At 59.2% G+C, this 41,042-nt stretch carries 36 protein-coding genes, 1 tRNA gene and 7 pseudogenes; 25 read left to right on the top strand and 19 right to left on the bottom strand.

The window, feature by feature from the left end:
- The 4 genes from JCM25143_RS06805 to JCM25143_RS06790 form a co-directional block, all read left to right on the top strand.
- Positions 1–711: TonB-dependent receptor (locus tag JCM25143_RS06805; protein WP_025860469.1), on the top strand; the 711-nt coding region annotated here is incomplete at its 5' end.
- The gene (locus JCM25143_RS06800; RefSeq protein ID WP_025860468.1) at positions 711–995 is read left to right on the top strand and encodes a hypothetical protein; all 285 of its coding nucleotides are present in this window, start codon (positions 711–713) and stop codon (positions 993–995) included. The genes JCM25143_RS06805 and JCM25143_RS06800, both read left to right, overlap by 1 nt.
- Before the next feature lies 1 nt (position 996).
- Positions 997–2,550 carry a PepSY-associated TM helix domain-containing protein gene (locus tag JCM25143_RS06795; RefSeq protein ID WP_025860467.1) on the top strand — a complete coding sequence of 518 codons (1,554 nt, stop codon included), beginning with the start codon at positions 997–999 and terminating at the stop codon, positions 2,548–2,550.
- Positions 2,550–2,912: a DUF3325 domain-containing protein gene (locus tag JCM25143_RS06790; protein ID WP_025860466.1), complete on the top strand. Its 363-nt coding sequence runs from the start codon at positions 2,550–2,552 to the stop codon at positions 2,910–2,912. Before JCM25143_RS06795 ends, JCM25143_RS06790 begins: the two co-directional genes overlap by 1 nt.
- A 68-nt stretch (positions 2,913–2,980) precedes the next feature.
- Here JCM25143_RS06790 and glpK read toward each other — a convergent pair whose 3' ends face one another.
- The 4 genes and pseudogenes from glpK to JCM25143_RS06770 form a co-directional block, all read right to left on the bottom strand.
- Positions 2,981–4,480 carry a glycerol kinase GlpK gene (glpK, locus tag JCM25143_RS06785; RefSeq protein ID WP_025860465.1) on the bottom strand — a complete coding sequence of 500 codons (1,500 nt, stop codon included), beginning with the start codon at positions 4,478–4,480 and terminating at the stop codon, positions 2,981–2,983.
- 27 nt (positions 4,481–4,507) lie between these two features.
- Positions 4,508–5,325: pseudogene (locus JCM25143_RS17610) on the bottom strand (MIP/aquaporin family protein).
- 59 nt (positions 5,326–5,384) lie between these two features.
- Positions 5,385–6,920: a glycerol-3-phosphate dehydrogenase gene (gene glpD / locus JCM25143_RS06775; RefSeq protein ID WP_081773499.1), complete on the bottom strand. Its 1,536-nt coding sequence runs from the start codon at positions 6,918–6,920 to the stop codon at positions 5,385–5,387.
- A 105-nt stretch (positions 6,921–7,025) separates the two neighbouring features.
- The gene (locus JCM25143_RS06770) at positions 7,026–7,817 is read right to left on the bottom strand and encodes a DeoR/GlpR family DNA-binding transcription regulator (RefSeq protein WP_025860463.1); all 792 of its coding nucleotides are present in this window, start codon (positions 7,815–7,817) and stop codon (positions 7,026–7,028) included.
- Positions 7,818–8,073: 256 nt separating this feature from the next.
- On the opposite strand from JCM25143_RS06770, the gene JCM25143_RS22715 reads away from it, so the two are divergent.
- The 5 genes and pseudogenes from JCM25143_RS22715 (at position 8,074) to JCM25143_RS17600 (ending at position 11,695) form a co-directional block, all read left to right on the top strand.
- Entirely contained in the window at positions 8,074–8,697 is a 624-nt protein-coding gene (locus JCM25143_RS22715) for an aromatic ring-hydroxylating oxygenase subunit alpha (protein ID WP_199897843.1), read from the top strand.
- A 71-nt stretch (positions 8,698–8,768) separates the two neighbouring features.
- Positions 8,769–9,113 carry a hypothetical protein gene (locus JCM25143_RS22710; protein ID WP_199897842.1) on the top strand — a complete coding sequence of 115 codons (345 nt, stop codon included), beginning with the start codon at positions 8,769–8,771 and terminating at the stop codon, positions 9,111–9,113.
- The gene (locus JCM25143_RS06755) at positions 9,103–10,053 is read left to right on the top strand and encodes a PDR/VanB family oxidoreductase (protein ID WP_025860461.1); all 951 of its coding nucleotides are present in this window, start codon (positions 9,103–9,105) and stop codon (positions 10,051–10,053) included. The genes JCM25143_RS22710 and JCM25143_RS06755 overlap by 11 nt, the downstream gene beginning before the upstream one ends.
- A gap of 72 nt (positions 10,054–10,125) precedes the next feature.
- Entirely contained in the window at positions 10,126–10,317 is a 192-nt protein-coding gene (locus JCM25143_RS06750) for a DUF4089 domain-containing protein (protein ID WP_025860460.1), read from the top strand.
- Positions 10,314–11,695: pseudogene (locus JCM25143_RS17600) on the top strand (AtzE family amidohydrolase). Before JCM25143_RS06750 ends, JCM25143_RS17600 begins: the two are co-directional and overlap by 4 nt.
- Before the next feature lie 16 nt (positions 11,696–11,711).
- On the opposite strand, the gene JCM25143_RS06740 reads toward JCM25143_RS17600, so the two are convergent.
- On the bottom strand, positions 11,712–12,221 hold the full coding sequence (locus JCM25143_RS06740; protein ID WP_025860459.1) for a MarR family winged helix-turn-helix transcriptional regulator: 510 nt from the start codon (positions 12,219–12,221) through the stop codon (positions 11,712–11,714).
- 144 nt (positions 12,222–12,365) lie between these two features.
- On the opposite strand from JCM25143_RS06740, the gene JCM25143_RS06735 reads away from it, so the two are divergent.
- The 3 genes from JCM25143_RS06735 to JCM25143_RS23715 are packed head-to-tail and all read left to right on the top strand — an operon-like array spanning position 12,366 to position 14,465.
- A complete protein-coding gene (locus JCM25143_RS06735; protein WP_025860458.1) occupies positions 12,366–13,625 on the top strand; it encodes an amidohydrolase/deacetylase family metallohydrolase in 1,260 nt (419 codons plus the stop codon).
- A gap of 16 nt (positions 13,626–13,641) precedes the next feature.
- Entirely contained in the window at positions 13,642–13,977 is a 336-nt protein-coding gene (locus tag JCM25143_RS23720) for a hypothetical protein (protein WP_234395051.1), read from the top strand.
- On the top strand, positions 13,959–14,465 hold the full coding sequence (locus JCM25143_RS23715; protein WP_234395045.1) for an alpha/beta hydrolase: 507 nt from the start codon (positions 13,959–13,961) through the stop codon (positions 14,463–14,465). Before JCM25143_RS23720 ends, JCM25143_RS23715 begins: the two co-directional genes overlap by 19 nt.
- Before the next feature lie 51 nt (positions 14,466–14,516).
- On the opposite strand, the gene hpxZ is transcribed toward JCM25143_RS23715, so the two are convergent.
- The 4 genes from hpxZ to JCM25143_RS06710 all read right to left on the bottom strand — a co-directional run bounded on the left by hpxZ (position 14,517) and on the right by JCM25143_RS06710 (position 19,601).
- A complete protein-coding gene (gene hpxZ, locus JCM25143_RS17590; protein WP_035370624.1) occupies positions 14,517–14,912 on the bottom strand; it encodes an oxalurate catabolism protein HpxZ in 396 nt (131 codons plus the stop codon).
- Positions 14,913–14,947: 35 nt separating this feature from the next.
- Positions 14,948–16,564 (bottom strand): GMC family oxidoreductase, encoded by a 1,617-nt coding sequence (locus tag JCM25143_RS06720; RefSeq protein WP_035370623.1) that lies wholly within the window; start codon positions 16,562–16,564, stop codon positions 14,948–14,950.
- Positions 16,565–16,643: 79 nt separating this feature from the next.
- Positions 16,644–18,056 (bottom strand): purine-cytosine permease family protein, encoded by a 1,413-nt coding sequence (locus JCM25143_RS06715; RefSeq protein ID WP_025860456.1) that lies wholly within the window; start codon positions 18,054–18,056, stop codon positions 16,644–16,646.
- Positions 18,057–18,128: 72 nt separating this feature from the next.
- Positions 18,129–19,601, bottom strand: a complete 1,473-nt coding sequence (locus JCM25143_RS06710; RefSeq protein WP_051543024.1) for an aldehyde dehydrogenase family protein — start codon at positions 19,599–19,601, stop codon at positions 18,129–18,131.
- A gap of 394 nt (positions 19,602–19,995) precedes the next feature.
- Between JCM25143_RS06710 and JCM25143_RS17585 the strand changes: the two are divergent.
- Positions 19,996–21,495, top strand: a pseudogene (locus JCM25143_RS17585) (gamma-glutamyltransferase family protein).
- Between the two features lie 150 nt (positions 21,496–21,645).
- Here the strand turns inward: JCM25143_RS17585 and JCM25143_RS06700 are convergent.
- A tRNA-Ser gene (locus JCM25143_RS06700) sits at positions 21,646–21,735 on the bottom strand.
- A 170-nt stretch (positions 21,736–21,905) separates the two neighbouring features.
- On the opposite strand from JCM25143_RS06700, the gene efp reads away from it, so the two are divergent.
- From efp to JCM25143_RS17580, 3 genes and pseudogenes are all read left to right on the top strand, one after another.
- Positions 21,906–22,472: an elongation factor P gene (gene efp, locus JCM25143_RS06695; protein ID WP_025860454.1), complete on the top strand. Its 567-nt coding sequence runs from the start codon at positions 21,906–21,908 to the stop codon at positions 22,470–22,472.
- Positions 22,473–22,520: 48 nt separating this feature from the next.
- Complete coding sequence (locus JCM25143_RS06690; protein WP_025860453.1) at positions 22,521–23,351, top strand: inositol monophosphatase family protein; 831 nt, start codon at positions 22,521–22,523, stop codon at positions 23,349–23,351.
- 124 nt (positions 23,352–23,475) lie between these two features.
- Positions 23,476–26,555 (top strand): annotated as a pseudogene (locus JCM25143_RS17580) (ATP-dependent DNA helicase).
- A gap of 5 nt (positions 26,556–26,560) precedes the next feature.
- On the opposite strand, the gene JCM25143_RS06680 reads toward JCM25143_RS17580, so the two are convergent.
- Both JCM25143_RS06680 and JCM25143_RS06675 read right to left on the bottom strand, forming a co-directional pair.
- Positions 26,561–26,764, bottom strand: a complete 204-nt coding sequence (locus tag JCM25143_RS06680) for a cold-shock protein (protein ID WP_025860452.1) — start codon at positions 26,762–26,764, stop codon at positions 26,561–26,563.
- Between the two features lie 119 nt (positions 26,765–26,883).
- Positions 26,884–27,552, bottom strand: coding sequence for a dienelactone hydrolase family protein (locus tag JCM25143_RS06675; protein WP_025860451.1), 669 nt, complete (start codon positions 27,550–27,552; stop codon positions 26,884–26,886).
- A gap of 256 nt (positions 27,553–27,808) precedes the next feature.
- Here JCM25143_RS06675 and JCM25143_RS06670 point away from each other — a divergent pair, with 256 nt between their 5' ends.
- The 5 genes and pseudogenes from JCM25143_RS06670 (at position 27,809) to JCM25143_RS23705 (ending at position 31,813) form a co-directional block, all read left to right on the top strand.
- Positions 27,809–28,102, top strand: coding sequence for a co-chaperone GroES (locus JCM25143_RS06670; RefSeq protein WP_025860450.1), 294 nt, complete (start codon positions 27,809–27,811; stop codon positions 28,100–28,102).
- Between the two features lie 50 nt (positions 28,103–28,152).
- Positions 28,153–29,795: pseudogene (gene groL, locus JCM25143_RS17575) on the top strand (chaperonin GroEL).
- Between the two features lie 222 nt (positions 29,796–30,017).
- Positions 30,018–30,191 (top strand): hypothetical protein, encoded by a 174-nt coding sequence (locus JCM25143_RS22285; protein ID WP_159101600.1) that lies wholly within the window; start codon positions 30,018–30,020, stop codon positions 30,189–30,191.
- Positions 30,125–30,808 (top strand): annotated as a pseudogene (locus JCM25143_RS23710) (hypothetical protein); the annotation flags it as partial. The gene JCM25143_RS22285 and the pseudogene JCM25143_RS23710, both read left to right, overlap by 67 nt.
- Before the next feature lie 84 nt (positions 30,809–30,892).
- Positions 30,893–31,813, top strand: a complete 921-nt coding sequence (locus tag JCM25143_RS23705) for a GGDEF domain-containing protein (RefSeq protein WP_369347362.1) — start codon at positions 30,893–30,895, stop codon at positions 31,811–31,813.
- A 27-nt stretch (positions 31,814–31,840) separates the two neighbouring features.
- Here the strand turns inward: JCM25143_RS23705 and cysE are convergent.
- Both cysE and JCM25143_RS06645 read right to left on the bottom strand, forming a co-directional pair.
- Positions 31,841–32,619, bottom strand: a pseudogene (gene cysE, locus JCM25143_RS17570) (serine O-acetyltransferase).
- Between the two features lie 111 nt (positions 32,620–32,730).
- Positions 32,731–33,981: a UbiH/UbiF/VisC/COQ6 family ubiquinone biosynthesis hydroxylase gene (locus JCM25143_RS06645; RefSeq protein WP_025860448.1), complete on the bottom strand. Its 1,251-nt coding sequence runs from the start codon at positions 33,979–33,981 to the stop codon at positions 32,731–32,733.
- Positions 33,982–34,193: 212 nt separating this feature from the next.
- Here JCM25143_RS06645 and JCM25143_RS06640 point away from each other — a divergent pair, with 212 nt between their 5' ends.
- Positions 34,194–34,532 (top strand): P-II family nitrogen regulator, encoded by a 339-nt coding sequence (locus JCM25143_RS06640; RefSeq protein WP_025860447.1) that lies wholly within the window; start codon positions 34,194–34,196, stop codon positions 34,530–34,532.
- 508 nt (positions 34,533–35,040) lie between these two features.
- Here JCM25143_RS06640 and JCM25143_RS06635 read toward each other — a convergent pair.
- Complete coding sequence (locus JCM25143_RS06635; RefSeq protein WP_025860446.1) at positions 35,041–36,396, bottom strand: ammonium transporter; 1,356 nt, start codon at positions 36,394–36,396, stop codon at positions 35,041–35,043.
- 352 nt (positions 36,397–36,748) lie between these two features.
- Here JCM25143_RS06635 and JCM25143_RS22280 point away from each other — a divergent pair, with 352 nt between their 5' ends.
- Positions 36,749–36,901, top strand: a complete 153-nt coding sequence (locus tag JCM25143_RS22280) for a hypothetical protein (RefSeq protein WP_159101599.1) — start codon at positions 36,749–36,751, stop codon at positions 36,899–36,901.
- A gap of 132 nt (positions 36,902–37,033) precedes the next feature.
- Positions 37,034–37,528, top strand: coding sequence for a hypothetical protein (locus JCM25143_RS06620; RefSeq protein ID WP_025860445.1), 495 nt, complete (start codon positions 37,034–37,036; stop codon positions 37,526–37,528).
- 58 nt (positions 37,529–37,586) lie between these two features.
- Here the strand turns inward: JCM25143_RS06620 and JCM25143_RS23700 are convergent, their stop codons facing one another.
- The 4 genes from JCM25143_RS23700 to JCM25143_RS06605 are packed head-to-tail and all read right to left on the bottom strand — an operon-like array spanning position 37,587 to position 40,545.
- Positions 37,587–37,949 carry a retropepsin-like aspartic protease gene (locus JCM25143_RS23700; protein ID WP_234395044.1) on the bottom strand — a complete coding sequence of 121 codons (363 nt, stop codon included), beginning with the start codon at positions 37,947–37,949 and terminating at the stop codon, positions 37,587–37,589.
- Entirely contained in the window at positions 37,949–38,575 is a 627-nt protein-coding gene (locus JCM25143_RS23695) for a retropepsin-like aspartic protease (protein WP_234395043.1), read from the bottom strand. The genes JCM25143_RS23700 and JCM25143_RS23695 overlap by 1 nt, the downstream gene beginning before the upstream one ends.
- Positions 38,575–39,537 carry a prolyl aminopeptidase gene (pip, locus tag JCM25143_RS06610; RefSeq protein ID WP_148300035.1) on the bottom strand — a complete coding sequence of 321 codons (963 nt, stop codon included), beginning with the start codon at positions 39,535–39,537 and terminating at the stop codon, positions 38,575–38,577. The genes JCM25143_RS23695 and pip overlap by 1 nt, the downstream gene beginning before the upstream one ends.
- 30 nt (positions 39,538–39,567) lie before the next feature.
- A complete protein-coding gene (locus tag JCM25143_RS06605) occupies positions 39,568–40,545 on the bottom strand; it encodes a tyrosine recombinase XerC (RefSeq protein WP_025860443.1) in 978 nt (325 codons plus the stop codon).
- A gap of 119 nt (positions 40,546–40,664) precedes the next feature.
- Here JCM25143_RS06605 and JCM25143_RS17560 point away from each other — a divergent pair.
- On the top strand, positions 40,665–41,042 hold a 378-nt coding region (locus tag JCM25143_RS17560; RefSeq protein ID WP_456303594.1), incomplete at its 3' end, for a primosomal protein N' family DNA-binding protein.

The raw sequence follows: 41,042 nt of genomic DNA, 5'->3' as shown, positions 1-41,042 counted from the left end.
GCCGTATTCAAGCCTCTTAAGAATGTTTCCATTTATGGCAACTGGATTCAGGGCCTTCAGCAGGGCGGCACTGTTGCCTCCAACTATGCCAATGCGGGACAGGTTTTCGCACCCTACAAATCCACGCAGTATGAAGTGGGCATAAAAGCAGACCTGAAAAAATTCATTGTCAGCTTTGATGTCTTCCAGATCACCCAGCCCAGCCTCACCTATGATGTCAAAACCAACATCCAGTCTGAAAATGGTGAGCAGCGCAACCGGGGACTGGAACTCAATATTGCGGGCGAAATCGTTCACGGATTACGGGCCACGGGCGGTGTGATGCTGATTGACGCCCGCATGAAGAAAACCCAAGGAGGTGCTTATGATGGCCAGCGTGCCCCCAATACCGCACCGGTTAACTTCAACATGGGGCTGGATTACGATATCCCGTTTGTGAAAAACCTCGCTGTGACGGCAGATGTCATGTACACGGCCTTTGAATATATCGAAAACAGCACCTCTAACCGCAGGCGTATTCCCGGCTGGGTCAGGCTGGACATGGGTGCGCGCTATTCCATGAAAAACCCTGCCTCGCAGGAGGGAAAGCTGACCTTCATGCTCAATGTCGATAATGTCACCAACGAACGCTACTGGAACTCGGGTGGTTACAACTACCTTTCTCTCAGTGCGCCACGTACGTTCCGCTTCGGGGTAACGGCGGACTTCTGATGGCGCAATCAGGGCTGAAAACAACCGGACGCATCATACTGACTCTGGGGGGCGGATACTGGGCTACATCCGCATCTTTCGTCCTATTCGCCTTTCTGATGATCGCCTGCGGTCTACCGCGGGTAGAGGCCACAACACTCAGTATGATGCTGGCTTTTCTCCTGTATCCCTGCCTCATCCTGTGGGTTTTTGGCGCACGCAGGATCGGGAATCCTTTTGTGGTGTTCTGCGCGCTGATCGTGGCCGGACACATCGCGCCCTTCTTTTTCTCGCAGGGGCACTGACATGGAACCCGATTTCCGCCGCGCCATGGGCTGGCTGCACACATGGTCCGGTGTGGTGCTGGGCTGCATTCTGTTTGCCATTTTCTGGATGGGAACACTCTCGGTTTTCGATATCGAGATAGACCAGTGGATGAAACCCGCCACACGCCTGCCCCCAGCGGCGCAGGCACTCCCTCTGGAGAGTTTCCGCCCATCGCTGAACGAGGCCATTGCGGCGCGAGCACCTTTCTGGAATGTGGAACTACCCAATGATCGCCAGTCGGTTGCAAGCGTGCATTACCGCAGCAAAAGCGGGGCTGTCAGCCACGATATCGACCCGGTATCGGGGCATGTGCTGCCTGATACAGGCACCCTTGGAGCCAGCGGGTTTATTTTCCCCTTTCATTACACGCTGCACATCAAGCTGATGAATTTGGGAGAGTGGCTGGTGGGGCTGGCCTCCATGGCCATGCTGGTTCTGTGCGTGAGCGGAGTTATCATTCACCGCAAGATTTTTGCGGAGTTTTTTACCTTCCGTCCGCGCAAGCAGTCCCGGCGGCTATTGCTAGACCTGCACAATCTCTCCGGTGTGCTGGGGTTGCCATTCCATATCATCCTGACCTTTTCGGGCCTGACCATTCTGGGGGCAACGTTTTTCCCCACCGGCATCAAAACACTTTATCCCTCCCCGCGCGGATATTTTTACGAGGCCAATAGCCTGTCGTTCCTCAACACCAAGCCCGGACAGCCCGGTGCGCCTGTCGTCTCGCTAGATGAAACATTCAAACAGGCCAATGCTCTATGGGGAGGTGACAGGCCCGAGACCGTACTGGTGTTCAATCCCGGCAAAACAACCGGCCGCATCGCGTTCTTTCGGAGCACCGAACAACAGGTTGTCATGAACAGGGATGTGGTGGCTTTCAGCAGCACAACCGGCGAACTGCTGTCGCACCCGCCCGCACCCCGCCCGATCATACGTGCCCAGCGCTTTCTAAGCGGCCTGCATTTCATCCATTTCCATCACTGGGTACTGCGCTGGCTGTATTTCGTGCTGGGGCTTGGTAGCTGCTGCATGATCGCTACGGGTTATCTGTTCTGGCAGGAATCCCGCCGCGCCAGACAGGCGGGCACATTCGGTTTCAGGTTGGTGGAAGGACTAAGTGCAGGTTCGATTACCGGCATTATTATTGCAACACTGGCTTTTTTCATCAGTAACCGCCTTCTGCTACCCGGCGCACATATTCTGGGGGTTGAACGGGCCGCGCTGGAAGTCTGGTGCTTTTACCTTGTCTGGCTTGCCACTTTTTTGCACGGGTGGTTCTGGCCACGCGGGATATGGGTTAGCCAAAGTGCAGCCATCAGCATTCTGGCAGCTTTGGCCGCAGTACTGAACTGGCTGACAACGGGAGATCACCCGCTTCATACACTCTCCCACCGCTATCTTTGGCCTGTTGGCGGCATGGATCTGGTATTGCTTGCGGGCAGTGCGCTGGCTTTGCTGACAGCCATCAGACTGGCGCGCAGGAAACAGAACGCCACCACCGCACCCCGCCAGCCTGCCGGGAAAACCACATAATGGCCGCCTACCTGTTCTACCTGCCTCTTGGCCTATGCCTGTTCATGGCCTTTGCCCTGCTGGCCCTGACACAGTTCACCCACCGCCGCGCGACAGGCACGGCAGAACTCTCCACCCAGCGGGCACGGCTGATCCGGCTCGTGGCCACAGCCCTGCTGCTATTCGCCCTGACTGGCGCGATTAAGCATGAAAATAGTGGGTTCGGGGGGCTGCTCTGGGCCGGGCTACTCTCGCTCTGCGCCTGCACCGTAGCCTTGCTACTGGGGTGGTGTCCGCAGATATTCAGCCCGCTGGCACGGCTAATGGCAAAACCTTTACCGCCCGAACGGCCTACTGGAAAAACCGAAACAACACTGAGATAATCTGAGGGTTTTTATAAATAAACTCACCCCGGCAGTTTAGGCGCCGGGGTGAGTTTGCAAGGCTGCACTCAGCCTGCGGGATAAGTGCTGAGCGTGCGTTTGACCGCTTCATGCCATCCGGCAATCATGGTGCGGCGCTGCCCCTGTTCCATCTTGGGTTCAAACAGGGAGCCTCTGGCCCATTCCGTGGCGACAGTCTCTTCGTTTTCCCAGATACCTGTTGCCATACCGGCCAGAAAACCCGCCCCCATGGCTGTGGTTTCCACATTAAGCGGGCGCTCGACCTTGGCCTGAAGCATATCGGCCAAAAACTGGCAGTACCAGTCATTGGCCGACATCCCGCCATCCACGCGAATGCTCTCGGCCGCAACAGCGCCATCCTGCTGCATGGCCGTAACCAGATCGAGGGTCTGAAACGCTACGGATTCCAACGCGGCACGGGCAATATGCGCTGCTGTCGCATCCAGCGTCAGCCCGCAGATCAGCCCACGGGCGTCCGGGTCCCAGTGCGGAGCACCCAGCCCCACGAAACCGGGCACCATATACACACCGTGGCTATGGGGCACGCGAGTAGCCATGTCGTCGGTCTGGGAGGCATGGGTAATCAGGTGCAACCCGTCACGCAGCCATTTGATGGCCGCACCAGCCACAAAAATGGAGCCTTCAAGCGCGTAGGTAGCTTTGCCATTCAGCCGGTAGGCAATGGTGGTCAGCATCCGGTTGCTCGAGATAACCGGCTTGTCGCCCGTATTGAGCAGAACAAAGCAGCCGGTGCCATACGTGGCCTTGGCCATACCGGGCGTAAAACACGCCTGCCCCACCACAGCGGCCTGCTGGTCGCCCGCGATACCGGCAATGGGAATGGCCCGCCCGAACAGAGCCGGATCAGTCTCGCCATACAGGGTGCTGCTGTCCTTGACTTCGGGCAGCAGGGCCGCAGGAATACGGAACAGGCGCAAAAGCTCCTCGTCCCAGATCTGGCGATGAATATCGAACAGCGATGTGCGCGCGGCGTTGGTGGCATCTGTTGCATGCACCTTTCCACCCGTCAGCCGCCACAGAATGAAGGAGTCGATCGTGCCAAAGGCTAGTTCACCCTTTTCGGCACGAGCGCGTGCGCCCTCAACATTGTCGAGTATCCATGCGAGCTTGGTGGCCGAAAAATACGGGTCCAGCAGCAGGCCGGTGCGCTCACGCACCAGATTTTCAGCCCCGTCCTCACGCAGTTTCTGGCAAATTGTGGCCGTGCGGCGGTCCTGCCAGACAATGGCGCGGTGGATCGGTTTACCCGTAGCGCGCTCCCATACCACGATGGTTTCGCGCTGGTTGGTAATACCAATACCCGCCACCCGGTCGCGCGCACCGCTTTTTTCAAGGGCTTCGCGGGCCGTATTCAGCACATCGCGCCAGATATCTTCCGGGCAATGCTCCACCCATCCGGCATTCGGATAATGCTGGGGAAATTCCTGCCGTGCCGCCGCCAGTTCCTGCGCATTCCGGTCAAAGACGATACTACGGGTTGAGGTCGTTCCCTGATCAATGGCCAGGACACAGTCTTGCATGCTCATGTGGAATAGTCCTTCCGGGTCGAACGCTCAGTCAGCCGAAAAAGCGGAACTGGCTGATTTTGCGGGCATGAATGGGCGCAGCAGGCACTGATACAGCGTGGCACCGACAAGCCCGCCGCATAGTGGCCCGACAATGGGCACCCACCAGTAGTTTTGAGGTCCCGGCAGGCGGAAGCCCCCCAGCCGGCAACATAGCAGAACAGGCGCGGCCCGAAGTCACGCGCCGGATTAAGCGCCCAGCCTTCCAGATTGCCGGACGCCGCCCCGATAATGGCCACCAGAAGGCCAATGATCAGCGCGCCGGAATTGGCCTGCGGAGCTACCGTATTATATTCACAGGTGATGGCGAAAATGCCGAGCACCAGAAACGCCGTGAGAATGATCTCGTCAGTCAGGGCATGCAGGGGCGTTATCGCCTCGCCCGGCATGGTGAAGAACACGCCGCCAGCAGCACCATCATGAACAAAATCGAGTTGGTGCACCTGTGCGAAATGCACGATCACCGGCCCATACAGCGCATAAACCAATGCGGCACCGGCAAAGCCCCCCAGAATCTGGGCTGCCCAGTACGGCACGACTTTTTTCCATGAAAAGCCACGGTAACAGGCTAGTGCGAGTGTAACTGCCGGGTTGGCATGCGTGCCAGAAACAGCGCCAGTCACATAAATGGCGATGGTAACGCCAAGCCCCCACGTAATGGCCAGCCCCCAGTAGGAAAGCTTGTACGGGCTGGGGTCATACAGCGCGTACATGGCCACGGCGGAATCGCCAATCATGACGATAATCAGCGTGGCCAGCCATTCGGAGATCAATTCACCCAGCAGGGTAAATCTGGTTTTGTTCATGTCTTTCCTCTTTTTTTATTCTTGTTTTTCAGGAAAGGGCTCAGGCGGTCTGGCCGGTTTTACCCGAGCTTCTGCCGCATATAGGCTTCCACTCCGGCTTTGGCTTCTTCATCCAGATGCAGGCCCAGCTTGCTACGCCGCCACAGAACATCCTCCGCTGTGCGGGCCCATTCATGGGTTATCAGATAATCGATCTCGCGTGTACCCAGATCACTCCCCGCCAGCAAGCCCATCTCATCCAGAGATGTCGCATTGCCAATAATCTCGTACGCCCGACTGCCATAATTACGCATCAGACGCCAGGCAAGACCTTCGGGCAGCCACGGAGCCGCGTGGTTCAGCCGGTCCAGTGCGCCACCAAACCCACCTTCGCCAATGTCGCCACCGGGCAGAACCTCATTCGCAGTCCAGCTCTGGCCAGACACGGCAGGCAGAACCGGCGCCAGCTTTTCCAGCGCGTGCTCGGCCAGCTTGCGGTATGTCGTGATCTTGCCACCAAAAATGGACAGCAGCGGTGCGCCACCCTGCGTATCCAGATCCAGCACGTAATCGCGCGTAACTGCCGAGGCATTGGCTGAGGCATCATCATACAGAGGACGCAGGCCCGCGTAGCTCCAGACCACATCGGACTCGCTGACCGTGGTGCGGAAATACCGGTTTACGCTTTCGCACAGATAGCTGATTTCTTCCGGGGCAATGGCAACCTTGCCCGGTTCCTGCTCCCACGGAATATCGGTGGTGCCGATCAGGGTGAAGTCCTGCTCGTAGGGAATGGCAAAAACGATACGCTTGTCCGGGTTCTGGAAAATATAGGCCTGCGGGCCTTCAAAGACACGCGGCACAATAATGTGGCTGCCCTTGACCAGACGGACAGACTTGGAATTGGGCACCTTGAGCGTATCTGCCAGCAGCCGCGCCACCCAAGGCCCGGCCGCGTTGACCATAGCCCGCGCCCGCACGGTGGTGTGCGCACCCGTGGCGCGGTCTTCCAGCGTGGCTTCCCACACGCCATCTACACGGCTGGCGGCAATAAGCCGGGTGCGGGTACGGATGTCCGCACCGCGCTGCGCCGCGTCAATGGCGTTGAGCACAACCAGACGGCTGTCCTGCACCCAACCATCGGAATAGATAAAGCCCTTGGTGTATTCCGGCTTGAGCGCCCGGCCGGATGAATGCACCCGGAAATCCACCCCGTGCGACTTGGGGAGCGTCATGTTGGACGCCAGATGATCGTAAAGGAACAGCCCGGCCCGGAGCATCCATGCCGGACGCACCAGCTTGGAATGCGGTAGCACAAAGCGCATGGGCCAGATAATGTGCGGTGCGATTTTCAGCAGGCGCTCACGCTCCATGAGCGCTTCACGCACCAGCCGGAATTCATAATATTCCAGATACCTCAGGCCACCATGCACCAGCTTTGTGCTGGCCGATGAGGTATAGCTGGCCAGATCATCCTGCTCCACCAGCAGAACAGAGGCACCGCGCCCGGTCGCATCGCGTGCGATACCCGCGCCGTTTACCCCACCGCCGACAACGAGCAGGTCATAAGGGACGTTGGTTGATACAGTCTGTGACATGATCCGGGCTGGTTCCATCAAAACGAAATTGTCCACAGCTTATTCGAAAACGAAAACAAAAAGCAAGATTTTCGCGCAAGCCCACACCAGACTCCGCGCAAACGTGTTCGTTTACGAAAAAAACTACCCAGTCTGGCCCGTTCCATCGCTGGAAACGACGTGCAACCGCACATTGTTCTCCTGCAGGATGGTGCGGATTCCCGCCGGGGGTGGCTGGTCAGTATAAAACGCGCTGACCTGCGCAATATGCCCCACACGCGCCATGGGCCTGCGGTGGAACTTGGTGTGATCCGCCAGCAGAAACACCGTACGCGCATTGCGCAGGATCGCCTGGGCCGCGTTGATTTCATCCGCATCGAAATCCAGCAGCGTGCCATCCTCATCAATCCCGCTTATCCCGATCACCCCGAAATCGGCGCGGTACTGCTCGATCATGGCGGCTGCCGCCGGGCCGACAATCCCGCCATCGCGCAGGCGCACGCTGCCGCCTGCAATAATCAGGCTACAATCGGGAGCTGGGGCCAGAAGACTGGCGACATGGATATTGTTGGTTATGACCCGCAGCGCCCTGTGCCCACGCAGGCTACGGGCAAAGGCCTCGGTGGTGGTGCCGATATTGATGAATAGCGAGGCTCCATCCGGTATGGCGCGGGCGGCCTCGCGGCCTATGGCTTCCTTTTCGCGCAGATGCAGGATCTGGCGGTCGGAATAATCGATATTCTCGGCCTGCGAGAGCGGGCTGGCCCCACCATGATGCCGGGTCAGCCACCCTTGGGCATCCATGCAGTTTACATCGCGCCGGACTGTCTGCACCGTAACATCAAGCACACGGGCCAGTTCCTCGCTGCTCAGATATCCACGCTGGTTAACCAGTTCAAGAATACGCGCGCGACGAATATCAACAGCGCTTGCCATGCGTCCTTTATGCCCCTGTAACAGCCGGGATCACCCCTGCGCGATACCGAAAACGCCCGCCCTTGGTGCCCCAGACCCGCTTGCGCCGTCAACACCGGGCAAAAAAACGCAAAAAAAACGCACAGGCCCGGATACCCGCTCAGCCATGTATGACGGCTTGGCGTTTTTGTTCTGGCATCAGAATGGTCTTGCACGGCAAAAATAATCAGTATACTGATATAAAAACGGCACGCCCCCCTAGCCATGGAGACATTGCATGTCTGTCAAAACCATCCTGTCCGAACTGGAAGGGTGCACGGATTCCGCCCTGCTGAACGACTGGCACGTTGTTGCCTATTCCACTGATCTGGAACAGGGCAAGCTGCTGCCCGTAACCCTTATGGAACGCGATCTGGTGCTCTGGCGCTCCGCCTCGGGCGATGTGCACGCATGGGACGATCTGTGCATCCACCGTGGCGCACGCCTGTCCAAAGGGTGTATCGAGCGCGATACCGTTGTCTGCCCCTATCATGGCTGGCGCTATAACGATCAGGGGAGTTGCGTGCTTATTCCCGCAGCCCCCAACGAGCCCCCCATGAAAAAGGCCCGAGCCATTACCCACCCCGTCAAGGAACGGTACGGTTTTATCTGGGTCAGCACCGGCACCCCGGAAAAGGACATTCCCATTTTTCCCGAATGGGACGACGCCAGCTACCAGAAGGTGCATTGCGGCCCCTATACCTTCCGCTCCGGGTATCGCGCGGTCGAAAACTTCATGGACCCCAGCCATTTTCCGTTTGTGCATGCCGGGGTAAACGGCATTTACGACAACCCCGACCCCATCGCCCCCTATGATGTGGAACTGACAGAGGAAGGCTGGTCACCAGCGAGGTACGCGTAACCCAGCCTTATGGCGACCCGCGCCAGATTCCGGTCATTGCCTATTACGCTTACAAATGCTTTCGCCCGCTTGTGGCGTATTTCAAAAAACGTCTGGTTATCCAGAACCCCGAAGACCAGCATCTGGGCAATGAGGATGACCGCTTCTGCACGTTCCTGACCACGCAGATGGTCGATCAGCAGACCAGCATCGTGCGGATCTGCTGCGCCATGAACTTCAACCCGCAACCGACGGTTGAGGATGTCCGCCGCCGTCAGGACATTGTCTATGCGCAGGATGCGGGCATTGTCGATACACAGCGCCCCGAACGTATCCCGGTTGATCTGCGGCTGGAACTGCACCACCGCAGCGACCTGCTGGGGCAGAAATACCGCAAATGGATCCAGACCATGGGAATTACCTACGGTGTCTTCTGAAGGTTCGGCCCTCTCCACCCGGCTGGCCATCATTACCGCCCGGCAGGTTGCCGGGCGGGACATCTGCCTGCTGACCCTGCAGGCCGAGGATGGCACCCCCCTGCCCCCGGCAACACCGGGGGCCCATATCGACGTACACCTGCCCGATGGCCGGAGCCGACAATACTCTCTGCTGTCATCCGCTCCCTATACCATCGCCATCAAGGCCGTGCGGGACGGGCGTGGGGCTTCGCAATGGCTGCATGATACGCTCAGCGTGGGCGATACCATCCGAATTGGCACGCCCAGAAACAATTTTGGCCTGCGCGAAGGGGCGACCGATACCGTGCTGCTGGCAGGCGGGATCGGGGTTACGGCCCTTTTGTGCATGTATGATGCGCTGGTGGCTGGTGGCCACACGGTCTGCTTGCATTACTGGGCCCGCTCGGTGGAGGAAACATTCCTGCATGCGCAGCTTTCCGGCAGGCCGGGGCTGCATATCCATGCATGCGGTGGCCGTGTCACCTCAATGGCCGCAATCATAGCCGAACATGGACCGCAAGCTGACCTCTACTGCTGCGGCCCCACACGGATGCTGGCCGAGTTTACGGCTCTGACACAAGACCGTGCCCCCAGCACAGTCCATATCGAACGTTTTGAGGCTGACAGTGCCGCCATGCCTATAGCGGCGGATGAGGGGTTCAGTGTCAGGCTGGCACGCAGCGGCACCACCATTGCTGTTGGCAAGGATCAGTCCATTCTCGAAGCCCTGACGGATGCCGGGGTCGATATCGAATATTCCTGCGAGGAAGGACTGTGCGGTGCATGCGAAGTGCGCCTGCTGGAAGGCGATCCCCTGCACCGCGACAGCGTACGCACACCAAACGAGCATGACCAGCGCCGCACCATCATGCTGTGTGTAAGCCGGGCACGCTCAGGCACACTGGTGCTGGACCTGTAAACAGACACAAAAAAAAACCGCCCCCTTACGCCGGGGCGAATGGATCGGCAGTATAGCAGGAGGCGTCTTTTCATGAGCACATCAGCACCTTTCCCGAGTGAGGAAGACGTGCAGGCACTGGCCCGGCTGGCAAGGCTTGAACTCGCTACCGACCACCTGCCAGGCATTGTGCAAAATATGCGCATCCTCCAGCATTATTCTGATCTGATTGAAGACTTCCCTCTTTCGGACCATTGCGCACCCGCTTTTGGATATGTGCCATGACAGCGGGCGTGCAGACACTGGCAGAGAGAGTGCGCGCTGGAAAAGCGCGGGTAAGCGACATTATCCGAACAACCATGGAAGACATCACCCGGCGGGACAATGGCCTGAATGCCGTAACAAACGTTCTGGCAACACGCGCCATGAATGCTGCGGCGGCACAGGACGCCTATCTAGATGCCGGGGGCACACCCGGCCCACTGGCTGGTGTGCCGTTCGGGGTGAAGGATCTTTTCGATCTGGAAGGCATGACCACCACCGCAGGGTCCATGGCGCTGGCGGATACACCGCCCGCCACACAGGATGCGCTGGTCATTACCCGGCTGATCCGGGCTGGGGCCATTCCTGTCGCAACACTGAACATGGATGAATTCGCCTACGGGTTTGTAACCGAAAACGCCCATTACGGCCGCACCGCCAACCCGCATGACCCAGCCAGACTGGCGGGCGGCTCCTCGGGCGGTTCGGCTGCCAGTGTCGCGGCGGGTCTGCTGCCTTTCTCCCTTGGTTCGGACACGAATGGTTCCATCCGGGTTCCTGCCTCTCTGTGCGGCGTGTGGGGACTGCGCCCCACTTATGGACGGCTGCCGCTCGACGGAGTTTATCCCTTTGCCGCCAGCCTCGACACGATCGGGCCGTTTACACGCAATGCCACCGACCTGCGGCTTGTCTTTTCTGCCCTGACCTCAGAAACCCCACCCAGCGCGACCGAAACAGTAGCGGACAGCCAGACCGGCACCCTGCGGGTTGCCCGCCTAGGTGGGTGGTTTGCCAAAAATCTTGCTCCCGAGCTTGAACATGGCATTGCCCGTATCATGAACCATCTGGCACCCGGCATGTGGTAGAACTGCCCGAAGTGGAACGCGCACGGGCCGCTGCTTTTCTCATGACCGCTGCCGAGGGCGGCAACCTGCATCTGCCACGCCTGCGCACCAACCCGCAGGCCTATGACCCGGCCACACGCGACCGCCTGCTGGCCGGAGCCCTGTTACAGGCAGGGCCGGTGATACAGGCACACCGGTTCCGCACATGGTTTCGTGAGGCAATACAGGCCATTTTCAACAAGCATGACATTCTCATAGCCCCGGCAACCCCCGGCCCCGCCCCGCTTCAGGCCAATCCGATCCTGACACTGGATGGTAGACCCGTGCCCGCGCGCGCCAATCTGGGCCTGTTTACCCAGCCCATCAGCCTTGCCGGTGTGCCCGTGCTCAGCGCTCCGCTCCCTCCGGCTTGCACAGGACATAATGCAACAGCACCCGACATGCCGCTTGGCATTCAGCTTATCGCAGCGCCCGGTCAGGAAGAACGCCTACTTTCACTGGGGATCATGCTGGAAAAAGCGGGCCTACTGGGCAGGCCAGCCGCGCAATGGCCATAAAAAAATCCTGACAGAGTCAGGATTTTACAGGAGCCCGGCTATGAATATTTCCCGCTTCGGTCAAGGTTTTCATGGCGGACATGAACTGCGCGCGACCTTTTACGGGCAGGGCTTCAATTGTACGGGCATGGGCGCGGCGGGCGGGCTCGCTCATCTGATCGAGAATATCCTGCCCCGCCTGCGTTAGAAAAACCTGCTTCACACGCCTGTCATGCTGCGCGTTTTCACGCCGCAACACATCGCGTTTTTCAAGCCGGGCCACCACATTGGCTAAAGTCGCCCGGTCAACACCGATAGCCTGACCCAGCTCATGCTGATCCTTGCCCGGATACAGGCTGACCATGCTCATGATACTGTACTGGACAGGCGTTATGTCAAAACCGCTGCATTCTTCCATGAAAAGCGAGACATGGATCTGATGCAGCCGACGGATAAGAAAACCGGGCCGTTCCAGAATCGCCTGTGTCCAGGCCTGATCAGGCTCTGAGGCCTCAGCGATGATATCGGGGGACGACTGATTTTTCATGTCGAGAAGCTAACAGATTTCGCCTGCCCTGCCAAACATTGCATAGGTTTATCGGTTTTTTCCGCTCCTGCCGGGTATTTACGCTTGCCTGCCCCGTCAATAAATCAGTATACTGATCAATAATCTTACAAAGGATGTCTGATAATGCCTGTTGACCTGATCCTGCGCTCCGGCACGGTAATTGATCCGCTTACAAAACGAAATGAGGTGCTGGACATCGCCATCACCAACGGGCGGATCTCGCACATGGCGCCCCGGCTCGGGCCAGACATTACGGCATCCAGAGAAATTGACGTAACAGGCCGCATTGTAGCACCGGGGCTGATCGATACTCACGGGCATATCTACCAGCATGTTACAGGCCGGTTTGGCCTCAATCCTGACCTCGTTGGCGTGCGTTCGGGGGTTACCACCATTATCGATCAGGGCGGCCCAAGCTGCATGACACTGGGCGGTTTCCGCCATTTTGTGGCCGAACCAGCCGATACGCGCGTGCTGTGCTTCCTGTCCGCCTATCTGGTGGGTGGGCTTGAAGGCCACCTCTACCCCGAACTCTATGGCCCCGGTCAGACGAATGTCGAACACAGCGTACGGGTTGCCCGCGATAACGCCGATATCGTGCGGGGCATCAAGGGCCATGCGGAAATCGGCGGCATTTCACGCTGGGGGCTTGAGGTGGTCAAGATCGGCAAGGAAATCGCCCGGCAGGCCGGTATTCCACTTTATGTCCATCTGGGTCAGCTCTGGCCAACACGGGAGGATGCGCCCGATATCAATGCGGATGATGTCGTACGCGAACTTGTCCCCCTGCTGGAAGAAGGCGATGTTCTGGCACATCCCTTCACGCGCCATCCGGGCGGATTTATTTCCATGGAAACAGGCGAGGTTCATCCTGTCGTCTGGGCTGCACTCGAGCGTGGCGTTACGGTTGATGTAGGCCATGGCTCGCATTTTTCGTTCGAGATGGCTGAACAAGTCATGCGCGCGGGTATTCGCCCTTACACGCTGGGGGCAGACATGCACGGCTATAATGTTAACGTGCCCGATATTACCGACAGTGAAGACCGTCAGGCCAACCCGTTTGCCGGGCGCGCGCCATTCAGCCTGACCAACGCCATGTCCAAGCTGCTCTATCTTGGCATGCCGCTGGAAGAGGTTGTGGCGACCGTAACCGCCAACCCGGCAAAAATGATTGGCATGTCCGACACACTCGGCTCACTTCAGGTGGGGCGTGAGGCGGATATCAGCGTGCTTAACCTTGAAAGCGGGCGCTTTGAAATGGCGGATAACAGTGGCGTTCGGGTCGTAACCGACACCATGGTTACCCCCGCCTTTACCCTGCGCGCGGGCAGGATTTTTGAGACGGACAGCCCCCTCAACCCGCCCGTCGTGCCTGTTCAGTAAAAGCGGAGCCAGCCCCATGCCCCATACCGGCGACAGCTCTGCCGAACAGGCCGCCCGTGACGCCGCCTATGACAATGTTGCCGCCGTGCCGGGCAGCCGGGAGTGGATGGCCCAGTTGCGTGCGGATTCAGCGCATTTTCGCGCGCATCCGCAAAGCGGGTGGCATGATGTGCAATGGGGGCCAGAGCCCGCCAACCGCTGGACATTATATCCCTCGCACCGGGCCCATGCCCCCTGCCTGATTTTCATTCATGGTGGGTACTGGCAGTGGAACCGGCCTGAAGACTTCGCCTGCCTAGCTGAAGGCTCATTGCCCATGGCTGGTCTGTCGCCATGCCTGCCCACACCTTAGCCCCCGCCGCCAGCCTGACGCGCATTGTCCACGAGCTTGAACAGGCACTGGACTGGCTGGCCGAACAGGGTGATTCCCATGGGATAAGCGGGCCTTATGTGCTGTCCGGCTGGTCGGCCGGGGGGACGCTGGCCACGCTACTGCTGGGGCATTCTCTCATTACATCAGGGCTGTGCCTGTCAGGTATTCATGATCTCGCTCCCCTACGTGAGACCTACCTGAACGCGGCACTGAACCTGAGTGCGCAGGAAATCGAAGAATTTTCTCCGCTGCACTTATCTCCCTGCCCCAAGCCGCTCTGCCTTGCCTTTGGCACGCAGGAACTACCGGTATTCGGGCGGGATGCCGCGGCACTCCATGGCCTGAGAAACCGCCACCAATGCCCGACAACGCTCATGCCTGTGCCGCAAATGGATCATTTCCGTATCCTTGACATGCTGCGCGCGCCAGACGGATTACTGACACGCTGGCTGGTGGAAACAACCTAACGCATCAATAAAAAACCCATTTGTGTAAAAAGGGTTTTTATACGTTTACAATCAGGGTGCGGTTTCTGGCCTGTCCGCCATCATGGATACATGGGCAGCCAGAATACGCCACCCGGCCTCCCCCCTGACCCATGTCTGCATCTGCCGCCCGATGGCCGTGCCACCAAGGCGGCAAAACTCCAGACTGACAACAGCCATTGTCTCATCCACACAAACAATGTGCCGCCACAGCACGTCGCGTGGGGGAGAACCACCCGGCCGGGCACGACGGAACGCCGCAATAGCCTGCGCACCATAGAGGTTTTCGCCCACACCGTAGCGCACCACCTCCGGCCCATTCCAAAACAGCGCATCAAGGGCGGGCAGGTCGTTACGGGCCAGAGCCTCCTCATAGGCATCAGCACATCGGGTGACCTGCGCCACAATATCCGGGTCATTCAGGCGCATTGGTCGCAATCCGCCTGTTTGTCGTGCCTGCGGCATCAGTGCTGGCGGGCATAGTCTTCGGCCAGCATGACCGCTCCCTTGCGCGCCAGCGCCTGACATGGCGCATTGGTGTTGGCGCTGACAATATTGGGCATGATGGACGCATCAATCACCCGCAGGTTTTCAACACCTTTAACGCGCAGGCGCGCATCCACCACTGCCCTGTCATCACTCCCCATGCGGCAGGTGCCCACAGGGTGCCACATGGTATTGACCACCTTGCGTATCCACTGGGCGATTTCCTCATCGCTCTGCACCGCGGCTCCGGGGGCTAGTTCTTCCTCCGTTACCTGAGCCAGCGAGTCCTGAGCCATGACCAAACGTGCCGCACGAATAGCCGCCACGGCATCGCTCAGGTCCTGCTCATCCTCCATGAAATTGGGGTTGATCAGCGGCATGGAATCAGGGTTTGCATCCGCCAGTCTGACCCAGCCACGACTGCGAGGCCGCAACAGCACCACCTCCAGCGTAACACCCGGCCGCTTGCCGGTAGGGATCAGGCCATCCTCGGAAATAACCGGCACATGGTAGCACTGCACGGTCGGGTCCGCCGTGAAATCCTGCGGGTTCCAGTGCGATACGGTCTCGATCCCGTTCCCTGCTATAGGCCCATCGCGCGTCAGCAGATACCGCAACCCGGCCTTGGCCGCACCCAGTCCGCTACAGATATCCTGATACCCCAGCTTGTCCCGCACATAAGTCCGCACGCAGCAGATCGGATGATCCTGCAGGTTTTCACCCACCTCCGGAGCATCAACCTTGACCGGAATACCGAATTTACTCAGCTCCGTCTGCGGTCCCACCCCGGAATGCATAAGAATTTTGGGGGATTGCACGGCCCCAGCCGACAGGACAACCTGCCGGGCCAGTACCCTGTGCGTACGCCCGCTGGCAAGATATTCCACACCATAGGCCTCCCCCTCGCGGATCAGCACGCGCGTAACGGTAACACCTGTAACAGCCTTGACCCGCCCTGATTTCAGGTGCCGACGCAGATAGGCATCGACAGCGTTGCAACGCCGCCCGTTGTGGATATTGGTCTGCACGGGTGAGACGCCTATCTGACTCTCCCCGTTGTAATCCACGTTATAGGGCAGTCCGTATTCCTGAAACGCCTTGACGCAGAGCTGGTTGAGCGGATTGATATGGCGTGTCAGCTCTATTTTCATATCGCCGCTGGCACCATGATAGGCGTTATGGAAGGTATCGCTACATTCCTGTGCCACGAAATGCTTCAGCATTTCCTCGTAGGACCAGTCTTCCTCGCCTTCTACCGCGTCGTTCCACTCATCATAATCGCGCTTCTGCCCACGCACATAGCACAACGCATTGACAGACGAGCCTCCCCCCATGACCTTGCCAGACCGATAAGGCCGGGGTGTGCCGTACTGGGGCACGGTATCATATTTCCATAAATGCCGGTCATGCTCGAGAAGCTTAGCATAGCCTGCGGGTATTTTTATCAACGGGTCCTTATCGGCCCCTCCGGCTTCCAGCAACGTGATACGGGCATCCGTATGTTCGGCCAGGTACCCCGCCACGACACAGCCGGATGCCCCCGCGCCGACAATAACGATATCTGTTTCCGTATCCGGCATTACTTTTGCTTTCATGCTGGGTTGTGGCGGCGCATCCCAGACAAGACACACCGCCGGATTTATAGAAGATCAAGACCAGAACAAGCGCTCTGTCTCAGGCTCCTGCGCGAAGGGCTTTCTGCTTTTTCCGACTGGCCAGAACCCAGTAAAGGACGCCCGGTACCACTATCCCCAAAATCCAGGAAATATCGATACCACCAAGCTGGTTTGCAATCACACCCGTATACAGGCTGTTGGACAGGAACGGTACCTGCACGAGAATACCGATTACGTAGCAGCTCACGGCCAGCCCGTTGACAAGACCATACACCCCGCCATCGTTACGATAGAGCGAAGGAATATCGTAACGCCCGTGCTCGATCAGATAGTAATCCACCAGATTGATGGCAGTCCATGGCGACAGAACCGCCAGTAGGAGCAGCAGAAAATTACTGATGTTATCAAGGGCATCACCGCTCAGGCTCATGGTCAGCAGTGCCGATGCACAGACCAGAACCGCAGCAACAACGGTCCGCGCCTTTTTGGACGGCTTCCATGATGGTACGAATGTATGGAGCAATGTCAGGCTGGACAATGTTGCGCAATAAATCTGCATCGATGCGCAAACAATGGTCGAGGCAAAAAACACGATATAGATAACAGCAGGCAGGATACCCGAAACCTGCCGGAGCGATTCATAGTAATTATCGCCCGATACCGTTCCCGCCACGTAAGCGCCTACAATCATGGGCAGAGCCGCACCAATGGTGCTGCCGGAAAGGCAGCCGTAAAACGCTTCCTTTTCCCCTGTGTGAACCGGCAGATAGCGCGAATAATCAGACACATAAGGCGCATAGGCAACCTGCCACAGCACACCAACCGAAATGGCCATGAGAAAATCATGCACACTGGGCGTTGCGAAAAAAGGCAGCTTCAGCGCGCCAAAGGGGCTGAAGAGGTAAACCGCCCCCATAACGACAAACACAATCCCCGCGATATAGGAGAACGCGGCAATAAAGCGTTCAAGCAGGGCATGCCCGACCGTGCAGAGCACCCATACCATGAAAGCCGAGGCATAAATGGCCGGATGACTGGAAAGCGGGCCAAAGAACGTGCCCGACTGATCGCGCCCGATGGCAAAAAGCGTCGAGGCAAAGCCGATATACATAAAAATAACGATCAGGATAACCAGCAGCGAGCCATAAACCCCAAACTGGCCACGGGTCTGCTGCATCTGCGGAATACCCAGATGCGGCCCCTGCGCGGCATGCAGCGCCATAAAGACGCCACCCAGCACGTTGCCCAGCACAATGGCCAGAATGGCCCAGCCAATGGAAAGATTGCAAAGCTGGGTATAGATCATCCCGGTCATGAAAGTCAGGACAGTCTGGTTTGCACCCAGCCAGACCGTGGCGAGGGAACGCGCATTACCACGCCGGACATTTTCCGGAATGGGAAATATTGTTTCACTTTCGATATGAAATGAACTGTTTTTTCCGCCCTGCGGATCCAGAACACTTTCGGACATGTCATTATCTCCAAAAAGACAGGAAGCAGGCAAACACCGGTCAGGCCCGGCACAGCAAAACCACGAAAACACTCAGAAGGGGAAAGAGGCTTTCCCTGTCTGGAAGGTCACCCATTTAAGTTCCGTCATTTCCTCAATGGAGTAGCGTCCGCCTTCCCGGCCGAACCCACTGCTCTTGACACCACCGAACGGCACATGCGGCTCGTCGGAAATGGTCGAATCATTAACATGCACCATGCCCGCCTCGATATTTTGTGCAAAATACCATGCATCCCGCAGGTTTTCTGTCATGACGGCAGCAGACAGGCCATAAGCCGTATCATTAGCAAGCCGCAAGGCATCCTGCGTGTCCTGCGCACGCAACACAGACACGACCGGCCCGAAGGATTCCTCATGGTAAATCCGCATAGCGGGCGTGACACCACTCAGAACTGTCGGGGCAAAATATGGCCCGTCATGCGTACCGCCACAGCGCACAACCGCGCCTTTGGACACGGCATCCTCAATCTGTCCGGCAATGAACGCGCATTGCGAAAGCCGGATGAGCGGCCCCACGACTGTATCTTCCTGATCGGGCGGCCCTACGCGAACCTGCTTCGCGCGCTCGACAAAACGCGTGCAGAATTCATCATGCAAGGCAGAATCGACAATCACGCGCGACCCGGCCATGCACACCTGCCCCTGATGCAAAAACGCCCCGAAAGTGGCGGCCCGCACGGCGGCGTCAAGGTCGGCATCGCGCAGGACAACCAGCGGCCCCTTGCCGCCCATTTCCAGCGTAATACGCTTGAGCCCACGGGCGGCCCCTTCAGCCAGCAGACGCCCCGTGCGGGTCGAACCTGTAAAGGTAATGGCTTTTATGCGCGGGTCTTCGGTCAGCGCTGGTGAAACATCCGACACCGCCGCGTTAATGACATTCAGCACACCCGGCGGCAGCCCCGCCTCTTCAAACAAATCGGCAATCAGCAGGCCGGAAAGCGGTGTTTCTTCCGATGGTTTGATAATAATGGCATTGCCTGCCGCAACAGCAGGCACGACCTTTTTCATGGTCAGCAGAAAGGGCGAGTTGAACGGGCAGATACCCAGCACCACACCCAAAGGCTGACGGAACGACATGGAAACCCGACCATCGATGGTCGTCGGCATGGTCTCACCCGAGATCCGGCGGATTTCTCCCACCATGGTCTGAATGAGATCGATCACATAATCGATTTCCCACAGGGCTTTTTTAAAAGCCGATCCAGATTCGCGAATCAGGAGCTGCTGGATTTCCGTACGCCGCGCCAGAATGACCTCACGCAGGCGGAAAAACAGTGCTTCCTTAGTTGCGACCAGCGTATTGGCCCAATCCTTGGCTGCACACTGGGCGCTGTGCAGGGCGGCCTCAATTTCGGTTGCGGAGGCCTGATGCACATACGCAATCAGGGCATTATCGGCCGGGCTGTGATCAGGGGCCAGAACCTCCTGCGCGGACGCCACCCACTGGCCATTCACATACAGCCCGTAAACCGGAATACCGTTTTGTTCACAAAGAGGTTTCAGCATCGTTTCACCGTTCGTATTACGCCGCACGCCTGAGCTTTCGGGCCTGTTTTACGCCCATGCACCCAAGCCCGCTCCTTGCGGCAGCCCGCAGTCCACAGGAGAGGTCGCGCTTTTCATATTCCGATAACGGAACGATTGCACAAAGCGCAGGAGCGCGCAATACTAATCAGTATGCTGATAAAATATCCCTCCACACAGAGCTGGCCAGCACCCCTATTAGGCATACCGGGCCAGAAGCGGATAAGCTGGCCGTCCGCCAAGAACATAACCACCAAACAATAAAGCGGGACAAAAAATGCTTCATACTCCACGATCAACCAGAGGCATGGTTACATCGCCGCATCATCTGGCCAGCCAGAGCGGGCTGGACGTTCTGCGCAAGGGCGGCACGGCTCTGGAAGCCGTCATCGCAACAGCCGCCACCCTTTCCGTCGTCTATCCGCACATGACCGGGCTGGGGGGAGATGCATTCTGGCTGATAGCTACCCGGACGGCACAACCACCGTTATCGATGCTTCTGGCCGGGCGGGACAAAACGTTAATCAGGCACTCTACCGCACCGCAGGCCATGACAGCGTGCCATGGCGCGGAGGGCTTGCCGCCAACACCATGGCGGGCACGGTTTCAGGCTGGCAGGAAGCCCGACGACAGAGTGCAAAGCTAGCCCCCTGCCTGCCGCTGGAAACGCTGTTTGAAGACGCGATTTTCCATGCGGCACAGGGCTACCCCATGAGCCAGAGCGAAGCGCTGCTTCTACGCGAAAAAATGCCCGACCTGCTGGCCAACCCGCAATTCCGCACGGCTTATGATGTGCCACAGGCCCCACAGACCGGGCATATCCGGCGCAATCCGGCCCTGGCCCGCACACTGGAATCCCTTGCGCGTAACGGGCTCGACAGCTTTTACGAAGGCCCTCTGGCCAAAATGCTGGCCACCGGTCTGGCAGAGGCGGGCAGCCCGCTTGATCATGCAGATTTCGCCAGCCACACCGTACGGGTCACCCAGCTTGCACACGGACCTGCCCGGCGTACGGGTTTTTAACGCACCACCGCCCACACAGGGCGTTGCGTCACTGGCCATTCTCAAACTGTTCAGCCTGCTCGACAGGCCGCAGGCTGAAAGCTTTGGCTATGTGCATGGTCTGGTGGAAGCCACAAAACGTGCATTCCTGTTTCGTAACCAGCATGTGCAGGATCCCGGCAGCATGAGCGAGAATTGTCAGGCTTTCCTTGATGATGAAAACCGCCTGCGCGCACTGGCCGCTGGCATTGACAGCCATCAGGCCATGCCATGGCCCCACCCGGCACAGGCTGGCGATACCACATGGATGGGAGCGGTCGATTCCTCGGGTGTGGTCGTGAGCATGATCCAGAGCCTGTATTTCGAATTCGGCTCAGGAGTTTTCCTGCCTGACGCGGGCCTGTTCTGGCAAAATCGGGGCGCCTCCTTCCAGCTTGCTCCCGAAGGTGACCCCGATGGTTGGAACACACTGGCTCCGGGCAAAAAGCCTTTCCATACCCTCAACCCGGCCATCGCCCGCTTTGCCGATGGCCGCGTCATGGCCTACGGCACCATGGGCGGAGAAGGCCAGCCCCAGACACAGGCCGCCCTGTTCACCCGCTATGCACTCTACGATACGCCGCTACAGCAGGCGGTTTCAGCCCCCCGCTGGCTACTGGGCCGCACATGGGGCGACGACAACACAGCCCTGAAAGTGGAAAACAACCTCGATCCCACCATACGGCATGAACTCAGTGCCGCCGGGCATATAGTTGTTGAAGTAGAGGCCTTTTCAGACCTCATGGGCCATGCTGGCGCGCTCGTGCACCACCCCGATGGCATGCTCGAAGGTGCCGCCGACCCCAGAAGCGATGGTGTTGTAGCCGCGTTCTAACGTGACCTGACCGCCCAAAGGCTTCCTGCACGCCGGAACAACCACCTCTGGCGCGCAGGATGCTGCTCATGCGCGCCATGAAGCGGCCTAATCGTAGCCCGGCGCATGCAGCGGCAGAGCAATCACGTTATGTTCAGAAAAATAACCTTATGGCGGATGGGGTGGGATTCGAACCCACGGTACGGTTCCCCGCACGCTGGTTTTCAAGACCAGTTCCTTAAACCGCTCGGACACCCATCCAGCTTCGCCAAGGCACTGCCTTATAAGCAGGATGCAGTGAGGCTGTCCAGCCATCCGCTTGCTGTATGATACAAAGACAGCAGGTGGCGTGCAGCCCATGGTGCTTGCCCTTCCTGCCACGGGACTGTACAAGCCCCATCCTGAATAGCCATTCCTCTTGGGAACCACGTATGAAACAGCAGGCAAACCTGATCCGTGCCGGTCAGGTCATTGAGCATGACGGTCGTCGCTGGACGGTCTTGAAGCAGCAGATCATCACCCCCGGCAAGGGCGGCGCTTTCATTCAGGTTGAAATGCGCGACCTCAAGACGGGCAACAAGACCAACGAACGGTGGCGCACGGCCGATACCGTCGAACGTCTGATGACCGAAGACCGGGAATATCTGTACTCCTACACCGATGGTGAACTGCTGGTACTGATGGACCCCGAAAACTTCGAGCAGCTGACAGTGCCGCTTGAGCTGCTGGGCGAACAGGCTCCCTTTATTCAGGACAACATGACCATCAACCTGCATCTGGTTGAAGGCGACCCGGTGGGTATCGACCTGCCGCCGCAGGTCACGCTTGAGGTTGTCGAGGCCGATCCCGTCGTCAAGGGGCAGACCGCCAGCTCTTCCTATAAGCCTGCCAAGCTTTCCAATGGGGTCAAGACCATGGTGCCGCCCTTTATCGAAGCGGGCGAGCGTATCGTGGTTCGTACGGAAGACGGTTCCTACGTCGAACGCGCCAAGAACTGATCTTTTTCCGTCTCTCCACCCTTTAAGTCAGGACAAAACACCGTGGCCATGCGTCTCTCCCCCGTCATGATGGTGATGCAAACCGCAGCCCAGAAAGCGGCCAAGCGCCTGCTGCGTGACTTTAACGAAGTCGAGCAGCTTCAGGTCAGCATCAAGGGGCCGGGCGACTTTGTCTCCCAGGCGGATCTGCGCGCAGAACAGACCCTGCGTGAGGAACTGGAACGCGCCCGGCCCGGCTATGCCTTTCTTATGGAAGAATCCGGCGCATCGGGCAGCGATAACTGGACCTGGCGCTGGGTGGTGGACCCGCTCGACGGCACCACCAACTTCCTGCACGGCATTCCGCACTGGGCCATTTCCATCGGCCTGCAGCGTCGCCTGCCTGACGGACGCGTGGAACTGGCAGCCGGGCTGGTTTACAACCCCGCCGCCGGTGAAATGTTCTGGGCCGAAAAAGGCTCGGGTGCTTATCTGAACGAGCGCCGCCTGCGTGTTTCCGCCCGGCGTGACATGAACGAGGCGGTGTTTGCTACGGGCATTCCCTTTGCCAAGGTTCCCGCCAAACAGCGCCTGCCCTTTGCCCGCGTTATGGGCAACCTGATGCCCCGCGTGGCGGGAATCCGCCGCTTTGGTGCCGCAGCCCTCGACCTCGCATGGGTCGCGGCCGGACGCTACGAAGGGTATTGGGAATTTGGCATCAAACCGTGGGACTGCGCAGCTGGTGCACTGATCGTGCGTGAAGCGGGCGGTCAGGTCACAGACCCCGATGGTATTGACCTTGATGACCTGCCTGACGATGTGATGATCGTGGCTGGCAACGGCAACATGCATGGCAAGCTGCTCGAAATTGTTGTGGACAGCCTGAAAACTCAGGACTGATTTTTCCACCCGCTTTCAAGCTCAAGCCCGCGCGCTCTACCGGCACGCGGGCTTTTGTTTTTGAAGGACGGCTTTTGCTGCATCCCCTCTGGCGCTGAGCCTGCGAATAGCTCATCTAGAAAGCATGCAGTCTTCTTTTCCCTCCGCGCATGATGCACCGGCCCTTGTCCCTTACCGGGGCGGCTTTTCGCTTCTGACCGAGGATGGCGAACTGCTGACCCTGTCTGCTCAGCCTTGCGTGAGCGGCTGGGCACCCTTCCCCCGCTCCTTGTTGTCCACGCCCCGGCTCTGGCCCGCAGGCTAGGCCTACCCGCGCCGGGACAACCCGGCCCATGGCTTGACCTTCTTGAGCTGTTTGCTTTCGTCCACCCTGCCCGCCCTGCCGTGCCCACACCACGGGGGCTGGCCATGGCTCTGGGGCTGGACGCAGAAGCACTGGAAACAATCGAGGCTGATCTGTTGCCCGGCCTACTGGCCAGCCTGCTGAACGACCTGCGCCAACGCAATACCGGTGATGAGGCGGAACAGCTTGCCGCGTTCTGCCTGCGCATGGCGCAGGCGGGCTGGCCATGGGCAGGCACCGTGGCCGAAACGCTGGAACTGCAAAACAGGCTTACCCCCCGTGGCACCCTGCCCGAAGACGCCATGCAACCCGCCGATGCCCTCAGGGTGTGGCGCACCCTCCCCAAATGGGAGGAAAACGCACCACGCCCGCCCCCGGCCTCTCACGCTATCACGCCGCTCGAAGTTCGCGCCAGACTGGCCCATATTCTGGGTGACGGCGCTGAAAGCCGCGCCGGTCAGGCGGATTTCGCCAATGTGTGCATCAACGCTTTCGCACCACGCAGCATGCCGGGCGACCCCACAGTGCTACTGGCTGAGGCCGGAACCGGAACCGGCAAGACTCTGGCTACATCGCCCCCGCCAGCATCTGGGCCGAACGCAATGACGGGCCGGTATGGATCAGCACCTATACCCGCCACCTGCAACGCCAGATCGAGCAGGAAACCCGCCGCCTCTACCCCGACAGCGCCACACATCGGCAGAAGGTCGTGCTCCGCAAGGGCCGCGAGAACTATCTGTGCCTGCTGAACATGGAAGAGGCCGTCAACACAGCAACCAGCCGCCCTGCAGGCGTAAGCATTGCGCTGGTCATGCTCGCACGCTGGGCGCTGGCTACAGCCGATGGTGACCTGATGGGCGGAGACCTGCCGGGCTGGTTTGGCGATCTTTTCGGGCAGGGCAATCTGGCCGGGGTAGCAGACAGGCGCGGCGAATGTATCCATGGTGCCTGCCCGCATTACCAGCGCTGCTTTGTCGAACACGGCATCCGTCGCGCAAAGGATGCGGATCTGGTGATCGCCAACCATGCGCTGGTCATGGCGCAGGCAGCCTATGCACAGGCGGGCATTAGCGATGATGCCGCAAACAGCCCGGAAAATGCCCCCCCCTCACGCTATGTCTTTGATGAAGGCCATCATCTGGCCGATGCCGCGGATGGTGCTTTCTGCGCTGAACTCTCCGGGCTGGAAGCTGCGGAACTCAGGCGCTGGCTGCTGGGGGCCGAGGGCCGACGCTCCCGCGCGCGCGGCTCAAACGGCGGCTGGATGATCTGGTTGTCGGCCACCCACGACTGGAAACACCGCTGGATGCGGCATTAACCGCGGCCCATGCACTCCCCGCTCCCGGCTGGTCCACCCGGCTAGCGGATGAAGACACAGCGCAGGAAGCATGGAGCCAGATCCGCCGCCGCAGGAACCCGAGGTCTCCTTCGCCTCAACACTCCTCTTGCCGCCAGACGCCCCAGCCGCACAGCCTGTCATGGACAACCCAACCGAGGCTTTTCTGCGCCTGCTACGCCAGCAAAGCCTTGCCCGTGCGCATGAAGGCGGGCGGCAGCATTTACAGGGCGGCACGCTGGAATGCGACCTGCACCCTCTTGTGCCGGGTTTGGCGCAAGCCGGGCAGCTACTCTCCCGTGCGCTGACCCGCCTTGTAGAGCCTCTACGCACGCTCTGCGACCGCCTGCGCGAGCGGCTGGAAGAAGATGCCGACAGTCTGGACAGCACCACCCGCGTACGGATCGAAGCCATGACACGCGCCTTGCACCGCCGTGCCATTGCCCGGTTGGATGCGTGGCTGGCCATGCTGTCCGAACTGGAGCTCTCACCCCAGACTGAAGGCCGCGTGCCTTCACATGTGCATTTCATCCGACTGGAACGGCGCGAGCGCCAGCGCATGGGCGAACAGGACGTGGGCCTGCACCGCCACTGGATAGACCCGACCATTCCATTTGCCGCCACCATGGCTATTCCCGCACAGGGAATGTTGATTACCTCCGCCACCCTGCGCGACCACCAGCCCACCACCATATCGTCCGATAACAGCCCGGATGACAGTCGGGAGGCCGATGATGCCGAACGCACATGGGAAGCGGCAGAGGCCCGCACAGGGGCCAATCATTTTCCCTCACCCGCCATACGGGCCAGCCTTGCCAGCCCGTTCAACTATCAGGCACAGACTCGTGTCTTTATCGTAACGGATGTAGACAACAGCAGTATTGTGGACCTTTCAGCCGCCTTCCGCACGCTGTTTATGGCCTCTGGCGGCGGGGCATTGGGGCTGTTTACCGCTATTTCCCGCCTACGGGGGGTGCATGAGCGTATTGCCCCCACATTGGAGGAAAACGGGCTGCCGCTTTACGCCCAGCATGTCGATGCCATGGACAACAATACGCTGGTGGATATTTTCCGCACCGAGGAACATGCCTGCCTGCTCGGAACCGATGCCATGCGTGATGGGGTGGATGTGCCGGGCAATGCGCTCCGGCTGGTCGTGTTCGAGCGGGTGCCATGGCCACGCCCCGATATCCTGCACCGGGAGCGGCGCATTCATCTGGCGGGTGGAGACCCAAAAGGATTTGATGATGCCATTGCCCGCCTGCGCCTGCGACAGGCTTTCGGGCGGCTGATCCGCCGTCAGTCAGACCGTGGGGTATTTGTCCTGCTGGACCGGCGCGCACCCTCGCGCCTGCTCTCCGCCTTTCCCGGCGGGGTGGAAACACACAGGGCCGGGCTTGCACAAACTGCGCGTGCCATTACGGCCTTCCTGCATGCCAAACCCGATGCGCCACCATCAAGCGGTCAAGCCGCAACGCTGGATGATGCATGGGAAAACGGCCCCCCGCAAGACAGGGAGCCGTAACGGCCTTAAATAACCTGAAGGTTGGTCGCAGCCTGCTTGCCACGCTCTTCCACCAGATCGAAGGACACTTTCTGCCCGTCGTTCAGGCCGCGCAGGCCAGCAGCCTGAACGGCCGTAATGTGCACGAAAACATCCTTGCTGCCTTCATCGGGAGCAATAAAACCATAGCCTTTGGTGGTATTGAACCACTTGACGGTACCGGTGGGCATGAGCGGGAACGATCCTTGTTTCTCTTCAACTCCCGGCCACACACCACGCACTGCCGGGGTTTATGGTTTAATCCCGTCATGTGCGGGCGGTCTTGTCAATCAGAATATCCAGCCAGCCCTCAGGGAGCCAGTGCATTTTCCAGAAAGGACAGGCTACGTTCGCGTGCCAGAGCATAGGCTGGGGCGTTGAAGGCCGCCCGCTCGGCACAGCCGAAACCATGCCCGGCTTCGTCGTAAACAAACATCTCCAACTCGGAATGTCTTTGGCGAATGGCTGCAATGTCAGCAGGCGGAATACTGGCATCCTGCCCGCCAAAATGCATCTGCACCGGGCAGGCAGGTTCCTGCTCCAGTGCCGAGGCTATGCCCGCGCCATACCAGCAGCAGGCGGCGGCCAGCCCTTCAAGACGGCAGGCACTTTCCCATGCAAGCGTGCCTCCCCAGCAATACCCGATCATACCTGCCCTGCCCGAACGCGGGTGGGCCAGCACGGCGCGCAGGTCGGCCAGTGTCTGCTCAAGGGGAATCCGTGCGCGCAGGGCTTTGCCCTGTTCCACATCCGCCGCAGTATACCCCAGCGAGATACCCCGCTCGGCCCTGTCGAACAGAGCGGGGGCCAGCACATGAAAGCCCGCCTGCACAAAATCTTCGCAAACCGCGCGGATATGGTGGTTCACCCCGAAAATTTCCTGCAAGACCACAAGCGTGGGCCGCAGGCCGGGCTGTCCCTCCTCCCAGACGTCAAAACCATGGCCGTCAGCGGCCTCAAGTGTTATCCAGTGTCCCATCAGAGCGCCCCTTGTTATACCGGGTTTGCAAGCCTGTAGCGGCACCATAACCGATGCCAGCTCCCGCCATTATGACGTCAAAAAGAAACTGCGCGCCATTCCTTGACACCGCCATGGGGCGCACCTATCTCCTGTTCTGGCACTCCCGGGGTGGGAGTGCTAACGTAACGCGGCGTTATGTTACGCGCGGCAAAACTGATGGTGCTGCTTCCTGATACAAGGGCACCGTCACAGCAAGAATGTGGAGCGATCCATAATGACGAAGTTTCGTCCCTTACACGACCGTGTAGTTGTCCGCCGCCTTGAAGGCGAGCTGAAGACGGCTGGCGGAATCATCATCCCCGACACCGCCAAGGAAAAGCCGATGGAAGGCGAAGTTGTCGCCGCCGGCCCCGGTGCGCGCAACGAACAGGGCCAGATCGTGGCTCTGGACGTCAAGGCTGGCGACCGCATCCTGTTTGGCAAATGGTCCGGCACGGAAGTGAAGATCGACGGCGAAGAGCTGCTGATCATGAAGGAAAGCGACATTCTGGGCGTGATTTCCGCCTGAGCCGCTAACCCTTATCGCAATTCAAGAACGATCTTCACAGGAGACATTCAATGGCTGCCAAAGACGTAAAGTTTGGTGCTGATGCCCGCCAGCGTATGCTGCGCGGCGTGGACATTCTGGCCGATGCGGTCAAAGTAACGCTGGGCCCCAAAGGCCGTAACGTTGTTCTGGACAAGAGCTTCGGCGCACCGCGCATCACCAAGGACGGCGTTTCCGTCGCCAAGGAAATCGAACTGGCTGACAAGTTCGAGAACATGGGCGCGCAGATGCTGCGTGAAGTTGCCTCCAAGACCAACGACATCGCGGGCGACGGCACCACCACCGCTACCGTGCTGGCTCAGGCTATCGTGCGCGAAGGCATGAAGGCCGTTGCCGCTGGCATGAACCCGATGGACCTCAAGCGCGGTATCGACAAGGCCGTGACCGTGGTTACGGAAGAGCTGAAGAAGAACGCCAAGAAGGTCACGACCCCGGCGGAAACCGCTCAGGTCGGCACGATTTCCGCCAACGGCGAACACGAAATCGGCCAGATGATCTCCGAAGCCATGCAGAAAGTTGGCTCCGAAGGCGTCATCACGGTTGAGGAAGCCAAGCACTTCCAGACCGAACTCGACGTTGTCGAGGGCATGCAGTTCGACCGCGGCTACCTGTCCCCCTACTTCGTCACCAACCCGGAAAAGATGACTGCGGACCTCGAAAATCCGTACATCCTGATCCACGAGAAGAAGCTCTCTTCTCTCCAGCCCATGCTGCCGCTGCTTGAAGCCGTTGTGCAGTCCGGCCGCCCGCTGCTGATCATCGCTGAAGATGTCGATGGCGAAGCGCTGGCCACTCTGGTTGTCAACAAGCTGCGTGGCGGCCTGAAGATCGCTGCTGTGAAGGCTCCGGGCTTTGGTGACCGTCGCAAGGCCATGCTGGAAGACATCGCGATCCTGACCGGTGGTCAGGTTATCAGCGAAGACCTCGGCATCAAGCTCGAAACCGTGACGCTGAACATGCTTGGCACCGCCAAGAAAGTGCATATCGACAAGGAAAACACCACCGTTGTCGATGGCTCTGGCAGCTCGGACGACATCAAGGGCCGCGTGAAGCAGATCCGTGCGCAGATCGAGGAAACCTCCTCCGACTACGACCGCGAAAAGCTGCAGGAACGTCTGGCCAAACTGGCTGGCGGCGTTGCCGTGATCCGCGTTGGCGGCTCCACGGAAATCGAAGTCAAGGAACGCAAGGACCGCGTGGACGATGCCCTGCACGCAACCCGTGCGGCTGTTGAAGAAGGCATTATCCCCGGCGGTGGCACGGCTCTGGCCCGCGCTACGACGGCTCTTGCCCACCTGCACTACCACAACGACGACCAGCGCGTTGGTGGCGACATCATCCGCCGCGCCCTGCAGGCTCCGCTGCGCCAGATCGCCCTGAACGCGGGTGAAGACGGTGCGGTTGTCGCCAGCAAGGTTCTGGAAAACCCCGACTACAACTTTGGGTTCGACGCTCAGGCTGGCGAATACAAGAACCTGGTTGAAGCCGGTATTATCGACCCGGCCAAGGTTGTGCGCACGGCTCTGCAGGATGCAGCTTCCGTTGCCGGCCTGCTGATCACCACCGAAGCATGGTGGCTGAACGTCCTGAAAAGAAGGCGGCTCCGGCCCCTGACATGGGCGGTATGGGTGGCATGGGCGGTATGGACTTCTAATACCCCTCTCCACACCTACTGTGGAAACGGCCGTGGCTTAATGTCACGGCCGTTTTTTTATGCCCGCAGGCTTAGCCGCCACCCGCATTGCGTTGCCTGATACTGGACATTGAAATTTTCTCTGGACAATTCCGGGCAGAAAACGCTTTTTTACCGCAATGACTTAGCCCCTCTGAGAAACCGGGCTATCCAATTCATCCCCCGCCCTTGCTGGAACCTCTCATGCAGGCTGCCCGACCGGACAAAAGCACTGTTATTTTCAAGGTTGTCTTGGGGCTTTTGCTGTATTTCATTACCTCGGCGCTGGTTATTCGCTTTACAACCGATGGACGCAGCCATGCCTCTATCTGCCGGGTAACGGCATTATTCTGGCACTCCTGCTCAATAGGGGCTTAACCCTTCGCAAGCGTGTTCTGTGCCTGACCTTTCTGACGGACATTCTGGCCAAGAGCGTTGTCTGGCAATGGACCCCATGGTTTTGTGCCACGGCTTTTCTCAATGTTGCTGAAATCGCGTTGGTCGCGGCTTTTGCACGGTTTTATACGAGTCATGGCAAACCATTTTCCACAGCCCGCACGGTTCTAAATTTTGCATTGATCGCGGGGCTTGCCGTACCGTTCGTCATTTCCATACCCGGTGCGTTTGTCACCAGCATTGCACACCATACCAGCTTCTCTCTGTCTTTCTGGGAATGGCTGTTCAGCACGTCCTTCGGGCTGCTGATCTTTACCCCCATGTTTACCTCGCTGTTCGGCGGGCAATTCATGCATGACCTGACGGAAAATGGCAGCTATCCGCTATGGAAAATCGGTATTGTTCTGCTCTGTCAGGCCATTCTGGCCGTTTTGGTTTTCAGCCAGAGCGCCTATCCGCTGCTTTTCATTCCCGCTGAAGCCCTGATTATTTCCCCTATGCTGATCGGAGAGGCCGGGACGACACTGTCCTTCATGATCATTACGATTACGGGGCTTGCCTTTACAATTGATGGCAAAGGGCCAACCAGCCTCATCCACACTGATCATTTCAAACGCGAAGTGCTGCTGCAGGTCTATCTTTTCATCCTGCTGCTAACCGAGCGGCCTGTTTCTTCCATACTGATGAGCAAGCGTGCGCTCATCAAACGCCTGACCGCACGCGAACAGATGCTGGCACTGGCCATGATCAACGCGACAGACAGTATCCTCAGCTTTGACCGAGACTGGATCTGCCGCTGGGCGGGCGGGGCATCGCTCTCCCTGCTGGGCGTTGCCAACGAAAACCTACCAACGCAACGGCTGTGCAACATTCTGGAAACTAACAACAGGGAAGTTGTTACCCTGATGGAAACATTTTTCAGTGGCGACCAGTATGCCGCCATTCTGGAAATTGCCGCCCCACACACGCAAGACACCACAATTGAACTCAACTTCCGCAAGGTTTTTGACGCGGGCACGGTTGCCGGCGCGATTGTCACCATCCATGACGTGACCCAGCGCAAGCTCAAGGAAGACGACATTGCCCGCCAGTCTGAAAGCGACCCCATGACGGGCCTTCTGAACCGGGCCGGGTTTCAGAGACGGATCAACGCGCTTATCAACGCCGAGCATGCGGATTTCTCTCTCGCCTATATTGATGCCGACCATTTCAAGGATATCAACGACCATTATGGTCATGAAGCAGGCGATACAGTGCTCAAGACCATAGCGGCACGAATCAGCCACCAGACGCGCGCAAGCGATATCGTCTCACGTTTCGGGGGAGATGAATTCGTGCTGGCTATTACAAAAAACCAGAAGGATGCCGCTGCAACGCTGGACCGGATCGTGCACGCCATTCACGACGAGCCTATTGCTCTTGATACGGGTGAAACTGTCCAGATTTCAATCAGTTGCGGTGTTGCCCCCTATAGCGTGGGCGTCTCGGTCGAATCCCTTTTACGGCAGGCGGACAGCGCATTGTACGAGGCCAAGAAAGCGGGCCGTAACCGCACGTGCGAGGTCAGCAGCGTTATCGTATCACCGCAGACCCCAGCCACCTGAGGCACGCGGCCTCAGGGAGTGACGGGTTCAGATAATATAATCAATGGGGGGGAGCGTCTGGTCCATGTTCAGCGCAGGCATGCTGCCGACATGGCGTGTCCCCACCTTACGGGCCGGATTCCCGACAACTGTTGTAAAGGGCGGCACCGGTTCCAGAACAATGGAGCCCGCACCGATTTTAGCCCCTTCGCCCAGTTCAATATTACCCAGCACCTTGGCACCCGCGCCAATCAGCACACCACGGCGCACCTTGGGTGGCGGTCGCCACTATGCTTGCCGGTGCCACCAAGGGTTACATTCTGCAGGATGGACACATCGTTTTCGATCACGCAGGTCTCGCCCACGACAATACCCGTGCCATGATCGAACAGGATGCGCCGCCCCAGACGGGCTGCCGGGTGAATATCTACACTGAACAGTTCTGACGCGCGGCTTTGCAGATGCAGCGCCAGATGGCCGCGCCCCGTCCGCCACAGCCAGTGCGCGACCCGGTAGGTCTGCACTGCATGATAGCCCTTGAAGAACAGGAACGGGGTGACAAAATCCGGGCAGGCCGGGTCACGCTCACGGATAGCCAGCAGATCGGCCGCCGCCGCGCACACAATGTCAGGGTCAGCCTCAAAGCCTTCCTGCACCAGTTCGCTCAGCGCATCCGCCGCCACAGAGCGGTCTCCCAGCTTGCGGCCCAGAAGGGCAGCCAGCGCCGAGGCAAAATCGGCATGGCTGCGCACGCCTGTTGCCAGCAGCCCACGCACCAGCGGATCGTTGCAACCACAGGCATCGTGAAGCATCTGCTGCCATAACATGCCAAGCTGCGGCGCACACAGGCTGCTGCTTTTATCAAACTGGCTGGATGCGAGAACGCTCTGCTCCCGACTTCCTGTCATGACTGCATCATCCATGATCGTTTCCTGCTCCTACAGCCCCATGGCATGTCGGACAAAGGCCCTGCGTAGTGCTGGAATCCGGTGGACACTCGCAATACCGAGGTCACGCGCCAGACGCAGGACAGGATTATTATTACTGAACAGCCTGTCCAGCGCATCGGTTGCCGCCAGCATCAGCATATTGGCGGGGCGGCAGCGGACCTGATAGCTGGCCAGCAGTTCCGTGCTGCCCACATCCTGCCCTTTTGCATGCGCCTCAACCAGCAGGGGCACAAGCTGGATGATATCCCGATACCCCAGATTCAGCCCCTGCCCGGCTATAGGGTGAATACCATGGGCGGCATCCCCCACGAGCAGCAGCCGTGTATCAGTATAACGCTGCGCATACTGGGCGGAAAGCGGATATGTCCAGCGCCGCCCGACCGGCGTGACCCGGCCCAGCCGTTCCGTGCCCATGCGGCTTTCCACCTGCCGGGCAAAGACCTCATCCGGCAGGGCCGCAAAGCGTTCGGCCGTACCATCCTTGTCGCTCCAGACGATGGCGGACATGTGGGGATGTTCATCCGTGCCGCACATTGGCAGTTGCGCGAACGGCCCGGCGGGCAGAAAATGCTCAAGCGCGCTGTTATCATGCGGAAATTCATGAGCAATCGCGCAGACAATGGCCGTCTGCCCGTATGGCAGGCGTGTAAGCCCGATACCCGCTTCCTCCCGCAGGCGCGAGCGCCGGCCATCGGCCGCCACAATCAGCTTCGCTCCAAATGAGCGACCATCCGACAGGCTGACACGCGCCCCATCCGCCCGGCGGGTAATGCTGGCCTCCACCGGGGCCAGAACCGTAATGCCCGGTGTTGCCGCCAGACAGGTATTAAGCGCCACACGCAGGGCACGGGCCTCGATCATCCAGCCAAAAGGCTGGCCCGCATCCTCACGCTTGAATTCCAAAAACAGGGATGACGCAGGCTCGCCGGGGCGGCCATCTGTCACCAGAATATCCTCGATCGGGCAAGAGGGACGGGGCAGTGCATCCCACACCCCGGCCTCTTCCAGAAACAGCTTGGGGCCAGCCGCAATAGCATAGGCCCTGCCATCCAGATCAGGATGTTCCATGCCCGCCAGTTCAGCCCGGTCCAGCACGGCAACACTCAAGCCCGCGCGGCCCAGACGGCAGGCCAGTGACGCGCCAACCGGCCCCGCCCCCACAATACAGACATCCACATCGGGCAGATCATCCGCGGGAAAAACGCCTTCCGCCATGCTGGCTGCGGCCTTCTGGTGCATATGCTCGGTTTCCTTCAATACCCAAGTCCCTGCCCTGCATGAGAGCAGACCCGCCACGCACCGGGCGGGCGGCGGATCATATATGCGCCTGACCGCCCGGAAAAACCAGACATGCGCTTGGAACATCCCACATAAAAGCCTAGCGCGGCATGACCAAATGTGTCAGTCTCGGAACAGGAAAGAAATGATTATCGGGAGGGAGTAAAAGTTAAATGAAACTGATTACAGCCATTATAAAGCCCTTCAAACTCGGCGATGTGCGCGAAGCGCTCGCCCCGCTTGGGGTGCAGGGTCTGACCGTTTCTGAAGTCAAGGGCTTTGGCCGCCAGAAAGGCCAGAACGAAATCTACCGTGGCGCCGAATACCGGATCAGCTTCCTTCCCAAGATCAAGGTGGAAATCGCCACGACAGACGATCTGGTTGATCAGGTTATTGAAGCCATCCTTGATTCCGCTCACACAGGCAAGATCGGCGACGGCAAAATTTTTGTTAGCGATCTCGACCGCGTTATCCGTATCCGCACCCGCGAAACAGGCGATTCCGCCCTGTAATTAACGGATTTTCCGCCTTTCCATGCCTGCTTTCCCTATTGGGTAACAGCATGGAAAGGCCGGGCGCCTTACACAAGCGCGCTCTTTGGGCAGATTTTCAAAAAACCGACAGACCATTTTATGGTCTGCCCTGCCCCTGACATATCTCCCACCCGTTTCTTTCTGTCTTCAAACTTGGCCTTAACCGGCCGGGCAAGGCGCGCAAGCCCGCAACATGGGGCCTGCGCGCTTTTATGCGTTCAATAACCCGCATGGCTGTGCATCTCCCCGGCTCCTTTATCGCTGCCTTGTGATCACCCTGAATAGTGTCGTTTTACTTTCTCTCATACCGACAACAATTTCAGCCCCCCTCAAACCGGCCCGACCTCACTATCAGAACCAACGTGAATATTGCGTGCTCAGAATAAGAAACCTGCACACGCCAATAAAAAAGCCCCCGCCACACACGGTGGCGGGGGCTTTCCCCTGTCAGAAATACCCTCCCCTGATAGGAAGGGCACTTGCAAACTCAGAGGTTGATCTGTTCCCCATGCAGGGACGTATCCAGACCTTCCTGTTCCTGATCGGGGGTAACGCGCAGGCCGATCACAACATCCACAACCTTGAGGATGATGAAGCTGACCAGAGCACACCACACGATGGTAACCATAACGGCCTCAGCCTGAATCATCATCTGCTTGAAGGAGCCGACAATCCCCTCGGGGCTGGAGTCCGTGGCGGACAGCGGACCATAAGCCAGCAGACCGGTCAGCAGCGCACCAACAATACCGCCAACGCCATGCACGCCAAAGGCGTCGAGACTGTCGTCATAACCCAGCATGTGCTTGAGGCTGGTAGCGCTCCAGTAGCAGACCACACCGGTGATCAGGCCAATGATCAGCGCACCGCCGGGCAGCACGAAACCAGCCGCCGGGGTAATGGCCACAAGGCCACCCACTGCACCGGAAATGATACCCAGAACGGTCGGCTTGCCTGCACGCAGCCATTCCATCACCATCCAGGACAGGCCTGCGGCGGCGGCGGCGATCTGCGTCGTCACCATGGCCATGCCCGCACGGCCAGCCGCACCCAGAGCAGAACCTGCGTTGAAGCCGAACCAGCCAACCCACAGCAGGGAAGCGCCGATAACGGCATAGGTCAGGTTGAAGGGAGCAAGGTCATCCTGCCCGTAACCCTTACGGCGGCCCAGAACCAGCGCGCAGACAAGACCAGCCACACCGGCATTGATATGCACGACCGTACCACCAGCGAAGTCAGCAGTGCCGAGAGCGGCCAGCCAGCCCATCGGGCTCCAGACCCAGTGAGCGATCGGCGCGTAAACCAGCAGCGACCACAGAACAGAGAACACGCACATGGCGCTGAACTTCATCCGCTCTGCATAGGCACCGGCGATCAGTGCCGGGGTGATGATGGCAAACGTCATCTGGAAGACCATGAAGACGCTTTCGGGGATGGTCATCGTCGAGGCGTTGGGCGTGCCTTCACCAATGGTGAAGGGAATATCCGCACCATTATGGATGTGTTCGCCAAGGCCGTTAAGGAAAAGACGCGAAAAACCACCGATCCAAGGCGTGCCATTGCTGAACGCCAGAGAGTAGCCAGCTACCATCCACACGATGGACATGAGACAGCACAGGGCGAAAGCCTGCATCATGGTGGCCAGAACGTTCTTCTTGCGCACCATACCGGCGTAGAAGAGGCCCAGACCGGGAATGGTCATCATGAGAACCAGCGCCGTGCTGGTCAGCATCCATGCGGTATCACCGGTATCGATGGCCGGAGCGGCATCGGCCGCCAGGGCGGAACCGCCACCCAGCAGCGAAACCGCAACCGCGCCCGCCAGCAGTGACAGGGATGACGTCATCCCCGTGCGTTTTACGGCAGAATATGCCCTAGATAATGACAGGAACATATATTGGGTCTCTCCTTAAACTCAAGGCTCTCAGCAATACTGGTTTTAATGGTTCACCGGCTGACACTGCCATTGTTTGACTTGTATCTCAAGCGGAACAAAGCACCCTTTGTTAGCGTATTCCGTAATCATGGCCAGAATCTGAACATGAACGGGCGTAATCGTGACGGTTCATACCCTGCTGCCAGACAAAGAAGCGTGGTCTAAAAACCTTTAAATTCCTTCTTTTTCTGCCACTTCCCGGTAGGTTGCACGTGCCACGACAGCCGCGGCTCTTTCACGCGCATTTTCTGCCAAATGCGGCATGGATGCCACACCCGATCCACCCCGCCCCAATCATGCGCAGACTGTTACATACCCCCTGCGCCCGCCTGATACCGATAGCCCCAACAAGGCCGCCCCACCGCCGGAAAACGCCCCTTACGGCACAAAAGCAGACCCATACAAGGGCCTTTAACATTGTGCGAATTTGCCGTAGCGTGCACGGGTCATCGCTCTTCTGGCTGACGGACAGGGCAATGGGCCACAGCGCCCGTCAGAGGCTATGAGCGTGCATCTTCCTGCCTATCTTCCTTGTAAGGTAATCACCATGAAAGTATTCGCGCGTATTGGTCTGGCGGCGACGCTCCTCGCCTGCACCACTGTTATGGCCGCTCCCAGCGCCCATGCGCTGACGGCCAAGGAATGCCACGAAAAGTTCAAGGAAGCGAAAGCCGATGGCTCGCTGAAGGATCAGACCTACAAGGCGTTCAAGACCGCTACGTGCGATGCGGCACAGCCGGAAGCGACCAAGGCTACGGAAACCAAAGCCGCAGAAGCCAAAGCGCCGGAGGCAAAACCCGCTGAAACCAAGGCAGCCGAAACCGCCAGCACGGCCAAGCCCCTGCCCGCCAGTGCTGAAGGTGCAGTTTTCCCGAGTGCTGTCAGCGCCCAGTATTCAAAGCTCAGCGCAGGAAAAGCCCGTCAGAAAACCTGCCTTGACCAGTACAACGCCAACAAGGCCAACAACGCCAATGGTGGCCTGAAATGGATTCAGAAAGGCGGCGGCTATTACAGCGTGTGCAACACACGCCTGAAGGGCTGATACGCTCAGGCTCTAAAACGCGCACCACTCTGCTGCCGGGTGGTGCGCTCCAGAGTTCTTACGGCTCAACGCGTTTCCGCGCAGGCATGAGGTAGAGCGAGCGCGTTGCGTAAGAAATCCACACCCTGTGGGTCATGAACCAGTCTGCCCCCAGCAGCATGTCCGCCGTATCATGCACGGGCGAGACAGTTAAAACCGGTGCCTTTTCCTCCTCCTGACCGACTCGCAGGCTCTGAAAACGGTGCCAGTGATAAACTTGCCCGTGCCCATCTAGTCCGGCGGCAACCCCGCCCGGATCGCCTGCCAGTGTCGCTGCCGAAACGCCAGCCCTGTGCGCCGCGTCAGTAGATACAATGGTGGAGCGTGCGCCACTATCGATAAGGGCATGCAGGGTGTGGCCATCAAGTTCCACCGCCGCCATCAGGCGTTTGCGCGGGGTAATATCGAGCGGCACCGCCCGATACAGATACCGCCAGCCAACAGGGCCTGAACACGTTGCGGTTGCGGGCGACCAGAACGCCATCCAACCTTCCGCCACGCTGAATTCGATATCGTAACGCGAGAGCAGGTCAGCCCCCACCAGCCTTCAATAGCGGGCACCAATGCGGGGATGGCGGGCAAGGCCTCTACCGGCACGGAAACCGGGCCAAATTCTACCGTACCAATCCGCAGGGAATGGATAATGGCATTGGGCACAAGCCGCCCCTCGCCCCCGGTGCCCTGCACCACAGTCCGCCGTTCCCGGTCGGGCTGCATATCAAACAGGGCCATGGCCTCGGGGGAGACAAGACTGCCCTCGGAGCCGGTATCGACAATCATCCGCGCGGCATGACCGTTCAGGCTGGCGGGCACGTTGATAAACCCGGCATCATTACGCAGGGATACCCGCGCCACTAGATGCTGGCACGCGGCAGGCTCGGCATTCGCTTCCGAGCAGAAAAAAGCCATGGCCAGAAGCGCCATGGCCACAGGCGCGCCGTAGCGTGGCAGAGACGGCAAAACCCGCCTGCCCCACCCGGCACGCCTGTTTTCCTGCCCGGAGACCATCAGCCCAGTTCTCTGGCAAAACGGTCTGCCGCATTCAGCAGGGCTGTCAGGATACCCGGCTCGAACAAGGCATGCCCGGCCGCGTCAATCAGATGAAACTCTGCCTCCGGCCACGCCCTGTGCAGGTCCCATGCCGTGCGCACCGGGGTGGCCATGTCATAGCGCCCCTGCACGATCACGGTGGGAATATGCCGGATGCGCTCCACATCACGGATAAGCTGCCCCTCCTCCAGCCAGCCGTCATGAACGAAATAATGGTTTTCGATACGCGAGAAGGCCAGAGCGTATTCGGCCTCGTCATGCTGCTCTTCCAGTTCGGGAGAGGGCAGCAGGGTCAGGGTTCGGCCTTCCCACAGGCTCCAGGCTTTGGCGGCCTGCACGCGCGTTGCCCTGTCCTCGTCCGTCAGGCGGCGGCGATAGGCGGCCATCATGTCGTGCCGCTCCGCTTGGGGAATAGGGGCCAGAAAGTCCTCCCACTTATCAGGAAACAGCCATGAGGCACCCTCCTGATAATACCAGAGCAGTTCGGCCTTTCGCAGTGTAAAGATGCCGCGCAGCATCAGGGCCAGAACCCTGTCCGGGTGGGTCTGAGCATAAGCCAGCGCGAGCGTTGAACCCCACGAGCCGCCAAACACCGCCCATTGCGCCACACCGCACTGTTCGCGCAGGCGTTCGATATCGGCTACCAGATGCCATGTCGTATTGGCTTCAAGGCTGGCATGGGGGCGTGAGCGTCCGCAGCCGCGCTGGTCAAACAGCACAATACGATACCGGGTAGGGTCAAACAGCCGACGCTGGGCTGGAGAACAGCCGCCCCCCGGCCCGCCATGTAAAAACACCACCGGAATGCCATCGGGGTTGCCGCATTCCTCCCAGTAGATTTCGTGCCCTTCACCCGTATCGAGATAACCGTGGGCGTAGGGTTCGATCTCGGGCCAGGGGGCGCGGTATGCTTCCATCATGCCAGTTTTCGTCCTTTGGACTTTTCTGTGTTATTTCCTGTTGCGTTCCATTTGCGCACGTGGGTGCGCGCGCGTCCAGACATCCAGCAGGCGGGCTTCGTCTGTCAGGGTATAGCGCTGGGTGGTGGACAGGCTGGCATGGCCCAGCAATTCCTGAATAACCCGCAAATCCGCCCCCCCTTCCATCAGATGCGTAGCAAAGGAATGTCGCAGCGCATGCGGGGTTGCATGCTCGGACAGGCCGGAGAGCGTGCGCCATGTGCGCATGGCCTTTTGCGCTATGGTCGGTTGCAACCGCCCTCCGCGCACGCCAACAAACAGAGGGGCTTCTGCCGTAGGGCATGGATGCAGGGCCAACCATGCCTCCAGCGCCTGCTGCACCTGTGGCAGCACGGGCACCAGCCGTTCCTTGCCCCCCTTGCCCTGAATCCGCAGCCCACCCGTAGCGGCAAGGGTACGCATATCCGCCACATCCAGCGACAGCGCTTCGGAAATACGTAATCCGCAACCATAGAGCAGCAGAAACAGCGCCTTGTCCCGCCCGCGCTCAAAGGGGGTGCGGGCCAGTTCCGCTATATCCTCAGGGGCCGCCAGCGCATCGGGGCGAGACAACGGGCGGGGCAGTGTTTTTTTAACACGCGGGCCGCCCAGAAGCTGAATGGCCGTATTTTCAACCCCTTCGCGCCGGGCAAGATAGCGGAAAAATGACCGCAGGGCCGAAACCCTGCGCGCGCGCGTGCGGGCGGCCTGATCAGGCGTGGAAGGCCGTACTGCGGGCCTATCGCTACGCGCCAGAGCGCGGGCCTGTTCCTGCGCCAGCCATGCCCTGAAGTCACGCAAGGTCAGCTGCCCCAGCCCGGCCATATCGGGCAGGCCATTCATATGCCCGGCCAGAAAAATCAAAAAACGCGACAGATCGGCCCTGTAAGCTTCAAGCGTGCGCGGAGAGGCGCGTTTTTCAACCGCCATCCATTCCATAAACCGCTGAACCGCTTCTTCCGCTGTCATATGCGCTCCCTGTCAAACCACCTGTCCAGTATACGGCCTGCCGTTCCAACATACACAGCAGGCCTGCTCCGGCTTTTTGGCCCTGTTCTTTGCGCCGCCACGGGCTTAAATACTGAACCATGGCTCAGCCCCCTTCTTCCCACGAAATGGATGCCCCGGCCAGCGTTGCCCGTGTGTCCGTGCTGCTGCCCATGCCGTTCGCGGGGGCTTTTGATTATGTGGCCCCTGCCCCCATGGCGTTGCAACCGGGGGATATTGTCACGGTGCCGCTGGGCCGAAGGTTTGAAACCGGCGTGGTCTGGGATGCAACCCCGGACCTTCCACCCGACCTCGCCTATGCCACCGACACAAAACCTGTTCCCGCCAGCCGCCTGCGCCCGGTTTCCGCACGGCTTGACCTGCCCCCCCTCAATGCCGAGTTGCGCCGTTTCGTAAACTGGGTTGCCGCCTATACGCTTTCGCCCCCCGGCATGGTGCTGGCCATGACCCTGCGCCAG

The organism is Acetobacter papayae JCM 25143 (genome assembly GCF_000613285.1).
In the GTDB taxonomy this organism is placed as follows: Bacteria; Pseudomonadota; Alphaproteobacteria; order Acetobacterales; family Acetobacteraceae; genus Acetobacter; species Acetobacter papayae.
The sequence above is the reverse complement of the archived record's forward strand: the minus strand, read 5'-3'. Positions and strand labels throughout refer to the sequence as shown.

Bases quoted from the DNA above. Each gene is read 5' to 3' on its own strand.
- JCM25143_RS06800 (WP_025860468.1), top strand. From the start codon at position 711: ATGGCGCAATCAGGGCTGAAAACAACCGGACGCATCATACTGACTCTG.
- JCM25143_RS06795 (WP_025860467.1), top strand. From the start codon at position 997: ATGGAACCCGATTTCCGCCGCGCCATGGGCTGGCTGCACACATGGTCC.
- JCM25143_RS06790 (WP_025860466.1), top strand. From the start codon at position 2,550: ATGGCCGCCTACCTGTTCTACCTGCCTCTTGGCCTATGCCTGTTCATG.
- glpK (WP_025860465.1), bottom strand. From the start codon at position 4,480: ATGAGCATGCAAGACTGTGTCCTGGCCATTGATCAGGGAACGACCTCA.
- glpD (WP_081773499.1), bottom strand. From the start codon at position 6,920: ATGGAACCAGCCCGGATCATGTCACAGACTGTATCAACCAACGTCCCT.
- JCM25143_RS06770 (WP_025860463.1), bottom strand. From the start codon at position 7,817: ATGGCAAGCGCTGTTGATATTCGTCGCGCGCGTATTCTTGAACTGGTT.
- JCM25143_RS22715 (WP_199897843.1), top strand. From the start codon at position 8,074: ATGTCTGTCAAAACCATCCTGTCCGAACTGGAAGGGTGCACGGATTCC.
- JCM25143_RS06750 (WP_025860460.1), top strand. From the start codon at position 10,126: ATGAGCACATCAGCACCTTTCCCGAGTGAGGAAGACGTGCAGGCACTG.
- JCM25143_RS06740 (WP_025860459.1), bottom strand. From the start codon at position 12,221: ATGAAAAATCAGTCGTCCCCCGATATCATCGCTGAGGCCTCAGAGCCT.
- JCM25143_RS06735 (WP_025860458.1), top strand. From the start codon at position 12,366: ATGCCTGTTGACCTGATCCTGCGCTCCGGCACGGTAATTGATCCGCTT.
- JCM25143_RS23720 (WP_234395051.1), top strand. From the start codon at position 13,642: ATGCCCCATACCGGCGACAGCTCTGCCGAACAGGCCGCCCGTGACGCC.
- JCM25143_RS23715 (WP_234395045.1), top strand. From the start codon at position 13,959: ATGCCTGCCCACACCTTAGCCCCCGCCGCCAGCCTGACGCGCATTGTC.
- hpxZ (WP_035370624.1), bottom strand. From the start codon at position 14,912: ATGCGCCTGAATGACCCGGATATTGTGGCGCAGGTCACCCGATGTGCT.
- JCM25143_RS06720 (WP_035370623.1), bottom strand. From the start codon at position 16,564: ATGAAAGCAAAAGTAATGCCGGATACGGAAACAGATATCGTTATTGTC.
- JCM25143_RS06715 (WP_025860456.1), bottom strand. From the start codon at position 18,056: ATGTCCGAAAGTGTTCTGGATCCGCAGGGCGGAAAAAACAGTTCATTT.
- JCM25143_RS06710 (WP_051543024.1), bottom strand. From the start codon at position 19,601: ATGCTGAAACCTCTTTGTGAACAAAACGGTATTCCGGTTTACGGGCTG.
- efp (WP_025860454.1), top strand. From the start codon at position 21,906: ATGAAACAGCAGGCAAACCTGATCCGTGCCGGTCAGGTCATTGAGCAT.
- JCM25143_RS06690 (WP_025860453.1), top strand. From the start codon at position 22,521: ATGCGTCTCTCCCCCGTCATGATGGTGATGCAAACCGCAGCCCAGAAA.
- JCM25143_RS06680 (WP_025860452.1), bottom strand. From the start codon at position 26,764: ATGCCCACCGGTACCGTCAAGTGGTTCAATACCACCAAAGGCTATGGT.
- JCM25143_RS06675 (WP_025860451.1), bottom strand. From the start codon at position 27,552: ATGGGACACTGGATAACACTTGAGGCCGCTGACGGCCATGGTTTTGAC.
- JCM25143_RS06670 (WP_025860450.1), top strand. From the start codon at position 27,809: ATGACGAAGTTTCGTCCCTTACACGACCGTGTAGTTGTCCGCCGCCTT.
- JCM25143_RS22285 (WP_159101600.1), top strand. From the start codon at position 30,018: ATGCAGGCTGCCCGACCGGACAAAAGCACTGTTATTTTCAAGGTTGTC.
- JCM25143_RS23705 (WP_369347362.1), top strand. From the start codon at position 30,893: ATGAGCAAGCGTGCGCTCATCAAACGCCTGACCGCACGCGAACAGATG.
- JCM25143_RS06645 (WP_025860448.1), bottom strand. From the start codon at position 33,981: ATGCACCAGAAGGCCGCAGCCAGCATGGCGGAAGGCGTTTTTCCCGCG.
- JCM25143_RS06640 (WP_025860447.1), top strand. From the start codon at position 34,194: ATGAAACTGATTACAGCCATTATAAAGCCCTTCAAACTCGGCGATGTG.
- JCM25143_RS06635 (WP_025860446.1), bottom strand. From the start codon at position 36,396: ATGACGTCATCCCTGTCACTGCTGGCGGGCGCGGTTGCGGTTTCGCTG.
- JCM25143_RS22280 (WP_159101599.1), top strand. From the start codon at position 36,749: ATGGATGCCACACCCGATCCACCCCGCCCCAATCATGCGCAGACTGTT.
- JCM25143_RS06620 (WP_025860445.1), top strand. From the start codon at position 37,034: ATGAAAGTATTCGCGCGTATTGGTCTGGCGGCGACGCTCCTCGCCTGC.
- JCM25143_RS23700 (WP_234395044.1), bottom strand. From the start codon at position 37,949: ATGGCGGCGGTGGAACTTGATGGCCACACCCTGCATGCCCTTATCGAT.
- JCM25143_RS23695 (WP_234395043.1), bottom strand. From the start codon at position 38,575: ATGGTCTCCGGGCAGGAAAACAGGCGTGCCGGGTGGGGCAGGCGGGTT.
- pip (WP_148300035.1), bottom strand. From the start codon at position 39,537: ATGATGGAAGCATACCGCGCCCCCTGGCCCGAGATCGAACCCTACGCC.
- JCM25143_RS06605 (WP_025860443.1), bottom strand. From the start codon at position 40,545: ATGACAGCGGAAGAAGCGGTTCAGCGGTTTATGGAATGGATGGCGGTT.